This is a genomic window from Faecalicatena sp. Marseille-Q4148, from assembly GCA_018228665.1.
In the GTDB taxonomy this organism is placed as follows: Bacteria; Bacillota; Clostridia; order Lachnospirales; family Lachnospiraceae; genus UBA9414.
The window spans coordinates 2,812,286-2,869,956 of record CP073692.1 but is presented as its reverse complement, the minus strand read 5'-3'; the positions used below and the strand labels follow the sequence as shown (position 1 = coordinate 2,869,956).

The window sequence follows — 57,671 nt, the reverse complement described above, 5'->3', positions numbered from 1 at the left end:
GCAGGAAGTACACTTTTAATAGAAAAGGAGCCTCCCATTGCTCGATTGTAATAATAACCTGACTGAAATGGGACTAGAAGATCCACAATATGAGCTTCTATATTTAATAAATGCGCTTCCAAGTCAGGGAACATTCTAGCTAGTTCTTTTAATCTTGTGCATTCAAAAGCTTTATTATATGCGGTCACACATACATTCATTGGGATGTCCCTGCATAATGCTTCTGCGATCTCACGTAAAGGATTTATCCCCGACTCTGCCAAAAATTCTTTATGCTTCAATAATCCACCCTTTGATTCGATGTAATGAAGCGAATATTGAAATGGAATCTGTTGGTAAGGCTTTGTTCCATCAAAAAGAGGAATCACTGGCTGCATGGTTTCAAAATCCAAGAAATACAACGGATAAGTTAGTTGTTCTAAGAATGCTCTGATGTTCTCTCGTTCAACATAGGTTCCCTTTTCCTCTAAGACAAAGCTTATTTGTCTTTGCTGTTTTGGATTTTTGATCACTCCACTTTTGTTTAAATCCTGATAGGAAATCAAACCTTGATGGTAATATTCCAGTTTTTTCTTAAACGGAAGTCGATACAAATCAAAGACCGATTCTTTTGGCACATGCTTTGTACAATAGTTCCAGTAGGTGCATGGATAAGGAGAATAACACCCTACTTCCAAATCACAGGCGGGTTCTTCTGGATTTGTTAATATCTCCCGTGCTTCTTTTAAATGTTTTTTTACGTCTTTTAATTCTTCCTTTATAGCATCAGAGACATCTCGAATACAGAATAATTTTTGTAGATTAAGTTCTCCTTCTCGTACATAGTTGCTATTAATATTTACAAGATATGTACCTGTAACGGATACACCGCAATGCTCCAATACATATTTTTGATATGCAATATCCGCCGCATACACTGGTTCCACATCTTCCCTATCTACGATTGCAGTCGAACTTTTCACTTCATAGATAGCCCAACCATCATCTGTTTTCTTTAAGATATCTACTGCACAATAGCAACCTTCATAGGAAAATGCGGCCTCACAAATAACAGGGGTATCTTTTTCCATTTCACTCTTTGTTTTCTCCAACATAGTGAAAAGATCCAACTGTTGATCCACATAGCTTGTCACAGCAACAAATGGGCCAAATAAAGATTTGGCTAATTTCCCTACTTCCCGTCCTGCTTCCATATGTGCATCTGCATTTCCATCTGTTACACATTCTTCCGGCCGATGCTGATTGAGCCATGCTAATTTCGGGCACTGCCAATACGAACAATACTTTGACTTTGAAAATGCTTCCATTGGTACTCCTCCCTTTTTATTCCTGATATGCTTTGAGGGCATTCTTTAGCTCTAACCGCATCTGATTCCTCAATCTTTCTGGCGATAAAATAACAACATCCGGTGCAAAGTTTTTTGCAAACTGTAAGATAGAACGCTCATTGACTCTTACACGCACTGAAATATGTGTTTCTGATTCATCGTAAAACTGCACATTTTTTCCAAACAAATCGATCACATCGGATATCATTGGTTTTACAATTCGAAGCTTTACATAAGAGTTGGAACTGGAATACATGTAAATATGTTCATTCATATACTCCGTTAGATTCAAACGTTGCCCATTGGTTCCCTCTAAAGATTCAAATGGCTTTCCAAATTTCTCTAATATCTGGATATTTCGGATCCGGTCCACTCGATAATTGGAAATATCGTTATATTTGTCATAATTGCAGATTAAATAATACTTTCCGTCCTTGGCTGCCATCTGATAGGGTGTCACAATATAAATACGAACAGATCCATCTGCTGTTCTTTTGGAGTGAAGCTCTTTGTCTGTTCCATATTCCATGTACTCAAAAGAGACTTTCTTATTGAAATGGATGGCTTCATCTAACAATCCAATATTTAAGAAAATATCTTTGTTCTTGGAACGATCCTCTGGCAGGGGATGGATATGCTGTACATGAGAATGAAAATAAACATTGGATAAGGACTCCAGCTTCCCAATTAATTCCTTCACAAAATGATAAGGGATGTGTCTAGAAAACATCAAACCGTCAATCAGCATCCGCAATTCTTCATAGGTAAATTTTTGTTTTAAGTAAAAGTCGGTCAGCACTGGACCACCTTTTCTTGGAACTTCTGTGTACCCGATGTTCCAGTCAGCTTCAATGAGATCCATAATATTTCGCTTGATAGCTTTTCGTTCTACCTGCATATCGTATTCTTTTTCTAAAATATCTCCAATTTCTTTCTGACTTAAACGATGATTTTCGTCTGTATATTTTTGGAAGATTTCCATAATATACAGGATTAAAAGTTTTTTTGGTTGTTTCGTATACATGCACTTCTCCCGTACAATTCAAATTCCGTCCTTATTATATCACACCAAGAAAAACTTTTCCTTTAATTTTTCCATGAATATAGCAGACGCAGTAGCCTCCGCACCTTTGAGTCCTTCTGGATGATTGTGAGAAACATTTGCCGTTGCTCTCGCAACTTCTCTAGTTCTTTCTAAAGAATCATAAAGCCATCCTGCCGGAGAAACCCGCATTGCAACTCCATTCCCCCAGCTATTATATGGTTTTGCATTTTTACCACGCTTCATCCAAAAGTGCTTCCGCAATCGCAACAGTCAATACCGTATCATCCGTATACCAGGGCAACCGCATAAAAATATCCATCTGGGGAATGAAATCCCTTGATGGATATTTTTAAATGTTTTTTGCAATTTTCTGAAAAATCAATTCCTGTATATATTCTAAATGATACGTATATAACATACTCATTTTCTTATAAGTCATTTTTTTCTTTTTATCAAACCGTTTATCCAGCTTCATCAGATTATAACAAATTTTTCTGATCAGGGACAGATTTTGCATTGCCTTTTCTGCTTTAATCTTACAGGCATCTTCCCGGAAATGAACATCCAATACCCAATGCAGACTGTTTTCTATCTCCCAATGCCCTCTTACGATATGAGACATTTCTTCTGATGTCATTTCCTGATCTAAGATATAATATCTTGTTTCGGTACTTCTTTTTCCATCAATTTCCCGGATGCTTTCTACCTTGCCGATGGATTTTAATCCCTTCCAATTCTCTTTTCCCGTCAGATAATCAATATCCTGTGAGATTTTGTACTTCCTTTTTTCAATCCGCCCATGATTTTTTTCAAATGTCTCATAGGCACTGAGCTTTTCAGGTTCTTCCTTTTCTGCATAAGAAAAATATTCTCTGATCTCATCATACAGGATTGCCTGGTTTGTTTTTACTGCAAGACAATAATGCCCCTTTTGTTCTACAATCTGTTTCGCAATCTCCTTTTGGCAACCGATTGCATCAATGGTTATGACACATTTTGAAATATCAAGTTTCTTTAACAGCTTTGGTATTTCTTTGATTTCATTTGTTTTTTCTCCTACTTTTAACTGCCCGATGGAAAGACCATAATTTTCCAAATATGCGGATATGATATAGGGGATATTTCCACCCCTTACTGCCGCTGCACGAACTGCTTTCCCGTCAATGGCAATCCGTTGCGGTTCCGTAATTTCATTTTTTTGAAGTGTGGACAGTACATCCCGGATCCAATGATAAAACATCTCCATAAATTTTTCCGGTTCTATAATCGCAAACACCCGAAGCAGGGTATCCGCAGACGGAGTCCCATACTTTAAATCCAGTATTTTTTCAAAATAAGGTTCTTGAAGTTTTATAAAAAATGCCATATTTTCTGCATCTGTATAACCGCATAAGACAGCATAAATGCTCATAACTATAATATTTCCAAGGTCGTGTCTCAGTCCCCGGTTATCTCTGTTATCTGCTAAATCTGAAAAATACATTTTCATTTCCATCATAAAAATCACCCTTTTCTTTTATTATAACGGAAAAGTGATGATTTTGGTATTAATATTTTTTATGCGGTTGCCCTGATCCGTATACTGACTCCATCTGCCAAACAGAGGAAACTCCTTTGATTTTTCCTTTGATTTTGTTACTTCATCAAACTCAAAAGAACTACCAAGCATATCACCAAGAATCGCACCGTACATCTTTTCTTCCCCTTCTTTCAATTTCTTATCTTCATAAACCTTCTTTAAGAAATCATTTATTAATTTTTCTATCTCAAATTTAGCAAAAAAGATGGGATAAAAAGAGTGCATCTGAAAATCATCAATATTTCCATTAGATTTCAAATCACTTCAGATGATACCTCTTAATATGGTTGAGCATCAAAAAAGGAAGCGCATAAAAACGTTCCCTTAATTCTTATTCTGTATTAGGACTTCAATTAAAGCATTTAGAGGCTCTTACCTCACCTCATAAACAACCTTCACAAAAATATCTCTTTTGTTACATCTATATGTACTGTGCTCTTGCTTATCCCAAATCGCTTCGCCGTCTGTCGCACCGTCGCCTTTGTCTCCATAATATACTCCGCAATTTCCACTGCTCTTTCTTCGATATAATCTTTCACAAAAATTCCCCTGGATACATCTTTTTACAATGTATGCAGGGGAAATAAAGATTATGTTAGAACAGTTCAAACAGGGATGGTGCATCAAAAAATATATCATTGGGCAAACACAAACCATATATTTTTGCAAATTCATTTATAAATTGATTTGACGGTTCTTTATTTTCTTCATAATCTTTTTCAAGAACTCTCTTAATTTCCTCAAATTTTTCATAAGCTTCTTCCTGACTGCAATAAATAATTCCATACATGATTCCATAGGAAACATAAATTTCATACTGACTATTATCTGCCGAAAATATACTCACTTCAACAGCTTCATCATAAACTTCACATATTTCTAAATATGTATTTGAATAATGTCTTCTTTCTTCCGAAAAAGTATCAGTCACATTTCTCCAAATTCCCATACCATCCTAGCTCCTTCCTATATTTTTTCTTCTTGAATTTTTCTCATTAGAAAATCATCTTATCTAAACCGAAATCCATATTCTTTTTTCAGTCTCTCATATATCTCAAACGCCACCGGACAGACTTCCACCGCATTCAGCACACTATACAGACTCTGCAATCTATCCGGTTGATCCGTATAAGGATATTTTTTACAGCTCTCCGGTCTGCATTCTCCTAATTTGCAATTACCATCATCTTGCAGAAAATCGCACGGCTTATTCTTTGTCTCATATGTATCTTCTACTTCATTTTTAATCAAATACCTCTCAACAAATTGCTCTTTTGTCAAATCCAAAAATTCCGCATCTCTTTCCAAATCTTCACTCGGAATACTTCCATGATACATTTTGCAGCAATTTCTGCATCTACTGCAATCATACTTTGAAAACAATTCATCGTGAAGTCTTTTAAACTGTTTGTCCAATTCCTTTTCATCCGCATGGCATTTTAAAAATGTACGAAATTCCAGATTTTCATTTTCTTTTTTCTTTGCTTCAAATCTTACTTTTCTCGGTGCAATCATCAATTTTCTCCTTCCTTTTTCTCTTCTGTAATACAAAATGCAATCTCCAACAGTTCCGCCGCTACCTGATGGTCTTTAATGCGCATCAGATTGTCCCACACATCTTCTTTCCCCAACAGATTCATACCGCCATGCCACACCAGCTCCTCATCTATGACTGCAAATCGTTCCTCTACTTCTTCTTTTGTTACAACATTGATAGCCACATTCTGCATCTCCCGGATCAGCTCATAACATATATCTGCATTGCCATATATAACTTTCTCCGGATCCGTTGTAATGACTGTAACACTCACACCATTTTCCTGGCATTCTTTTACCAATACTAACAACCTGTCAATCTTCTCCTGCCGGATATTGGGACTGGAAATCACGATTGATTTTTCTGCCTCCACCAAATCCTGCTCAAATTTTTCCGTATAATTGCCAGAATCAAATATCGCATGAACAACCTGTTTCTCTTGCAAGTCTCCTGTCCAAACAGAAAATCCTGTTTTCTTATAGGTTCGAAGTCTTTTCCCATACATTTTATTAAACTTTCTCATATGTGCATCAATATAATCATACACGTAAACCGCTTCTTTTCCCTCGTAATCACGATTCAGTCTTCCTATATACTGTTCCAAACGCCCTTCAAAAGATACCGGTGCCGCAAGCATCAGTACATCCAATCTCGGGAAATCAAATCCTTCCCCTATCTTTTGACCAGTCGCAATCAATATAAGACTTTCTGTACGTGGAACCTGTTTTAATCGTATCCGTATTTCTGCATTTTCCTTATCCGAATTATCTCCATACAAGAGAAATACATGGTCTGCTTCATCTTTTAACATATCATACAGGATTTTTGCATGTTCTTTGTATCGAGTTAATATAACCGGAGTCTGATTCTGTGAAATACTTTGTTTTACATCATTTGCAATCATTTCATTTCGTACTTTGCTAGTGCTGATTAAACTATAGGCTTTATTGATATCATTCCTACTATCCACAGTATCGATCACTCTTGTATATCTTGGAACAAAATAATGTCCTATTCCCTGCTCTTCGGCTCTTTCCAATGCTGTGAAGCGATGCCTTAATGGCCCCAGCATCATATAGATAATTTTATCCAGATGATCACCACGTTTCGGTGTTGCTGATACCCCATAAACATATTTGGCATTGATTTTCTGCAACACTTCCATATATGTATGTGATGCTGCATGATGACATTCATCCACAATAACCATTCCATAAGCATGTTTTAAATTTTGAAACTTTCCTTTGCTGTACATGGAACCGACCATCGCAATATCTACAATACCAGTCAATGTATTCTTACTTCCATATAAAATGCCTATTGCACTGTCTCTCTTTTTCTTTCGTCCTGTCTTCGTTTCATACTCCGGCGGTTCTTCCCTGATATCAAGAAATTTATTCAGTTCATCTACCCATTGACTAAGCAAATCTTTACTCTGTAATAAAATCAGTGTATTCACCTTTCGTTCCGCAATCAGGTAACTGCACACAACTGTTTTTCCAAATGCGGTTGCGGCCTCTAGCACACCATCTGAATCCTTTAGCAACTTCTCCGCCGCAAGTTCCTGTTGCAACCGCAAATCACCTTTAAATGAGACTCTAATTGGGAGACCGATTTCCCTTTGATCAGATATCTCGATTGGAATTTCTGCTTTCGTACATTCCTCAGTAATTCGTTCTCTTAATCCTCGTGGCACTCGGATATAGCCATCAATATCTTTCCCTAAATAAACAGCACTAAAATTATAGTAGTTTGAGTATCCCAATCTTTTGTTTTTATAGAATTCCGGATTGTCAAAAGCCGCCAAACTTCTGATTTGATTTTGTATTCTCGGCATGAGATTCAGCGTATCGACATAGACACCATTACTGAGTACCATATGAAGTTCTCCAACCACATCAGTTTTCACAAACTCACACTTCTTTTTCCATGGCTTTGGTCTGTTGTTTATATCAATACCTGCAAGCTTTCCTTTGCTTTCCGCTAATTCTGCCTGCCACTTTGCCATATACTTTTCTATATCTTCGATACTAAGTTTTTCTGTTTTATTAAGTAAAACATCCCATTGATCAGGATATGCATTCCAATTCACGTCTACAAACGCACTATTACCATTTTTAAGCGCCTGTCCCTGCAATGGCAGTGCAATCAGATTGCCAATACTGCTTGCCACATCCTGAGACGGATACATACGGTCATAATAATGGAAAGATTTCAAATTAATAGACTCAGAACCTTTATCCAACAATAAAAATCCGAAATTTCTGGCTAATGAAGCCGGTATTGCTTTTTGAAAGAATATCCATACATGGGCGCCTTTCCCGGAACAAGAACGTTCAATCAGAGGTTTAATTCCATTAATCTCACACATTTTTCTAAGAGCATCCACTTCTTTATGCCACTCATTATCCATGTTGGCAAAATCTGTTGTTTCCGCACCTTTTTCGTGATTATCAAAATCAAACACGAGAAATCTACATGTTCCATCTGGCAGCAGCGGATATACACCGATTACGTCCGAACCATCTTCCTTATATCCCAGCAAATGCGAAACGATTTTCTTCACATCCAGTTTTGTCCATTTTTTATTTTCACACTCATCGCAAATCATCTTTTCTCCACGCTGTTTCGGACAAAGTTTAGCATCCCACCTATTATCACATTGTGGAAAATAACCGCCATTCTTGCCGCGCCTGGCATAGACATCCTCTCTTCCCCAAAACATAGAAAAGAAGCGTATCGCCATCTTCTCCGTAATAAACGTAGGATGGACAATACGCGCTCCCTGATCGAGATCATACTCTTCTGCATTTTCTATTGTCTCTTCAAAAGGATTAGTCTCATCATATGGAATATTTTCTTTTTTCAATTTATCTTTTAATAATCTATTTTCATATTCAAGTAACCGAACAATCTTCCTCAAAGTTTCCGTATCATATGCTTCTATATTCATACCGCCACCTGCAATTCTCAACACACAAGTTCCACTTTATATATACGGTTTTATCGTAAACACCGTCTGCTCTCCGACCTTTTCACTTGCCAATTCAAATAGATTTTCTTTCGTTGCGAACAGATTTTTAGGATTTCTTCCGATAATCAGATACTGATTTCTATCATCTAACGAAATATACTTCCGTGTATCGTCATTTAATAAAATATCTGCATTATCAATGACAACCAGTTTTCCCTCTGTCTGGCTGATTATTTCTTTTATATCTTTCTGATAATCATAATTATCCAAACACAAAATCCTAGGATTAACTGCCATACATTCTCTGATAAATGAAAATGTTGCTGTCTTTCCTGTTCCTGAATCTCCCATTAAGATTGTTATATTATTGGTAAATGTAAAGTCCACCACAAACGAGGTATGCACTGTTGAAAAATGTTCCATTACAACCGGTTTACTCTTCATTTTCCCACCACTCCTTTAGTTCCTCATAATCCTCGATCACCTTACATCCTCTACTCGTCTGAACCTTCACACGTTCCATATTAAAAGGAATCATTGCATAATCACTATATACATATCCCTCTTCGAAACCATATAATATTTCCAAAGCATTATTTCCACATTCTTTTAAACAAAACACTTTATTTGGAAAATATAATATATTCAATACCGTTTTACAACCTGTAGAAAGCTGATCTGTATTCAATGTAATATCTTCAAAGCGTGATCGAATTTTATATTTGCTGATAAGTTCCGAACCGTCTATCATTTGAATATACTTTGCTGCTCTGTCATCCAGTTTCGTTGCTGTATTCTGATTAAAAAATATATCATTCAGTTCTATATATTCTTTATCCTGAGGTATGTCTTTCTTATTTTTAAAAATCGTTATCACGACACTACCTCCAATCCAACTTTCGGAAACTGTAGTTTCAACGAGCTTCCCATATAAATTCTTTTCATTTTATCAAACACAGACAGTCTGCTATTATCCAATCCACAGATGTCATCTTCCTGTCGCTCTTTCCATTCACAGCAAGACTTTATCCAACATTCTCCAAGTACACTTTTTGACACTTCAAATCCAGTATTTCTTGTCAAATCAAATAATAACTTTGCCGACAATTGCTCAATATTATGTTCTTCAATGTTTTTATCATAATCTATAATTTCTCGTATTCCTTTATAATCAAAATTATCATCCTGCAGGGATTCTACAAGTTTGTGTCTTGCCGCAATTGCTCTGGCTCTCTTTTGCAAAAATTCATCCTCCGGAGCATAAATCCATTCTATCAGTTCTTTAAATTCTAAAAGAAGATACTCAAAACAAATAATGTCCAGCAGAAAAACATTTTCTTTCTCATTCACATATTTCTTCAATCGTTTCTGTTCCATAATAATCTGCAGATTATCAAAGGAATTATCAAAAACAATGATATATCTGTTTTCAGCATCCTGTAATGCCCTTACAGCTTTCACTAACTCACTATTATTCTTTTTACTTTCAACGATCACATCCGAACAAAGTTGTTTCATGAGATTTTCCCAAAATGTATAGCTTGCTTTTCCTTTTCGATCTTCTATCCACAAAAAAGTTTTTGCCATGATTCTTCCACCTGCTTTCTGTGTTCTATTTTAACCGATTTCCTTTCATAACACAATAAAATCACCAAAAAGAAAAAGACCGCATTTCTGCGACCTTTCTCATAACTTTTCTCTCTGTACCTCACCTCATAAACACCCTTCACAAAAACACCTCTTTTGTTACATCTATATGTACCGTACTCTTACTAATTCCAAATTTCTTCGCCGTCTGACGCACAGTTGCATTATTTTCTATGATGTAACTCGCAATTTCCACAGCTCTCTCTTCGATATAATCTTTCACAAATGTTCCCCTAGATACATCTTTTTACAATGTATGTAGTGGAAATAGAGATTATGTTAAAACAGCTCAAATAGCGACGATGGTCAAAAAATATATCGTTCAGCAACCACAAACCATGTGTTTCTGTAAATGCACCTCTCATCTGGATTGTTAACTGCTGATTTGCTCAAATATCTGGCATACTATTTCAAGTTTTTACTTATCCCAACATTTTTCCTTATCTTCTTCGGTAATTGCACGGATCACTCTGCACGGATTCCCCACAGCTACGCTGTCTGATGGAATATCTTTTACAATAACGCTCCCGCCTCCAATCACTACATTACTGCCAATTGTAACACCTGGCATTACTTGTACCCCTGCTCCAAACCAGACATTATTCCCTACATGAATTGGATATGCGTATTCTAATCCCAGATTTCTTCTTTCAAAATCTATTGGATGTCCGGATGTATGAAATCCGCAATTCGGTGCAATAAACACATTATCTCCGAAAACTATGCCTCCCGCATCTAAAATGACTAGGCCGTGATTTGCATAAAAATTCTCTCCCACTGTAATATATCGTCCGTAATCGCACCAGAAATCCGGTTCTATATGTATCTGCTCTCCTGTTTTTCCAAATATTTTTTTAATCAGCGCTCTCCTTCTTTCCATATCTTTTATTGGCAGATGATTGTATTCCTGACATAGCGTTTTACATTCCAGTCTTTCCTGTTCTAGCTCCTTGTCATAATTTGCATCATATATTTTTCCATTTTTTCTTTTTCTGTCATAATATCCTCTTTTCTATATAATGTTTCCGTCAATCAGTACTTTTACGATTCTTGTTGTAGAAATTAATGGTGAACCATCCGCAATAACAATATCAGCATCTTTTCCCACTTCAAGCGATCCTACTCTGTTATCTACTCCGATATGTCTGGCTGGATTAATTGTAATCGCCTTCAATGCATCGAATTCATCCATTCCACTTTGCACTGCAAATCCTGCACAGAGTGCAAGATACTGTTGTGGAATTACCGGCGAATCTGTAATAATTGATACCTGACAGCCTGCTTTTGCAAGAATTCCAGGTGTTTCAAACGATTTATTAATCAATTCTAGTTTCGTTGCATGACCAAATGTAGGCCCAACCGCTACCGGATAGTTTTCTTCTGCAAGTTCTTCTGCAATAAGTGATCCGTCTGTCACATGTTCCAGTGTTAGACGCACATCACATTCTTTCGCTACTCGAATTGCTGAAAAAATATCATCTGCCCGATGTGCATGCGCCTTTAATGGAATTTCTTTTTTCAAAACTGGAATCAGTGCTTCCAGCTTCGGATCATAAACCGGGCGTTTACTGATATCTTCTCCCGCCATTTCCTTTCTCTCCATATAGTCTCTCGCTCTTTTCAGTGTTTCGCGAAGTTTGGAAGCTACATCCATACGGCAAGAACAGGATTTATCACGATAGCAGCGTTTTGGGTTTTCTCCAAATGCACATTTCATGGCAATAGGATTTTTCACAATCATCTTATCTACACGTTTTCCGACTGTTTTTATCGCTACAAACGTGCCTCCCAGTACATTTGCTGATCCTGGGCCTGTAGCAACACAAGTAACTCCACCTTCTGCAGCCATTTTTAATGTAGGATCTTGAGGATAAATGCCATCACAGCCATGCAGTTGAGGGCAGATAATATCTGTCATTTCATTATAGTCATCTCCTTCAAATCCACAAGCATAGTTATCGAGTCCGAGATGACAGTGTGCCTCAACAAATCCCGGATATACCTGTAATCCCTCTGCATCAATGATTTCTGTTTCTTCCGTTACAGAAATATCTCTCCCAATTGCACTGATTTTTCCGTTCTCTACAAGGATATCTCCCTTATAAGCTTCTCTGTTCACTGCATCATGAATTAAACCATTTTTAATACACAGCATATTCTTTCCCTCTCTTTTCATATTTTTTTATAGAAATACACCATATCCCTCAGCACTACCCCCGCCTCAACGATTGGATGGTCATAGTGATCGATAAAAAAGTTCTTTACGCGATGAGATTCTGCATATCCGCAGGATTTGTAAAACGGCACTGTCAGCGGACTGTCCCCCGTACCAACATACAGAACTTTGCAGCACTCTCGGTAACGATTCTCGATCTCTTCTAATATCTTTTTCCCATATCCGCGGCGCTGCAGCTGCTCTTTGACTGCCAGATTTTTTATTTCATATGCCCCTGCACCATACGTCTCTTTCTCCTCTGTCACAACACATACGCCTACAAGCAGATTCTCATCATATGCCGCAAAAAGCATCCCCCGGTCCAGATACTTCATAATCATATCTTCCTGCTCATCAGCCAGCAGAAGGAGTTCCATATAGTCCTGCTTTGAATCTTCAATTTTTTTCAGTTCTATCGCCTGCTTAGTCATTTTCGTTCATCCAATCACGCACAATCTGAATATATTTCTCCGTCTCTTCTACAAAACATGCATGTCTGCTATAGCGGAACAGCTCCCATTTTGCATTCGGGATTCCATCATACATCGTTTTCGCCACAACAGGCGTACATAGATCATTAATTCCGCTAATCACAAGCGCAGGCTCCTTTATATCCCCAAGCTGATCGCGGTATTCAAAATCCCTCAAATTGCCAAGTGGAGTAAATTCATTCGGTCCCCACGCCGTCACATAAGATTCTGAACCGGATTTTTTCTCTCTTGTCAGACATTCCGGTCCTTCCGGATCCGGCGTTCCCGCACAATGGCGCATCATAAATTCTTCATTCGCTTTCAAATATGCTTCATCATCGTAATTTCCTGTTTCCTCTGCATGGGCAATCGCATCCTGCATTTCCTGCGGCATAAAGCGGATCATGCGATGCTGCTCTTCTGCCCATAATTTTGATGAAGGTAATGTACTGGACAGAATCAGACTCTTTACACCTTCCGGTTTCTTGTCACATACATACGAAAGCGCCAGCATTCCACCCCATGACTGTCCAAGCAAATGTACTTCTTTTAAACCCAAATGTTCTCTAAGCGCGATCAGCTCTTCTGTCCATGTTTCCTGATTCCAAAGATCCGGGCGATGGTCTACATAGGAATTTCCGCAGCCAAGCTGATCGTACATGATGAGTGCTCTTCCATCTTCTGCCAGTGAATCCAGTACTTCAAAATAATTATGTGTCGATCCCGGTCCTCCGTGCATCAAAATTAACGGCTTTTTCCCCTCTCTGCATTCTCCCACGATCCGATAGTATGTCTGATAGCCTTTAAATGGCATATATCCTTCTGTAATCTTCAATTCTATTTCCTCCTTCAGCCGCAAAATCTATTCTTATTTTAACATAGGATTCTATACTTATGTACCTGTTTCTTTACAATTCTTTACATATTCATCCGCCACATTGTAATCTCGCTCAGGAAGTGTTAAGATATTCGATAAGACTATAATTCAATAATAATAAAGGCGGCATTTACATGAAACGAAAACAACTTATCACAATAGGCATTGGTATCTTCCTTTTGATAATGATACCGGTATTGATCCATCTGTTGACTCCTTCTAAAGAATCAGATACTTCCAAAGGCGTTGCTCTACTAAAAGAACTGGAAACAAAAGATATCTCCGAAATCGAAAAGAAAATTGCTTCTTTGCAAAATGCTGATAATACTGATGTATCCGAAGACAATACTTCTGCAGATGCAGCTGATATTGATCCGGCTTCCCGGAACTACAAACAGCTCTTTGCCAACAGCGTTATTATGGGCGACTCCATTACCGAAGCCATTAGCGCATATGATTTGCTTCCCCCTTCCAGCGTAATCGCGACAATCGGAGTGAATATGAACACAATGGATTCTCATTATGAAGTTCTCCGGAATCTGTCACCACAGAACATTTTCCTCTCCTATGGCTCCAACGATATTGAGCGGATTGGAGAAAATATGACGGAGTTTAAAAAAGAATACAAAACAATCATTCAAAATATCAAATCGATTCAGCCGGATGCAACAATTTATATGAATTCTATTTTCCCGGTACAGGAAAAGAAAATTGCCTCCTGCTCTTACTACGCTGATATAACCCCTTACAATGCTATCCTCCAGGAACTTTGTGAGGAAGAAGATTTAATCTATCTCGATAATACAAATCTTGTAAAATCAGAATACTTTGAACCGGATGATTACCATTTTACAGCAGACTTCTATCCATTCTGGTTAAACCGGATGGCAGAGTCTGCCGGCTTATCCGACTAAAATCAGAGGAGACGGTAAATTACCTTCTCCCCTGAAATACATCTCCACACCGCTCCATTTTTCTAATAACCTGCTGCTGCCGCTGCCTTGCCAGTTCCGGATTTACAACCGGATTGTAGACAGACGGTGCATTTGGGATCCCCGCCAACATCGTACACTCATCATCATTCATCTGCGCCGGCAGTTTTCCAAAGTAGCCGATACTCGCATCTCCCACGCAGTAATAATTATTTCCAAAAAAGATAGAATTCACATACATTTCTAATATCTGATCTTTTGTAAAGCTCTGCTCCATCTTAAATGCCATAAATAATTCCGCAATCTTTCGCGTTACTTTCTTTTCCTGAGAAAAGTACTGATTTTTCGCAAGCTGCTGTGTGATCGTACTTCCTCCTTCCACCGGAGCCATTGCCTTTATGTCATTTACGAGAGCCCGGCAGGTGGCAATCAGATCGATTCCAAAATGTCTGTAAAATCTCTTATCCTCCACTGCCAAAACTGCCTTTACATACGTTTCCGGCAGATCCTCCAACTTTGTGTAATTCCCAATGGATTGAATTTTCTGTTCCATCTCTTCCATACTCATAGCAGAAAGAGCTGTCTCATACTCCTGATATCCCTTATATCCAAGATAACCGCAGGCAAGCAAGAACAACAGTATCATAAAAGCCAGTAGTTTCTTTAATAATTTCATCTATGCCTTCCTTTTCCGCCGCTGTACATCTGCATCGCAGTCGCCGTCAGCGTCTTAAAATGTCTCCTCTTTGCTTCTATGTCCTTATTATAGCCTCCCTTTTTCTTTACTTCCATTGAATTTCCTTACATTTTCTCACAGAAACCTTACAAATTCGTAACCTGAAACAAAAATCCTGTTTCAAGACTTATCCCCAGTTAATCTGTGATTGTCTTAAAACAGGATTTTATATACGATTTAAAATTTTCTCAATGCGTCAGAATCGTCTGATGTTTTATCTAAAGCACGGATCTGCACATAGTAACCGCCGCTCTCTCCAACTTTTACAAACACTCTGTCTCCGACTTTATGGCCAAGCACAGCCTTACCGATCGGAGATTCTGTACTGATCTTCCCGGCCAGAGAATTTCCTCTTACTGTTGTTACAAGCTTAAATGTTTCTGTTTCATCTTCGTCTTCGAAATAGATTTCTACCGTATTATTCAGTCCCACTTCATCTTCCTTCGATTCGTCAGAAATAATTTCTGCCGTCTTAATCATCCGTTCCAGATACCGTATCCGGCTTTCATTAATATTCTTATCCTTTTTCGCTGCGTGATACTCGAAATTTTCACTCAGATCTCCGTGGGCTCTGGCTTCTTTCACTGCCTCTAACGCTTCTTTGCGAACAACCAGTTTCCGATACTCAATTTCCTCTTTCATCTTCTGAATATCGCTTTTTGTCAATTGATCATGCATATTGATTCTTCTTTCTCTTATTTCTTAAATAGTGGATCCAAATGCCGTATAAACCAGTAAACATCAAATCCGCCCTGCCATCTCGTCTCGCTCACACCAAGATATATTTTCAGACGTTCATAGGCCGCCTTTGCTTTCTCTTCCTTTCCCCTTCTTCGCTCCAGCATTGCCTGCATATACAGTTCCGCTGCCTGTCCGTGGCTTAACAGATATTCATAGGATACCTGATCTGTGCCTGTTGCCTGCTGCATAAAATGTTCCAGCCGCGGCCGCATTTCTTCGGTCAGGCGTATTCCAGCCTCCAGTTTTTCCGCTGCCAGAGGATCTTCCCCTGCCCGGTCGCTCTCCGGCTGTTCTTCATAAGAAAGGCGGGACAGTTTTTCTACATAAGAGCGGATCTCCTCCCCATGCTCTCCGTAGGCAAGCTGAAAATACTTATCCACAAGTTCACCAAAATCCTGTTCTTTTTTCCACAAAGTCTCCGAAAGAATAAACATCCCCAGTCCGGTCGGTGCAAATGCCCTTGTTTCCTGGCAGCTCATATAGCCATTTAATCCAATTTCTTCCAGATTCCGAATATCCTGCCAGAGCACTCTTGCTTCGTAGAAATCACCCCAGTCACGGAAAAGATTCCACATATAATGATAATCATAAATAAAGCTGTCTCCGCCAAAGACCTGTTTCCAACCATTTAAAAATGCAAGGTTTTCCTCCACAGCATCCGGCATTTTACAATGATTCAGGGAAAACTCCGGTATCTTTGCATCTGTTTCTGTCGGCAGTGCCTGTTTGTAAGAACGGGAAATCGGTGCAAACATAAAGAGAAAACGGTCTTCATTCTGGATTCTTGCTTCCTTTGGCGGCCAGAGCAGATCACAGTAACTGAGAAATACAATTTTTGTCTCAAGCCCTTTCTCTGTCATTTTCTCATCTACCAAATTCAGCATCTCCACATACCAGTCTGCCGGAAGCCTGCGGCGGCAATCTTCACATTCACAGCTGTTATTGCTGGCATCTGCAAGCCAGAAATGCATTACATCCACGCCCGGATTTTTCTCTAAATATTCAATAACCACATTTGCAATGCGCTCCCGCACTTCCGGCTTGGAATAGCACAAATGGGTATTTAATGCAATCCCGCCAAAAAGTTTCCGTTCCCCGCTTACTTCTGCAAGCCAGCTTCGAAATTCTTCCGGTACAATGGAAATATCATCTTCATCCCAGCCAAGTCCCTGAACCTGCACTGCCGCCGTTGTGATGCCATGGCCGGCTGCGTGCCAGAGGAGTCCTCTTAACTTCATCTGTTCCGATACCGTCTCTCTGATGAACCGTTCCGCTTCTTCCACCGAAGGAACTTCCTCCGGTACTGCATGCGGATTATTGCGATGTTCATACCAGGAACGGAAAAATTCATATGGAACAAAAAACTGTGTAAAATAAGAATTCATTCCTGCTTTCGGAAGCCAGTCAATCATTTCCAGTACATTTTCATAGGAAACCGCTCCTTCAATACAGATTCCCCGATGACGGTAAGACGGAAGTTCCCGCAGATTGACATGGTGCTCACGCAAATACTGCGGCGCTTTTTCCCCAAAGATTCCCGGTCGCAGAAAACTAAAACCAATCTCTTTTAAAAAACGATATACCCCAAGAAGTACACTCCGCTCATTTACACCGCGGATGTAGCCGGAAAGATTATCAATACAGATTTCATAACCATCATCTAATTTCTCGTTCTCTACCTCAAATTCGTCTGACACTTCTAACACAATTTCTTTTAGAAAATAATCCGGCGTGTGATATGGCAGAATACTAACCTGCACCCACAATTTTTCCAGATATTTTTTTAATTCAGAAGCCGCAAACTGCAGTATCTGACTCTCCTTTTCATATAGCACAGTTATCATTGTTTTATTCATTTTTTATTCCTTTCTGCTATTTTTCCGGTGTAAATCCCTCAAAAATAAAATACTGAAAATAAGGCTTTGCCGCCTCTAACTGCTCCTGGCTTCGGATTGTCCATGCCACCGCCGGACACTGAAAAACCCTTCGGCAAAGTTCTTTTGCAACTGCCCGCGGGGTTCTTCTGTCATAGGCGATAAAATCCGGTTTCGTCAGAAAATTAAACAACAAGTTCTCAAGCGCCCAGTGAAGCGGGTTTTCCCATCCTTCTATCTTGCGATAATTCATGGCAAGCTGTCCCCGCATTACTTCCGGCCGGTGTTTTCGATACCAGAAAAGAACTTGGGGATGAAAAGATTCCACACAGTAATACCCTTTATAATTTTTCAAAAGCTGATCTGCTTTTTCGCAGATGGCACTGCCCTGTTTGTATTTCAATTCTACGATCAGCGGAACTTTTCCGTCCACAAGCTTTAGAACATCTTCCAAAAGCGGGATTCTTTCCCCGGACTCGAACAGAGGGATCTCCTGCAATTCTTCATATGTAAAATGATCTACTTTTTCACGGATTCCCGCAACTCTTTTCAAATCCATATCGTGGGTAACAATAACTTTTCCATCTCTTGTCAACTGGATATCCATTTCAATCCCATATCCGGCATCCACTGCTCTTTGAAATGCTTTTAACGTATTCTCCGGACAGCCATTATGATTCTCATGGAGTCCCCGGTGCGCATAGTATACATCCGGCAATGATGCTTTTCCCATTTTCCTTCCCGGAATAATTGCCAGTACATATGCTGATACTGCCCCTAAAGCTGTATAGAATATCCCTTTCATAGTCCGCGCCTCCAGTCTTGCTTTTTCGCATCTTACTTTATACTATCGTATTCTATCTTATCATATCCGGTGAAATCTCATAAAGTGCATGGGCGCCGCACATTGCCATTGTATCTTCCAGTTCTGCACCGATTTTCTCCACATATGCTTTGACCCCCTCTTCTTCCGCACCGTACACGGCTGTTACAAATGGTCTTGCAATGATTACCGCATCTGCACCGAGAGCTAATGCCTTAAATACATCCGTACCGGACCGGATTCCTCCGTCCACAAAGATTTTCATGGAATCCCCAACAGCTGTCTTGATCTCGCGGAGCACTTCTGCCGTAGCCGGACACTGATCCAGAACTCTTCCGCCATGATTCGATACTACGATAGCTGCCGCTCCTGCTTCTTTTGCCTTAAGAGCGCCTTTGACAGTCATAATTCCCTTAACGATAAATGGAGTTGTTCCACAGCCTCTGATTACCTCAGCAAGTTCCTCCACTGTCTTTCTTCCTGCCGGAGGATTCATATTCTTTAAAAATGGAAGACCTGCCGCATCCACATCCATTGCTACCGCAAATGCTCCGGCTTCCTTTACTAATTTCATTTTTTCTTCAATGGTTTCCAGATTCCATGGTTTTATTGTCGGAATCCCTTTGCCTTCCACACTGCTAATTGCTTTTGCGGCTGCTTTCATAACTTCCGGATCTACCCCGTCACCGGTAAACGCCGCAATTCCATTTTCTGCACAGGCAGATACGAGAATGTCATTATACGTTGCATCCGTATGTTTGTCTCCATAGTGAAGCTTCACAGCTCCGACCGGACCTGCAAAAAATGGATAACGAAACTTCTGTCCGAACAGTTCCAGACTTGTATCTACCGGTGTATTCTCTGTAATTGTATCCATATTGACACGGATTTCCTGCCATTTATCATAATTACGTATCGCTGTGTCTCCAACACCTTTCGCCCCCGGTCCCGGCATCTGATTTCTGCATGCTTTTCCATTGCACACTGGGCATGCCTTACAGTACGGTCCGATATTTCCCTTTGCTTTTTCTATTACTTCCTGAAATGTCATAACTTCTTCTCCTCCTTCTTCCCTAAACGGATTTCCTCCATATATTCACTCAGATCTTCATCCAGATAATTAAACAGGTAGTTTCCATTCTTCTGCCGTTTTTCTGCAATTTCTTCCTGAATCTGAGCGTTCGCAATCTCAATTTCTGTTCGCAGTTCCCTCGACGACAGAAGTGAAGCTCCCTGCCCCCGGATAATAATCTGCTCAAGCCCGTCAGAAGTTGCCACTGTCACTTTATATTTACGGCCGATGTCATGGACAACTTTCTCGATATATTGGTCTGCCGTCTCCGCTTCTTTTGTATAAACAACATCAAGATTGTGATAATGTACCACATCACCCTGATACCCTTCCTGCTTATAGGCATCAAATACGATGATGACATTGCATTTTTTGTATCCTTGATAATTCGACATAATATCCATCAGCTTCGTTCTGGCTCCATCCAGATTCACCGCTGCAAGTTCTTTCAGATCTTCCCATGCATGAATTACATTATAGCCATCCACAAGCAGATAATAATCATAGATTTCCTCCCGCACCGGCTTCGGCTTCGTAAAACTTTTCCCGGTAATCCCGCCTGGCACTACATATTTCGGTCGGCGTTCTCCATAAGTTTTCTTAAAAATCTCTTCCAGCTCTTTTTCTTCCTGCCAGCTTCCATAGCCGGCAAAAGCGCTTCCGGAAACAGATCCCTCGTCCGCTGTATCTCCACTCGCAGAGATTTCAGTCTCACTTTGTTCCATTGCTGCCCTCTGTCGCTGCCACTTTCCCATTTGCGATTCGATATGCATATGTTCTTCCACTTCATTCCACGGCACATAATATCCGGCTCCATGAGCACAGAACACCGAACCGGTTGGATTTTCTGTATCCTGCTCTGCATCATATCCCATCGATGCCAATACCTCTTCTGTATTATGGCATGGTCTGTATTCTCCCGGTGTGCAGAAGATCCGTCCCCGGCCTCTTGTATAGGACGTTACTTCCCTCGGATAATCTCTCATCTCAGATACCGGTGCACTTCCGGTCAAAACAGTCATTTCTCCTTCCGTCTGTGCCGGTTCAAATGTACCTCCCATCCGCTGTATATCCGTCATTGCCCTTCCGATTAGATCCGGCGGAAGTTCCAGACGAAATGCATAATACGGTTCCAGAAGCACACTCTCATTTCTCTTCAGTCCATGACGGACCGCTCTGTACGTTGCCTGACGGAAGTCTCCCCCTTCTGTATGCTTTAAGTGGGCTCTTCCTGCCGCCAGAGTAATTTTCATATCCGTGATCGGAGCTCCCGACAGCACCCCCGGATGCTCGCGTTCTCCCAGATGCGTCAGAATCAATCTCTGCCAGTTCCGATCAAGTACATCTTCACTGCAGATCGTATCAAATACAAGACCGCTGCCTGGTTCTCCCGGCTCCAATATCAAATGTACTTCCGCATAGTGTCTTAACGGCTCAAAATGCCCTACTCCCTCGGAACGTTTTGTAATTGTTTCCTTATATACAATACTTCCCGTTCCAAATTCTACTTCCACACCGTACCGCTCTCGAATCAGACTTTTTAGAATTTCAATCTGAATTTCTCCCATTACTTGAACATGGATTTCGCCAAGATGTTCATTCCACACAATATGAAGTTCCGGTTCTTCCTCTTCTAACCTCTTCATTTTCAAAAGCATCTCGTGCACATTCGTCCCTTCCGGAAGTATCAGCCCATAAGTAAGCACCGGTTGAAGTACCGGCTGCGCAGAAGCGGCTTCTATTCCAAGTCCCTGTCCCGGATAGGTTCTTGTAAGTCCGGTAACAGCGCAGACCTCTCCTGCTGCTATTTCTTTCACGGTATCATATTTTGTTCCGGAATAAATGCGAATCTGATCCGCTTTCTCTTCCCAGATTTCATCTGCCATCTGACTTTCCGAAGATCGATTCGTAAGCAATTCTTTTACCTTTAAGCTCCCCCCGGTCAGCTTCATGTAAGTCAAACGGTTGCCCTGTTCATCTCTGGCAATCTTAAATACCTTCGCCCCAAACTGCTCCGGATAACTTTTGCCTGCAGTATATATTTCCAGACCTTTCTGAAATTCTTCCACACCCGACATTTTCAACGCAGATCCAAAGTAACACGGAAATACCTTCCGCTCAATAATCAGTTGTATGATCTCTTTATCCCGTACATCTCCGCTCTCCAAATAAGATTCCAACACATCCTCATCGGTCATAGCAATCTGCTCAAGCATGTCTTCTTTCTCTCCGAGAAAATCAATACAGCCCTCGTCTAAACGTTTTTTCAGCTCTTCCAAAATCCTTTCCCGGTCTGTTCCCGGCTGATCCATCTTATTGATAAATAAGAATGTCGGAATCCGATATCGCTTAAGCAATTTCCAGAGTGTCTGCGTATGTCCCTGAACACCGTCTGCTCCATTAATCACAAGAACAGCATAGTCAAGTACCTGCAGCGTCCGCTCCATCTCTGCCGAAAAATCCACATGCCCCGGCGTATCCAACAGTGTCACCTGCATCTTCCCCATTGTAAGCTCTGCCTGTTTCGAGAAAATTGTAATTCCCCGCTCACGTTCCAGTACAAAATTATCAAGAAAAGCATCTCCATGATCTACTCGTCCGGCCTTTCTGATCGCTCCGTTCAAATAAAGAAGCGCCTCCGATAAGGTTGTTTTTCCTGCATCGACATGAGCCAACAGACCAACACATATATGTTTTTTCGTTTTTTCAGGCTTCTGTCCGCCCATAAAAACGCCTCCCTTCACTACTGCATAATACTGAATTATATCATAAAAGGAGGCGATAGTCGAGATACCCTGTTGGAATAAGCTATGGCGTTTGAAATATATTTTAGAGAATACGCCCCTTGATTTTTTCTTCTTTTATAAGTATAATAATATCAAATCACGATTTAGTAAATCACGATTAGATATTTTAGGGGGGTGACTTTATGTTCATCGGAAGAGAAAAGGAACTAAAATTCCTGCAAGATAAATACGATGAAAAGAAAGGTCAGCTGATTGTTTTATACGGCAGAAGGCGTGTAGGCAAAACGGAAACGCTTAGGGAATTTTGCAAACACAAACCACATATTTTCTACTCCTGTACGCAAAGTACGGACAGAGTGCAGCTTGCAAAATTTTCAAAGCAAATTTTACGGGAGGATATTCCGGCCAAACAATATATATCTGAATTTGCTGATTGGGAGAAAGCGTTTCGCTCGATCCTCGATCTGCCATACAGAGAGAAGAAAAAGCTAATTGTAATCGACGAATTTCCATATATGTGCAAAGGAAATCCGAGTATCCCATCTATTCTGCAAAACCTCTGGGATACAGATCTGAAAGATAGTAATGTAATGATCATCCTCTGTGGCAGCGCAATGAGTTTTATTGAAAAAGAATTACTTGCAGAAAAAAATCCGCTATATGGCAGAGCAACAGGTATTTACAAAATGAATAAAATGGGATTTTACGATGCTGCTCGTTTTTTCCCAAATTACTCGGAAAAAGATAAGATACTTGCTTATGCCGTACTTGGTGGTATTCCTCACTATCTCAATCAGTTCAACCCTGACCTTGACCTTGCCGAAAACATCAAACGCAATATTCTTACCAAAGGCTCGGTACTTTATAGTGAAGTAGACTTTTTGCTCCATCAGGAACTCAGAGAAACTCCAATCTATAATTCCATTATTGAAGCTGTTGCTCTGGGCAATACAAAACTGAATGATATTAGCCAAAAATCGCTTGTGGAAGACACTTCAAAAACAAGTGTCTATCTAAAAAACCTAATAGAACTTGGCATTGTCGAGCGCGAATTTTCTGTTGATCTGGGGACGAAAGAAAAGGCAAACACAAATCGAGGAACTTACCGTTTAACCGATAATTTTTTCCGTTTTTGGTATGCTTTCGGCTTTGCGAATCTATCCCAGCTTGAAGATGGGGATGTGGACGGTGTTTATGAATATCTTGTAGAACCCGCATTACACGAGTTTACTTCATTATCGTTTGAAGATGTTTGCAAAGAATTTGTGCGTGAACTGCAAAAGAAAAATGCCTTGCCATTTCGTTATGCCAAAATGGGACGCTGGACAGGGAAAACGACCGTTCGTGATAAAAACGCGGAAAGCGGATTAAGAATAGCAGAAACAGAGATTGACTTACTGGGCATCGGAAGGGACGCAAAAGAATATTTCGTGGGAGAATGTAAATTCAAACACAGCCCGTTTGATTACTCTGAATATCTCGACACCTTAGCAAAATTAACTCCACAAAAAGCAAAAGCAAAATTCTATTACGCCTTATTTTCTGAATCCGGTTTTGATAAGAAAATCGAAATAGAAGCCGAAAACTCAGATACCATCTATCTCTACGATCTTAAAACGATTGTAAACTATAATAAATAGCAATTCTGTAAGAATAATCAGTGATACAACCAAATATGGGGACTATAACCCCGATAAATCACACTCATTCTGAGTAAACAAAGGCGCAGGACCTTAGAGATACACTCCACCACCCTGCGCCTCTTTTGTCATTTTCCTGTACTGCAGCATAATATTCCACTTTAACATCCTCCGTTTCTTTTTACATTTTTCTATATTGCACCATAGTTTAACATGTCAACACACTTTCTTTATGATACTTCTTTCAATACTTTTACGATAATGAATGTATCCTTTTTTAATATTTATTGCTTTTCTCTATTAAAAGCTATCATTTATCATATCTTTCAATGACCACTGTATAAATCTTCGTATTATAATAAATCTATATTTGCAATGAATGAAACACAAAAGGAGAACAACTATGCCAGAATTAAATTTACCGGAAGATTTTGAAACATTCCCGGAAGCTCGAAAGAAATCATTTCTTCGTTTAAAAGAACTAAAAGATCAGGGACGACGCATTGTCGGTACTTTCTGCACCTACACTCCGTCAGAACTTGTTACTGCTGCAGATGCTATCGCCGTAGGGCTTTGCGGTATCAGTGAAGAACTGATTCCTCCGGCTGAAACAAGACTTCCAAAGAACCTCTGTCCACTGATTAAGTCAAGCTACGGCGGCGCTCTCTCCGGAAAATGTCCGTTTTTCTATTTTTCCGATATGATCCTTGCCGAAACAACGTGCGACGGCAAAAAGAAAATGTACGAATTGCTCGGAGAGCTAAAGCACACTCATGTCATGCAGCTTCCACCTGGAAGTACCGGTGTCAAAGCACTGGAATTCTGGAAAGCAGAGGTTGTTGATATCAAAGAAGAATTTGAGCGTTTTTATGGAATTGAGATTACAGATGAGAAGATCCGTGAAGCAATCAAACTGAGGAATCGAGAGCGAAAAGCCGTCCTCGACTTTTTTGAGGTCGGACGTCTGAAACCTTCTCCGGTCAGCGGTTATGAGATCAATACAATCATTTCTTCTAACGATTACAATTATGATATCGAAGGAAAGATTGCATATCTGGAAAAACGTACTGCCGAACTGAAGGATCTGTACGAAAAAGAATATAAAGGCAAACCATCCCGCCCGCGTATCCTCATTACCGGATGTCCGACAACCGGTGTTATGGATAAGGTTATCAAGCGAATCGAAGAGCTCGGCGCCGATGTTGTTGGATTCGAAAACTGCTGTGGTCCGCGTGAGAAAAAAGATCCGGTTAATGAAACAAAAGATCCAATTACCGCGATTGCAGAAAAATATCTCCGCGTCAACTGTTCTGTTATGAGCCCGAATCCGGGGCGTCTTGATGCCCTTGGCACACAGATTGATGAATATCAGGTAGACGGCGTTGTGGAAGTACTTCTTCACGCCTGCCATACATTTGCAATTGAGGCAGACACAATCAAGCGCTATGTAACAACTGAGAAGCAGCTTCCTTATATGGCTATCAATACCGACTATTCTCCTGCCGATCAGGCACAGATTGACACAAGACTTGGCGCTTTCATTGAATTGCTCGGTGCACAGTGCTAACCGGAAAGTGTGCATCAAATGGACTATTACCACATTTTAGCTTTTGAAAACACACGGGATGCCATGACAGCGCTCTCCCTGTCAAGAGAGCAGATCCGCGCTCTCATCATGCCGATTCCTTCTGATATCAGCAGTGGATGCGGTTTGGCGCTGCGTTTCCCTGACAGTACCGAAGAACAGATTCTGTCTTTCTGTCAGAAACTGAATTTCCCTTGTACGTTATACAAAATGGTCACTGCCAAAGTCAATGGCAGACGCGCTGTGACAAAGCTTTTTCAGCAACAACATTCTTAATATCTATAGGTGCATTTGCAAATAAATCCTCTCTCCGGATTTTCTTTGCAAAACTACATAGCAAAACCGCCGGAAAACAGCTATTTTCGTCTGTCTTCCGGCGGTTTATCTCATTCCACTCTAGGGATCCGTTTTAAAATTCCCTCAAATTTTATGCAATACGTTCTGCTTCGAATCCCATTTCTTTCAGAATATCCATTGTCACTTCCATACAATGATCGCAGTCACAAATAGATACTTTCTTGCCTTCAAAATCAACTTCATGCTTAATTGCCGCATCTTCTAATGCTGCGTCAATTTTCTTTGCACATTCTGGACAGCAAAGTCCCGGTACGCTTAATACTCTCATCTTACAATCTCCTTATCATTTGAATTGATATGTTTCACTGATTCTACAACGTAATAACCTGATCTACATTTGCAGGTGCAAGTGCTGCATAAACATTCGGGAAACATCCGATTCCTGCCGGTGCCACAAGTTTATCAGCAATATCTCTCTGATAGCAGCAGCGGTCACATGCCATAAGAAGCATGCCTGTCTTCTCGCTGAGCGCCTGCAGTCTTGCTCCGATATCAGATCCTTCCACCAACATATAAGTATTGTCAAAGAAGAACATCATTCCGGCTACTTCTACGCCATGTCTTCCTTCTTCCAACTGCGGAATAATCATCGTCTCAAGAATCTCTCTCGCATGTTCTGATTCAAATAAATAAGCTACTTTCATTGTTGTAATCCTCCTCCGTTTGCTGTGCCATTCCCCTTCAAATTGCTTTATATTGCCTTTGCCAGCAGCCGTTTCAAATCATCCGCACTCGCTTCTGTGTGAAAGATTTCATATGCTTCTTTTACGGCTCTGTCAATATCAGCCTTAATTACCAGTTCCGGATCTAATTCCATATCCGCAACATATTGATCGAATTCTGCACCACTGCAGAAAAAGTTCATAACATTTCAGCAGGAGCCTGCCCAGTTTGACATTTCTCCAAGCGGAAATGTCAATGCATGAAGTTCTTTTGGAGAATACTCTGCCACCTTACCGTCTGTGATCTTTACAAAAACCGGTTCCCCGCTGACTGCGCTGACTGAATGAACTTCTGTGTCCTGATGAAATGTAAATGCAGCTCCAATTGCGTCAATTGCACACATAGCAGTAAAAGTTCTTCCATCTGCAAGTGTTACTCTGTGATTTGTTGGAAGAGCCGACACAGGATAAATGAAGTTTACCTTTGTTCCGTCAAGCACCATTCCGTCCTCTTCCAGTAACTTCTCACAAATTTCTTTATATTCTTTTCCACTCATTTGAAGCTTGCCAAGTACCGCAACTCTATCTTCTTCCAGATCAAATGCTCTGCCGTTATTTACTGTTTCATTAATAATTGCAAGTCGAAGTGCATTCTCCCGCTCTGTAAATTTCTCATGTACGTTTTTAATCTTCTGTGCCATTATTTTCCACTTTCCACTCCCTGTATAAATTCCATTAAATCCTTATCATCATCTGTGTAAACCTCTCCATTTAACGCAGATTTCAGCACAGTCGTTAATTGGTCTACATAGTCATGATATTTTGGATTCGTACGATCACGCGGTCTCGGCAGGTCAATCTTAATATCTGCCAGTATTTTCCCGTGATTTCGTGACATCACAACGACCCGGTCACTCAGATAAATAGACTCATCCACATCGTGAGTTACCATAAGTGCTGTCGTCTTTTTCTTTTGTAAAATACTTTCCAGCTGCATCTGGAGCATCTGTCTCATCTGGAAATCTACCGCTCCAAGCGGCTCATCCATTAAAAGTACCTGCGGATCACAGGCAATTGCACGAAGAAGCGCAACCCTCTGCTTCATACCACCGGAAAGTTCATGTATATAGTGATTCTCATACTCTGTAAGCTGAGCCATCTCTAATAACTCTTTCAGCGTCTGTTTGCGCTGTTCCTTCGGAACTTTCATTTTTTTCATTGGATATTCAATGTTTTCTCCAACTTTCAGCCACGGAAATAATGCATAATTCTGAAACATAAATGCACGATCTGTCCCAGGCTTGCTGACTTCTTTTCCATTTACAATAATTTTTCCATCATCCGGCTTTTGGAATCCGGCAATAATTGTCAATGTTGTTGTCTTTCCACATCCGGAAGGACCAAGCAGAGAAACAAATTCTCCCTCTCCCACCTCAAAAGAAACATCCTTCAATACCTGCGCCGGCTCTTCCGGTTTTCTCTTGTTTTTAAATGTTTTTGAAATATGTTCTACTGAAATAGACATCTCTTTCCTCTCCTCTGTACCTATATCTTTGTTTACTGCCTCAATTCTAACGGTAAAAACTCTATCTGCTTGTCCTGAATCCATTCCTTCTGCACTCCAAGTTTTTCTGCCAGATATTCCGGTTGATTTAATTTCTCTACTGCCTGGTTATAACTGATCACAAAGTCTTCAAATGCTTTTGTTTTTGCAAATTCTTTCTCTACTACAAGCACATAGGAAATATAGTCATGGGCTGAAAGCGGTTTGTTCCGGTACTGCGGTACTTTTGCCGCCTTCGTCACATCCTGAATTACTGCATCCACCTGTCCATCTTCTAATGTATAAAGAATGCCTTTCTGGGTTACATCCTGAAAACTCTCGATCTGTGGATACGTTTCCTGTGCCACCTGTTTTTCCTGTTCCCTTCCCTGACTGATTCCGACTGTTTTTACCTTCTCCCATTCATTTTTATAACTGATTACTTCTGCATTCATAATTGCAGGACCATAGATTTCCACATGTTCATTCTGCTCCACGGTATGTACGGCAACATGCTGACAATAAAATGCAAGATTAATTTCTTTCGCACTCAGTGCCCACTGAGCAAGATTGCTTCAGCAATCCTGAAACGATGAGCTTTCCAGTGAATCCTTGATTTCATACGTTTCACTCAGAAACTCTACCGTTTCTTTCATTAGCACACCTGACAGATCGTCACCTGCGCCAATTCTAATCTCAGCATTCTCGTTCATTGCCTTCTCTTTTGGAAACCCAAAACTAATCAGGAAACCTACAACAATAAATCCAATAATAAAAATGACAACTTTTTTCTGAATACTCATGAATTATGCTTTCTTCATCTTTCTCCGAAGATATCTGTATAATGCAACAACTGCATATGCGATGATAATTCCGCTGCAAATCCAATTTGCCCAGGCAGGAAGCTCAATCATCAGTTTATTCGCCTGCTTAATTGTGTTAGATGTTCTGTCGAAATCCAACACCGGTTTAAATCCCGGCATCAATAATTTGTTCGCAATATAACCGGAAATAAATCCCAATGCTACTATCATTGAAAAATACATTGCGCTGGCTCTTTTTCCGATCATCTTTGTGATCGTAAGAAGTTCCGGCACGTTCGTACCTGCTCCAGCCATCAGGTACATGATTGATATACCTGGTGCAGCTCCACTGGCTACCAGAGCTGCAATAAACGGTATATGGCCTACCGCTCAAACATACATAAATGTTGAGACAACAGCAATTCCGAATAAAGAAATCACTCCCGGCTGACCGAGATAATCATGAATAAATGACTGTGGGACAATGGTAAATAAAAATCCTGCAATCAACATTCCTGTAACACTGTACTTACTGATGGTGACTGCAAGTTCTGTCGCTGACCAACGCAGACCGCTTTTAATTTTCTCCCAGAAGGACGGTTCTTCAAACTCCAGCTGAATCATACCGCCTCCTTCGGAGTCTTCTTCATCGGTTTCAAGCTTAACAGAAACTTCCGATCCGCCATATTTTTTATTGCGCAGACCAATATGTAATTCATCTCCGCCAAAACGATTCGCAATCATTCCGATGAGCATTGGTCCTACAAATCCTGAAATTACATATATAATTGTAATTTCTTTTCCCAAAAGCCCCCATGACAGCAACACCGCCAATGGGTTGATGACCGGCGTACTTGTCATAAAGGTTAATGTGGGACCAAGATAGGCTCCGCTGTAGTACATACTGATTCCCAATGGAATCGTTCCGCAACTGCAGATCGGAAGCAACATTCCGGTTACCGTTGTCCAGAATACCCCTCTCACTTTCGTAGAACCAATTGCTGTCTTCTGCAAATTCTCAGGCTTAATAAACTCGTGCAGCAACCCTGCAACGATAAAGCTGAAAACAACCCAGGCAGAAGAACTGTTCAGCATCGACCAGGCCGACTGGATAATGCTGTACAAAAAGTCCAATACCTCTCTCATTATAGTTTTAAAGCCTCCTCAAATGCGTTTCGCACAGCTTGTTTTGTCAGCTTCGTTACTGCTTTTTTCTCATTGATTACAAGCATACTCTTAGAAACTGAACCATACTTTTTAATATAATCGAAGTCTGTACCTGCGCGATATATTTTTACATGTACTCTGCCTTCATATTCTTTCTCTAAAACTTGAACCAAGTCCCCGAATACTTCGCATCACGCACATACACTGATATACTCGATACATGGCTTTTCCACTTTTACACCTCCCTATAATATCTATATATCTTCCTAATTATAACGGAGTTCTAAATTCTTTTCTTGTTTTATTAAAAAACCTAATATATTAATATTCATTTATTTTTGTTATGAATATTTATATCTTCTTACAAATAAATCTGCTATGATTTTTTTGAATTATTACAATTTATTCATATCTATTCATCAAGGGGGTGAGGTTTTGAGTGAAAACAAACAAGTAGATCGTATGATCCACGCCACCAAAATGAAAGATCGGCAAAATTGGCGAAAAATGGGCGGCAAAAACTATAATGTCGGAGCAATCATTTCTCTTATTATTATTGCAATCGTCTGGTATGTTGCTGCACACATCGTAGATTCTCCATTTACATTCCCGTATTTAGAGACCGTATTACATGATGTCGTTTATTCTCTATCTGATTTATACGTTCTTAAAAATCTCGGAATTACGATGCGCCGAGTTCTGACCGGTTCCTTATATGCTTTCATTATTGGTTTTCCTTTAGGAATGATTATGGGATATTCTCCTAAAATTTTGCAGGCAATGTCTCCATTTATCAACTCCTTAAGACAAGTTCCAATTATGGCGTGGGTTCCTTTATCTATTGTATGGCTTGGTATCGGTGATGGTCCAACAATTTTCCTGATCGCATTTAGCGGTATTTTTACAATTATTTTAAATACCGTTGCAGGTGTACAGGATATCAGCAAGGATTTCTATAATGCCGCGCGATCAATGGGAGCAGGAACATTAAGCATTATAAAAGATATTGTTATTCCGGGCTCTCTTCCTGGAGTGCTGACCGGAATTCGACTGGCAATCGGACTTGGATGGATGTCTGTTATATGAGCGGAGTTCATTGCGACAAGTGCCGGGTTCGGTTACATAATGGTGGAAGCTCAGGGCCGTTTACAGACTTCAACAGTTATCGCATATATGATAATTGCCGGTCTGATTGGTTTCCTGATCGACACTGTTCTTGTACTTTGTGAAAGAGTACTGTTACAGTGGAAAGCATAATACAGACGGAGACATCAGCATGTCCGCCAGATTGCTGCCGTCTATAGAAAGTCTGAAGAAATAACCTGTTTTCGTTATTTCTTCAGGCTTTATTTATTTTTTATATATTTCACTCTGTCTTCATTTGAAAATCAAATACATCTGCGGATTACTTTCTTTTTCCAAATTCCTCTGCTATAATGACTTTGCAAATATTAATAAATATTAATTTTTTAATATGACATACGAAGGGGGAAATGACATGAAAAAGAAAGTTTTAGCTGCATTTCTCGCTACTGCAATGGTATGCGGTCTCCTCACAGGCTGTCATGACAGTAGTAAGAACGAAGCTACAATCGACATCAAAAAGACAAGCTACGATCCAAAAGAAGAAGTCAAAGATTTTGAATTCGGCGAGTTAAATGATGTTGAAAAAGATTATGTAATTGAGATGGGTTATAATAACTGTGACCATATGGTTGCTTCCATCATTGGTGAGAAAGCCGGTATTTACGAGGCAATGGGATTAAATGTTAATCTTACAAAATCCGGTGAAACAACAAAAGCGCTTATTAGCGGCGCAATGGACGTTGGTTATATCGGAGTTGGCGCTGCCGGTCTTTCACAGAATCCGCCATATTTTATTGCATCCGCAAACCACACCGGTGGTTCCCGTTACTTAGTAGTAAGTAACGACATTAAAGAAGCGAAAGATATTGAAGGCAAGACACTTGCAATGCCTGCTGAACCTGCTGAAGATTCAGAATGGCGCGGTTGGGCAAGAGATTATGGATTTTCCTATAATAAAGAAGATTATGACATCGTCAGTATGGGACAAGCCGATGCCATGTTCGCATTAAAAGCCGGTCAGATTGACGGCTTCGTCTGCTGAGACCCTTATGCCTCTCAGGCAGAGTTCGAAGGTTTCGGACATATTATGTGTATCAGTTGGGGAACAAATCTTGATGAAAACGGTAATGTACCGGATGCTGACTCTTGGGCAAGATGCTGTACACTCAGTATGAATAAAGATTTTGAGCAGAAATGCCCAGAACTTGCTCGTCGTCTCGTATATGCACACACACTTGCAGTTCAGTATTTATATACGCATCCTTATAATGCAGCTATGATGTTTGCTGATGGATTTGACTGTGATCCATATGTAGCGCTTCGTACAGTATACATGAAAACTGTTGCAGAAGGTCGTACAATCACATGGCACTGGTCAGAATCTAACCTGGAAAATGATGAGAAATTTGACACACAGTGGCAGAATCCACCAATTCCGGAAATTGATATTAACTACAAATCAATTTATGAAGAATCACTCCAGAAAGCCACTGCATTACATGAATCAGCGGGAACTCGCGATTTTGAAGAATTCATAAAAGAAGACGTTGATCCAATTTCACCACTCGGAATTACATTTGAAGATTGGTACAACAACGCAAAAACAATTGATGGTATCTCTGATGAGGACGCGGTTGACATTTCTAAAACAGCAACTCCGTATCTCAACGAGAATCTGAAAGAAAAAGATAAATAAGCACTAAAAAATTCCTGCGTCAGATCAGTTTGACGCAGGAATTTTTTCTTCAGTTACATATGGAAAATCTACGATAAATATTGTTCCTTTTCCTATTTCTGTTTTTACCCGGATAGTTCCTCCATGTTCTTCTGTCAGACGCTTTACAACGGTAAGACCAATCCCGGTTCCCTCACTCATTTTTTTAGTTGTAAAAAATGGTTGGAATACTTTCTGCTTAATCTCTGTTGGAATCCCTTCACCATTATCTTCGATAATAAGTCGTACAACTTTATCGTCATCTGTACTTAGACCAAATTCAATCTTTAATACCCCGCCGTTTTTCATTGCATGAACTGCGTTGGTAGCCAAATTCAATACAATCTGATTGAGCGATCCAACCTGCCCATGTATTTTATACGGTGTTTTGCAAATATTTTCCTGTAACACAATATTTTCCGGAAGTATTTTTTTTACAATATTTATAGCTTCATGCATTGCATAAACCGCATCATAATCGGTCAAAACTTTTTCCGCTTTTCCCTGTCTGCTGTAATCTAATAATTGTCTTGCCAATTCTCCGCAGCGAACGGCTGAAGTTTTTAGTTCATTGATTTCCTCCGGCATTTCTTTCTGTACAACTTCATTTTCTTCTAATAATTCTGCATATAAAACAATCGGTGTCATCAGATTATTAAATTCATGCGCAATTGCTCCGGTCAATACTCCCAAATTCTTGGAATGATTGTATTTCTTCATCAATCCTTCCTGTTTTTTCATTGTCTCATTCAGCGTCTTTTCGTGCTGAAGTTCTTTGACCAATTCGGTTTCCTTCTTATGATGTTCCTGTAATTTATAAATGAATCCGATTGCTGTCATAACTAATAATATGCCGATCAAACTAAAATCCAGTGAAATTCGTTCCAATGGAGTTACTAATTCATCATAATTCTCAATAATATACAAAAATAGTTTCTCTTCTCCGATTGTAATCGTCTCACAGGCAATTAATTTTTTTGTATTTTTTAACGAACCTCCATTTGTTTCGTAAATCCATTTTACGGTACTTCCTTTGCCGGCAATATGTGATATCGAAATATCTTCTTTCCTGTAAGTTCCGGGCATAATCGTTTTTCCTGCCTCGTTCTGAACAATGCAGTATCTTCCATTTTCTGTTTCTAATGCAGATAGTGCCTGTTCTTCTTCATAAATTTCATCCAGGTCCAGTTGTACACGCACATATCCGGTAATTTTCCCTCTGACAGAAATTGTTTTCAGCATATATAAAACATATGCCCCTTCCTCTGTCTGTTCAATCGGCCCTATCACAACTTCTCCCGGCTTTTTCAGCATTTCCGCACATTGTTTCTGTTCCCACTCCTGTTGTTTTGTAATCTCTTCCAGTGACACATATTCGCAGCGTTCCCCCATCTTGATGCTTCCGGTCTCTACCTCATCTAAATTCTCCATATCCCCTGAAAAAGCTGCATATACTAAATCTTTTTTTGACTCTAAAGTTGAAAACAAACTTCTTGCATTTACTTTAGCTAAGCTTTTCATATTTTCTTCTTCCCGTGAAATAATCATTTTTTCTACGCTTGAATAGCTAAAAAGCACAACTCCAACTAAGCAAACGATACTCGTACATGCTATCAATATTTGTCTCTTTAATATTTTCTTATTTTTCATAAATGACTCCTATAATGTTTGACTAAAAAAAAGATGGCCGCTATAATCTTTATAGGTAATAACAAAATATAGTTACCTATAAAATACATAGAAAGGAATTCTCCTATGAATGATATTTCTGTTTTAGTAGTGGATGATGAACAATCTGTTCTAAAAGCAATCTCTTATGTTTTAAAACATGAAAATATAAATTGCTGTTGTGCATCGAACTGCAAACAAGCTTTTGACTATTTACAGACGCAGACTTTTGATGTCATTTTACTGGATATTATGATGCCTGAGCAAGATGGATTTTCTTTTTTAAAAGAATTGCGCGAAATGAATATTATGACTCCTGTAATTCTTTTAAGCGGTCGTGAAGAAGACGCTGTACAGGTGCAGGGATTGGGACTTGGCGCTGATGATTATATGACCAAGCCATTTAGCAAAGTAATCTTAGTTTCCAAAATACGGGCAATCGTCAGACGTACCCAGCAATATACAACTCCTGCTGTAACATCTGTCAGTCCGATACTTCAGCGCGGATGTTTCACGCTGCATCTGGACTCACAGCTTGTCCTAAAAAATGATACTGAGATTTCTCTTTCTTCGAAAGAATTTGCACTGCTCTATTTTTTTCTCGAAAATTCCGAAAAGGTTTTATCTAAGAAGGAAATCTTCTCAAGAGTCTGGCAAAATGATGTGACGGATGATAATACCATTCTTGTCTATATCAAACGTTTACGCGATAAAATTGAAGATACTCCCTCAAAACCTGTACATCTTACTACAGTATGGGGAAAAGGATACCGGTTTTTTCCATAAAACCGATATCCTTTCTTTTTTTGATTAGAACCTCTAATCCTCACTCCCTATCAGCATTCTTCCATGCCTTCGCCAAATAAATTTACTGCTTTTCCTTCTATGACACGGAAAATACCATATCCAACTTTCGCTCCTTTTTGTCCCTGCAGCACAAATTCCATTTCATCTGCTTTATCAATATTTTGAAATTGAATTTTTTGATTCTCAACCGGAGCCGGAATAGGTTCTGTGTGTTCATACGCTTCTCCGTCGCCCAAGTCGATCATTACGGTCAGCCGAATATGTCCTCCATTGACAAGTGCAGTATTCTTACTTGCCTCATCTTCTTCAGGCGTGTTATAAATAACAACCAGATCTTTTTTCCCGTCATTCGTCAAATCTTCTTCACAGGCAACAAGCATTGTCGCTGTTGGAAATTGTTCATAAAATGCCTGCAGAATCTTATTATCTTCCGGAACATTCTCTGCGTAGCTCAGACTTCTTCCAACTCTGCTTCCGTCTTCATATGTTGTAACCGTTCCATTTTGGACCTGCTTTTCTTCATATAGATTTTCCAGACTTTGTCTGATGATAATTCCAGCCAGAAGAATACAGACGATAAGCACGATTTTTCCTTTCAAACTTTTAAAAAAACTTACAGTTTTTTTCATATAGTATTGCTCCTCATAGTATTTCTTATAATTACTGTAATATCTCCAAAAAGGCTGCTATTCTTGTAGATAACTGTGCTTTATCGGCATCCGAATATCCTGTCTCGATTGCTGCATACGGAATTCCCTGCTGACTGAAATGCTTTTCCACAGAGTACTTCTCCACCGTATAAGCATGGCATGGCTGTAAATGAATATCAAGAATTCCTGCAATTTGATAAGATGTTACTAATTGCTCCAGCAATTTCTTTCTCTTTTGATTCGGAGTCATAATCGCACAGGCAGTATTTTGATAGCATTCTGCTAACGAAGCTATTATATCGTCTTTCTTTACATCCGTAAAGCGAATATTAGATTTTATACATTCACAGTTTTCAAAACAAACTACTACACCGCCATTTTTTTCAACTATTTCGATAATTTTTTGATATACTCCGCCAATCGGACATCCTGTAAGCAAAATACGCGGTGCAGTTTCTGGAACTTTCTCCTCTCTTCCCAGAAATTCTTCTCTTACCTTCTCATTCGCTGCAATGCGCTCTTCACTCGTTGGCAGTTTCATATTTTCTTGCAGTTTTTCGTATACTTCCATTCCCCATGCACAAGGAGGTACTTGCTGCTGCACAGCCAACAAATTCATTGCACTCGCTCTCTGTCTGTTCGTATCATTTGCTGCTTTACGAATTGCTTCATCTGTCACTGTAATACCGAATCTCTGCTCAAGCATCTTAATCAAATAACGACTTTCAGAAGCAATCAGCGGAAGTACATATTCTTGTTCTTCCCCTTGAGGTACTTGATAATAATATACTTTCGACTGATCCTTTAAAAGTTCAAACATTTTTTTCTTTCCATCACAAGAACTTTCTGCAATAATTAAGTCTGCCTGTTCTAAAACACCGCTTTCACATATTTCACAGCATTCTCTTACAATCGGACATACATTCTTTGGCAATTCTTCCGGATACAAATCTCCATTTTCCTCTAAATGTGTAATCTGTAATGTTTGAAATCCTGCAGCCTCCAATATCTCTACCGGAACAAAGGAACAAAAATAAATTGCTGCTTTTTTATGTTTCTTATGACAATCATCGATCCATTTTTTTACTTCTTCTTTTCTCATTATTGTTCCTCTTTCCTTGCTCGAATCATTTCCAAATATGCTTCAATTCGTGTACGGATCTGCCCTGCATCCCCTTCTGTAAAATCTGTTTCTATATGCAGCAGTGGGATACCGCACTTCTCACAAACTCTCTTAATATTCTCGGTTTCGATTGCAAATGGATTACATGAATGTAGCGTAATACTGATGATTCCATCTGCTTTCCATTCAGAAATCGTTTCTTCCACTTGCTTCATACGTCTCGTATTTGGTGAAACTACTGCGCAAGGTACCTCAATATATTTTTCCGCAATCCGTATGTATGGATCTCTTGACTCGTCTTCATCTACAAGTCTTCTTCTGGAAGAAATTCCGCAGCATCCTTCGTAACAGACGACAGCGCCTCCCAGTTCCTCAATCACTTTAATTGTTTTCTCTTCTATACCGCCCATTCCGGCTCCGGATACGATTAACCTTGGACGATTCGGATCCGGTTCAAATGGATATTTCCCTTTCTTCCAGTTTTCCTCGCACTCATTTAAGATTTCATCCATTCTCTTATATTTCTCTTCTTTATCGAACATATACTGCTCGCCTTCCATAATATCCCGCATCCGCATCCCTGTAATTGCCGGAGGATCATAACGTCCCAGTTCATAAATTCTAGCAGCCTGTTTTCGCTCCTTATTACACCATTTAATTGCAGCATTTAATTTTTCTTCTGTAATCTCTACATCGAATTTCTCTGCAAGACCTTTCGCAAACGTCCGCAGTTCCATTGTCCACATTTCCAGGGAACGGTCATAATCCGGAAGATTCGGCAAATGAATTACCTGCATTGGTTTAAGTTCGCCTAAAAGCTCATACATCTTTTTCTTTCCGTCACATGTTGTTTCCCCTACGACAACATCTGAAAAATATGCATACGGACAGCTCTCTTCCAATGCATGTCCATAGCTCGACTTAATCAACGGACACAAATTCTTTGGAAGTCTTGTTTCTGCTGTCGGAATCGATAATGCGCTTTTTCCGCACAATCCTACCTGATACAATCCCGCTGCCAAAATAATTTCAGCAGGGGTATACTGACAGAATGAACCGCAAATATTTTTTCCACTGTCTTTCAATTCCTTGATTTTCAAAAATCCTTGTCTTCTGGCATCTGCAAAATTCTCAAACTGTTCTGGTAATGATGTTTTCATAGATTATCCTCTTATCTTTCTCCACTATTCCTCAAAAAGGATCAGCCTTCACACACAGCTGATCCTTTTATAACTGGTTTTTATTTCTCAGTTCTCTCCCGCTTTACCTTATTCCTTCTCAACTCTGCAAGGAACAGATTTCATTGTAACAAATCCTGTGATTGGATCGTTATACGCAAGACTTGTAAGTTCATTTACATTTCCAATCTTCCACGCCTCCGGCATATACTCACTTCCGCCTCCGTGAGGAATATGGATACAATGTCTTGCAATCTCACAGACGCGAACTTTAAACCGCCCTGTGCCAAATGGCGTCGTAACTCTCGCCCAAGCTCCATCTGTCAATTCAAGTTCGCCTGCATCCTCCGGTGAAAGATCCATATATGGATATGGCTCTAACTTCGCAATTCCCGGAAGATTTGCCCCAAATACTCCCATCCGATGGATACTTCTCGCACCGGTCGTCATGGTAAACGGATATTCCGGGCAATCCATCTCCGGAAGCGACCGCATATCCTGATACTCCGGATATGGAGTAAATCCATTCTCTTCTAAATATACAGAACAAATTTCAAATTTTCCTGATGGCGTTGGAAATCCCGGTTTTCCATCACTTCTCAGCAATCCCTTTTCGTATTTACGATATACGCGTTCCTTCTGTGAAGCAGGACCTTTCCAATCATTTGCATATGGAGCTGAACCATTCAGCAGCCATTCTTTTAATTCCTCTTCATTTCCCGGATAATCTTCTCCAATTCCAAGCCGTTTCGCTAATGCCGAGAAAATCAATACATCATCTCTGCACTCTTCAAATGGCTCTGCTGCCGGCGGCTGGAGCGTCTGCCTTCCATCTGCTCCTGTCGTCAGCGACCACGTTTCAAACATTGTGCTTGCCGGAAATACCACATCTGCAAAACGGGCATCTTCTGTCATATAGCGGTCTGAAACAATCAGGCAATCCAGCTTCTTATATACTTCCCGCCATTTACTGCTGTCCGGGAATGTCAATACCGGAGAGCCTCCTGCCAGAAGAAGCGCACGCACCGGATACGGATCATCATTCAAAACTGCTTCCGGAAATCTGCAGAACTGACCGCCTTCCATGAATTTATAGAACATTGGAAATTCTTTCATTCCGATCGGTTGATTTTCCTCTGGCAAATCATACAGCTGAAACGTCGGCTGATTCTGACAATTAAAATAAATTCCGCCTTCTACATCTAATTTCCCCGTGATCGCCCACAATGTAAAGATTGCTCTATTATTCTGAATTGCACTCAACTGATACTCTAATCCAGTATATGCAATTAGTGAAATCTTTTCTGTAGAACAGAACAACTCTGTCAATTCTTTTATTTGCTCTACAGAAATCCCACAAAATCTCGATAAATCATTCAGTTCCAGTGATTCTACATATTTTCTAAACGCTTCAAATCCTCTTGTATACTCTGATACAAATTCTTTATCGTAACATTCCTGTTCAATAATCAGCTTGAGCATTGCCAACGCCAATGCCCCATCTGCTCCCGGAATTACAGGAATCCACAGATCAGCCAACTCGCCCATTCCTGTTTTTCGCGGATCAATTACTACAATCTTTGCTCCTCGTTTCTTTGCTTTCTGAATTCCCCGATATTCTCCCCGTGGTCCGCAGTCTGTCATTGGATTTTTTCCCCAGATGAAAATATAATCACTATGTTCCACATCTTGAATCATCTGCCTTGTATTGAGACCGGAAGTAGTTACCGGTGTAACCGTGCTGGATGCCATATTACAAATAGATCCCGCATTAAAATCATTCGGAGAACCAAGTCGCTTCATAAAACATGGTTCGGATTTTCCGGAAAAGATGCGGGCAATCGGCATCCCAAGAATTCCTCTTCCCTGATAAGAAGCCAGCGCCCGCGCTCCATAAGTTTTTCTTGTCTTATCCAAAAGCTCCGCTGCATAATCCAGTGCCTCATCCCATGTAGCTTTTCTGAATTTCCCTTCGCCTTTTTCTCCAATCCGGATCAGTGGATGTGAAATACGATCAGCGCTATAAAGCAGTTCCGGCGTCAATGCCCCTCTTGCACATACTCGCCCCTGCGGAGAATCCTGATCTGCCTCCACTCTCCTAATCTTTCCATCTTCTACGGTAACTTTCACATGACAGCCGCCCTGACACATTCCACATTTTCGATGAATGATCATAATTATCTCCTTTCCACCTTACATTTCACTACAATATTCTTTCAGCATACTGATTGCCCGCTCGCCTACTTTGGACAAATTGCGCTCACAATGCCAAAATAAATATAACTGGCGTTTTGTTTCAATTTCAGGAAACTCAAATACTAAAACTCGTTTCTGCTCCAGATAATCTTTTACTGCCAGGCTGCTGACAAAGCCAATTCCTACGCCTTCTGCAACAACCCTCTTTAGCGTTTCTGTCGTCTGAACCTCAGCTGCAATCTGGATTTTATCGCTCTCCAGGCCAAGTTTTCTCTCTACATTATCCGCGGCAGTCTTCGTTCCACTGCCCATTTCTCTAATAACAAAATTCTCCCTTTTTAGTTCATTTCTATCGAAGTTTCCTTTATAATCACGATATTTTTTTATATTAGGAGTAATTAGAACAATTTCATCCTTAATTAATGGCTCAAAAAATAACTTTGCACTTGATGAACGTATACTTCCTACACCGATCTCCTGCTCAAAATGCAGTATTTTCTGCAGCACTTCTGTGCTGTCTCCCTCCGAAATTTTATATCCGATATCAGGATTCTTTTTCTTAGAATAGGCTAAAAATCCCGGGAAAATGTAATTTGCCGGAACGCTTGAGGAAGCAAACATCACATCTCCTGCGATCTTTTCTCCTTTATTCTTGATTTTTTGAATTGCATCTTCTTCTGCCTTTAACATCTGAACAGCATAAGGATAAAACAAAAGTCCAGCTTCTGATAATACAATATCTTTTGTTGAACGAATCAAAAGCTGTTCTCCAAGCTCTTTTTCTAGTGTTTTAATATGCATGCTGATCGTTGGCTGTGAAACAAACATTTCCTTTGCTGCCAGCGAGAAGCTTTTATGATTCACAACGCTGACAAGCGATTTTATCTGCTCCAGATTCATTTGTATTCCTCTTTCCTGCTTTCATTTCTACCCTTTATTATAGGAAGAAACAGGTTAAAGGTCTAATTGAAATTCTGAATATATTTATTGATATTATCAATAAATATGCATATCTTTCTAAAATCTCAATGAGAGGCAGCTCAGTCCGCCATCAATTTTTCGATATTCAGACGTATCTGTCGTAATCACTTTGTAACCGGCACTCTTAACTGCCGCAGCCACTTTCGGATATCCCTCCGGTACAATTACCGTTCCATTTACCCAAATACAGTTGGCAGCATATGCCTCGTCTTCCGGGATTACAATTTTCTTCGCATCTTTAAACTCGTCCTTGTCTACGAATTCACCAGATACGAGAAATGTATTATTTTCCAGATAATTCACACCCGTCTTCAAGTGAAGCACTTCTTTCAACGTTACTTCAGATCCTGTCAGGCCATATTTCTCAAGAATTTCAATAAACTGGCGGATGCCTTCTTCATTTGTTCTCGCAGAACGTCCCACATAAAAATGATCTCCAACCATCATAACATCGCCGCCTTCTAAAGTTCCAGGCGCTTTAATATATTCAATCTGATCATCCGCGTAAAACTTACGGATCGTATCAACAATATACTCTGGTTCCTTATTTCTTGAAGCTGCGCCCGGATTTGTAATAATGGCGCACTTACGAGTCACAACTGCCGCATCCTCCACAAAACAGGAATCCGGAAATTCTTCCAGCGGTTCTAATTCCGTCACTTCTACGCCACATTTTTTCAGCGCTGCTATATATGCATCATGTTGCTTTACTGCAAGCTCATAATCCGGTTTTCCCAATTCCGGCGCTGACGTGATCCCTTCCATTAAAGTTTTTGACGGTTTTCTTACAATTACATTATGAAACATCATTACCCCTCCATAGCATTTTGCAAATTATATTGTTATATTTATTCATATTTTATGTATATTTATACCATATCTATTACTCTGCTGTAAAGAGTCTTTGGAAAATTTTTTCAGAAAGATATCCTGCTCCTTCCCCTACTTTTCTTCCTGACAATATATATTGTTTCAAATTTCTCTGAAGTGTCGTTTCTTCCGGAAGTGATTCCCACGGAATATCCGTACGTTTATATACCCATTGCATAAAACTGTCACTTTCTTCCTCTACATGCTGTATCACAAATTCTTTCTGAAAGCGGATAATCTTTGAATTAGATGGAAGCACATCTCTTAATGCGGGTGCAAGCAGCCAGGAAGAACATCTTATTTTTGCATGTATATACGCCGGAAAATATTGACGCACAAATATTCCTGCCAACCGATATGATCTGTGTACTGCCTCTAGCTCCAGATTAGCGTCTGATGGAATATGCAGACTAATGTAGCGCTGCTCCTTGCCGTTCTTCCGGTTTTCTTTAAACTCATATTCCAATTCTCCGATACGAAATAATTTTCCTGACAATTGTCTGACTGTCCACCATTCCCGATCAAATCCGTATATGCCAAAGCTTTCGTGATGTTCCCGCACAAATCTTGAAAAACATTTCAGAGAATCAATAAAAATTTCATCTGATATTCCCCATTTCTGGTAAAGCAAATATGTTTTCAATCCACAATCCAGCATACAAGTCAACATTTTCAATCCTTGTGAGTCTTCTCCCAAAATTTCCCGCAATTCTTTTACCCCTGTTTCCCATGTTTCCTCATGAAAAAGCTGTGTCATCACCTCTTCTATTTTTTCCCAATTTTGTGTTTCCTTCAATTCTTTATACAGCGCCAGTATTTTCTCTGTTACTTCCTTTGGCATTTCCAGTTTGGAACAAAATTCTCTGAGACTGTTCATTTTCTTTTTCCTCCTTATATATACAAAAAACACCATATATCAATGATATACGGTGTCTTCTTCTATACCTTCAAAACCACATACAAGAAATCTCATCCTTCGTTCACTTTCCTATCCTTTACCTCACTTGGTTATGCCCTCGACCGATTAGTAACAGTCAGCTACATGTGTTACCACACTTCCACCTCTGTCCTATCTACCTCGTCGTCTTCAAGGGGTCTTACAACTTTCGTTGGGATATCTCATCTTGAGGGGGGCTTCACGCTTAGATGCCTTCAGCGTTTATCCCGTCCCGGCTTGGCTACTCTGCTATGCATTTGGTAATACAACAGATACACCAGCGGCCAGTCCACCCCGGTCCTCTCGTACTAAGGGCAGCTCCTCTCAAATATCCTACGCCCACGCCGGATAGGGACCGAACTGTCTCACGACGTTCTGAACCCAGCTCGCGTACCGCTTTAATGGGCGAACAGCCCAACCCTTGGGACCTACTTCAGCCCCAGGATGCGATGAGCCGACATCGAGGTGCCAAACCACTCCGTCGATGTGAACTCTTGGGAGTGATAAGCCTGTTATCCCCAGGGTAGCTTTTATCCGTTGAGCGATGGCAATCCCACTTTATACCACCGGATCACTAAGTCCTACTTTCGTACCTGCTCCACCCGTCGGTGTCACAGTCAAGCTCCCTTCTGCCTTTGCACTCTTCGAATGGTTTCCAACCATTCTGAGGGAACCTTTGAGCGCCTCCGATACCCTTTCGGAGGCGACCGCCCCAGTCAAACTCCCCACCTGACATTGTCCCCCAGCCGGGTCACGGCTGCTGGTTAGAAATCCAGTACTGCAAGGGTGGTATCCCAACAGCGACTCCATGGCAACTGGCGTTACCATTTCTCCGTCTCCCACCTATCCTGTACATGCAATACCGAATCCCAGTATCAAGCTGGAGTAAAGCTCCATGGGGTCTTTCCGTCCTGGCGCAGGTAACCAGCATCTTCACTGGTATTTCAATTTCACCGGGTGCATTGTTGAGACAGTGCCCAAATCATTACGCCTTTCGTGCGGGTCGGAACTTACCCGACAAGGAATTTCGCTACCTTAGGACCGTTATAGTTACGGCCGCCGTTTACTGGGGCTTAAGTTCAAAGCTTCGCTTGCGCTAACCTCTCCCCTTAACCTTCCAGCACCGGGCAGGCGTCAGCCCATATACTTCACCTTTCGGTTTCGCATAGACCTGTGTTTTTGCTAAACAGTTGCTTGGGCCAATTCTCTGCGGCCACTTTTACATGGCACTCCTTCTCCCGAAGTTACGGAGTCATTTTGCCGAGTTCCTTAACAATGCTTCTCCCGTCGGCCTTAGGATTCTCTCCTCATCCACCTGTGTCGGTTTACGGTACGGGTACAGTACAAACAATAGCGGCTTTTCTTGACGCATGGCTCACATACTTCGTTACTTATAGTTCACTCCGCATCACGTCTTCGGCTTATCACACGGATTTTCCTATGTGACACCTACCTCGCTTGCGCCGGTCTTTCCACTCCCGGCTTATGCTCTCCACACGTGTCCCCACAGTTCTGTCATACTGCAGTACAGGAATTTCAACCTGTTGTCCATCGACTACGGCTTTCGCCCTCGCCTTAGGTCCCGACTTACCCAGAGCAGATCAGCTTTACTCTGGAAACCTTAGATATTCGGCCTGGAGGATTCCCACCTCCATCTCGCTACTCATTCCGGCATTCTCTCTTCTTAACGCTCCACAGCTCCTTCCGGTACTGCTTCGCCGCCCTAAGAATGCTCCTCTACCAATCCCTTATAGGATTCCTGAGCTTCGGTAGTGTGTTTCAGCCCCGGACATTTTCGGCGCAGGACCTCTCGACCAGTGAGCTATTACGCACTCTTTTAATGTATGGCTGCTTCTAAGCCAACATCCTGGTTGTCTTTGAAATCCCACATCCTTTTCCACTTAACACACATTTTGGGACCTTAGCTGCAGGTCTGGGCTCTTTCCCTTTCGACTACCCAACTTATCTCGTGTAGTCTGACTCCCGATAAGCATCACTACGGCATTCGGAGTTTGATATTCTTCGGTAAGCTTTGACGCCCCCTAGGAAATTCAGTGCTCTACCTCCGTGTGACTCTATCGAGGCTAGCCCTAAAGCTATTTCGAGGAGAACCAGCTATCTCCGGGTTCGATTGGAATTTCTCCCCTATCCACACCTCATCCCCACCCTTTTCAACGGATGTGGGTTCGGTCCTCCATTGCCTTTTACGGCAACTTCAACCTGGACATGGATAGATCACCCGGTTTCGGGTCTACTCCGGCTGACTTGGCGCCCTATTAAGACTTGGTTTCCCTTCGGCTCCGGACCTAAAGTCCTTAACCTCGCCAGCCGACGTAACTCGCCGGACCGTTCTACAAAAAGTACGCGGTTCCACTTTATAATGGTTCCACAGCTTGTAAACACAGGGTTTCAGGTTCTCTTTCACTCCCCTCCCGGGGTCCTTTTCACCTTTCCTTCACAGTACTATGCGCTATCGGTCACTAAGTAGTATTTAGCCTTACGGGGTGGTCCCCGCTCCTTCCCACAAGGTTTCTCGTGTCTCGTGGTACTCTGGATCCCGCTCGCTCTCTTCTATTTTCAGGTACGGGGCTTTCACCCTCTCTGGCTGGCTTTCCCAAAACCATTCTCCTAATATACGAGTCACTTGTTGCGGTCCTAACCCCCGGATGCACGCATCCAGGTTTGGGCTCTTTCCATTTCGCTCGCCGCTACTTTGGAAATCGATGTTTCTTTCTCTTCCTCCGGCTACTTAGATGTTTCAGTTCACCGGGTTCCCCTCCATACGTTATGGATTGGCGTATGGATACTTGAGGGCTTCTCAAGTAGGTTTCCCCATTCGGATATCTCCGGATCGTTGGATATTTGCTCCTCCCCGAAGCTTTTCGCAGCTTATCACGTCCTTCATCGGCTCTTAGTGCCAAGGCATCCACCCTGCGCTCTTTCTAGCATAACCAACTTGCCTTCGTCCACGGGAATGGACATTAGCTACACATGCATAGCGTTGCATGCGTTGGTAATTAGGTTTGATTCATTTGAATCAGTGTTTCGAATAATTATTATCTAATAACAATTACCTCGGATGTCTTGATATTTTCATCAATTTATTTCTTATATGCGGTTTTCAAGGTACATTGACTGTTTTATCAGTCATCAGAAATCTGAATCTCTTCAGAACCCTGATCACTGGTAAAACTTTTTTATGATCTGGCGGCCACCTACTCTCCCACACCGTCTCCAGTGCAGTACCATCGGCCGCTTAGGTCTTAACCATCGTGTTCGGGATGGGAACGGGTGTCTCCCCTAAGCGCATCGCCACCAGAAGCATTGAGTACTTAGCGAGGTCTTCTCGAGCTTAGTACGAAAGCTGTTCTTCGCACTCCGTGTGAAGAACTTCTTCTTTCACTCCTTCTCCGAAGACTCCCTTAATAACTCAACAATAGACAACAGCTCTTACTTCTTCTTCCTTAGAAAGGAGGTGATCCAGCCGCACCTTCCGATACGGCTACCTTGTTACGACTTCACCCCAGTTATCCGTCCCGCCTTCGGCAGCTCCTCCCCTAAGGTTAGGTCACTGACTTCGGGCGTTACTGACTCCCATGGTGTGACGGGCGGTGTGTACAAGACCCGGGAACGTATTCACCGCGACATGCTGATTCGCGATTACTAGCGATTCCAGCTTCATGTAGTCGAGTTGCAGACTACAATCCGAACTGAGACGTTATTTCTGAGATTTGCTCCAGGTCACCCTTTCGCTTCCCTTTGTTTACGCCATTGTAGCACGTGTGTAGCCCTGCTCATAAGGGGCATGATGATTTGACGTCATCCCCACCTTCCTCCAGGTTATCCCTGGCAGTCTCTCCAGAGTGCCCGGCCTTACCGCTGGCTACTGAAGATAGGGGTTGCGCTCGTTGCGGGACTTAACCCAACATCTCACGACACGAGCTGACGACAACCATGCACCACCTGTCTCCTCTGTCCCGTAGGAAAGGCAACATTACTTGCCGGTCAGAGGGATGTCAAGAGCAGGTAAGGTTCTTCGCGTTGCTTCGAATTAAACCACATGCTCCACCGCTTGTGCGGGTCCCCGTCAATTCCTTTGAGTTTCATTCTTGCGAACGTACTCCCCAGGTGGACTACTTATTGCGTTAGCTGCGGCACCGAACAGCTTTGCTGCCCGACACCTAGTAGTCATCGTTTACGGCGTGGACTACCAGGGTATCTAATCCTGTTTGCTCCCCACGCTTTCGAGCCTCAACGTCAGTTACCGTCCAGTAAGCCGCCTTCGCCACTGGTGTTCCTCCTAATATCTACGCATTTCACCGCTACACTAGGAATTCCGCTTACCTCTCCGGCACTCTAGAAGCACAGTTTCCAATGCAGTCCCGTGGTTGAGCCTCGGGTTTTCACATCAGACTTGCACTTCCGTCTACGCTCCCTTTACACCCAGTAAATCCGGATAACGCTTGCCCCCTACGTATTACCGCGGCTGCTGGCACGTAGTTAGCCGGGGCTTCTTACTCAGGTACCGTCATTTTCTTCCCTGCTGATAGAAGTTTACATACCGAAATACTTCATCCTTCACGCGGCGTCGCTGCATCAGGGTTTCCCCCATTGTGCAATATTCCCCACTGCTGCCTCCCGTAGGAGTTTGGGCCGTGTCTCAGTCCCAATGTGGCCGGTCGCCCTCTCAGGTCGGCTACTGATCGTTGGCTTGGTAGGCCGTTACCCCACCAACTACCTAATCAGACGCGGGTCCATCTCATACCACCGGAGTTTTTCACACCATACCATGCGGTACTGTGCGCTTATGCGGTATTAGCAGTCATTTCTAACTGTTATCCCCCTGTATGAGGCAGGTTACCCACGCGTTACTCACCCGTCCGCCGCTCAGTCGCAATCACTTCAATCCGAAGAAATCCATAAAAGCGCTTCGCTCGACTTGCATGTGTTAAGCACGCCGCCAGCGTTCATCCTGAGCCAGGATCAAACTCTCGTTAAAAGTGTTTGTTCTTGGCGAATCAACTGCTAGCTAATTCATCCATAATTACTGTTTTTAGGTCGTTAGACTTTTGTGTCCAACTCGTTCTGAAATCTCTTTAAAGAAATTTTCAGGGTTGTTGTCTATTGTTTAGTTATCAAGGTTCTCTGTCGTTTGACAGCTCATCTAGTTTATCATAACCGATTTGCTTTGTCAAGAACTTTTTTATTTTATTTTATTTTTTTCAAGTTCTTGTTGTCTTTGCGACAGCTCATTTAGATTATCACATCTGTTCGGCTTTGTCAACAACTTTTTTCTTTTCCAGAAAACTTTTTTGTTGATCGGAAGCCCTGTCTTGCGACAGCTCGTTTATATTATCACTCCCGGATGCGATTGTCAACATTTTTTTGCAAAAACTTTTATTTTTTTAATTCTTAATTTTCTTCCTTCTCTCTATTTTTTCTTTTCTTTATAATCTCAAATATGTTACAATGTGCAATAACATTAGGAAAGGACAATAAATCTATGAAAAATATTATTAAAAATAATTTCAAAGCGTTGCAGATGGAACTGCGTGAACACAAGAGTTCTTTTATTGTTTATTTTGTGCTGCGCCTTCTTGTAATTATAATTATGATACTTCAAATCCTAAATCATAACTATGAAAATGTTTTCTACTGTATCCTGACGCTGCTGCTTTTGATTGTTCCAAGTTTTCTTCAGGTTCAGCTCAAAATTGAATTGCCGACAACGCTTGAGATCATCATCCTGCTCTTTATTTTTGCAGCCGAGATTCTTGGAGAAGTCAGTTCTTACTACACCCATTTTCCATATTGGGATACGATGCTCCACACATTAAACGGATTTCTGGCTGCTGCCATTGGCTTTTCTCTCGTTGATATTTTAAATCGAAACGAAAAAGCCAAGTTCGTTCTGTCTCCTTTGTATATGGCGATCGTTGCATTTTGCTTTTCCATGACAGTCGGAGTTATGTGGGAGTTTTTTGAATTCTCTATGGATACCTTTTTCGGTATGGATACTCAGAAAGATGCTATTGTGCATTCTATTTCCACGGTAATGCTCGATCCAACCGGCGGCACAGCTGTCCAACACATTGATAATATAAAAGAAGTGATCATCAACGGACAGGAATTAGGACTTGGCGGCTATCTTGACATTGGTCTGAAAGATACTATGAAAGATCTTATTGTCAATTTCATCGGAGCAGTTGTATTTTCCATTATCGGTTATTTCTATGTTAAAAAACGTGGTCGCAGTAAATTTGCCAATCGCTTTATTCCAAGCTTGAAGGAAGAAGATGCCGATTTTCTTCGGCTTGTAGCGGAATCGAAAGAGGCACAAAATGAACCGCTTTCTCAAAAGACATCCGCTTCTAAATAATCTTACTAATTTTGTTCTAATCATCTCTTCTACTTTTTAACTATCGCAATTTCCTTTTTAAGTGATTGCGATAGTTTTTTTATTTTTTCGCACCTTACATTGTTGTAACATTTCCTTCTTTTTCTTTTCTTCTTTTTGTGAAACACTTATAATGGATATGAGGTGATATAACATGGATATTGAAACAACAATTATGATCGTTGAAGATGATGAGATTCTGGCAAATGAAATCCGGACCTTTCTTCTTCGCTGGGGATACTGTGCCAAAATTTGTACAGATTTTCAGAATATTACGGATACATTTCTCAACTGGAAACCTCATTTAATTCTTATGGACATTAATCTGCCGTATTATGACGGCTTTTACTGGTGCCGGATGATTCGTGAGATTTCTGCCGTACCTGTGATCTATATCAGCAGCCGCAGTGATGACCGTGACAAGATTATGGCAATTGCCCAGGGCGGCGATGATTACGTGGAAAAACCATTCCATTTAGAATTGCTGAAAGCTAAGATAGAAGCAATTCTTCGCAGAACCTATCAGTACAGAATGAAAGAAGAGCATCATTTATCTTCTGAACTTTTATTTGATGCTGGAACTTCTTCTCTTCGTTTCCACGGTGCAACTATGGAGCTGACCAAATCCGAAAAAAGAATCCTCTCTGTTCTTCTGGACCACAGACCAGATATTGTCAGCAGAGATGAATTGATGATGGAACTTTGGAATACCGATGAATATGTTTCCGATGGCACATTGACTACGATGATTTCCAGATTGCGAAGTAAGATCCGGGCTTTTTGCGATCAGGACATTATCCTCACAAAGAAAGGACAGGGGTATTTTATCAAATGAAGTATCTGATTGCTTATTTCAAAAAACGCTCTTTCGTTCTGCTGCTGATCTGTTCTGTCTGCATATTTTATCATCTGTATTTTCTATGTCTTGTGACACTTGAGCAGCCGGAAGATTTGTTCTATCTCGATTTCCTTATTTTTGTTTTTCTCGTCTGCGTTGGAGTCTGGGATTTCCTGCGATTTAAGAAATTACGCCGTAATCTCGATTTCCTTCTCTCTCAAGACACTGTGATCTGGCAGCCGGATTTCTCATTTGAATATGCAGACTTGATGGAACACGATGCCCGCATCTACCAGCAGCAGTATCAGGATCTTTACGAGGCTCATTGTGATCTTCAAGATTATTTTACCAAATGGTGCCATGAAGTAAAACTGCCGCTTTCTGCTGCCCGCTTAATGCAGGAACGTATTTCTAATCCTGTTCTTCGCGCAGATATGAAACTGCAGCTTGAAAAAATTAACCAATATTTGAATACAGCCCTTGTCGGCTGCAAAATCCAAAGTCATCTGTATGATCTTCAGATGAAACGGGTAAATCTTGCCGACTGTGTCCGCACTTCAATCCACAATCAACAGTTTTTTCTGATTCAAAAACATTTTGAGCTGGATATCGAATACAATGATTTATCTGTATATACTGACAAAGAATGGCTTGTCTATATTCTTGATCAGCTCATCAGCAACGCAGTGAAATATACGGAAGGTCCTCCACTTCTCAAAATCCGCATGTTCTCTGAAGGTCAGCGAATTCTTCTTACTGTAGAAGATCACGGCGAAGGAATCCAGCCGGCAGATATCAGACGTATTTTTGACAAAGGATATACCGGGCAAAATCATCACAATGGGCGTTATCGTTCTACCGGCATGGGACTTTATATGACTGCACAGATGATCGAGAAACTTGGACACCGTATTCAGGCAGAGAGTGAACCGGGAATCTATACCCGCTTTACAATTACCTTTTCTGACAGCCGTGATTATTTTTATCTTACATAAAATGTAAGGCAGATGGATGTTCTGTAATGCTAATGTTAGGATTTTTCCGCTGTCTTTTTCTATAATAGCAATTGTAAGGAGGAACACACGTTATGAATGAAAAAACAGTACTTCAGATTACAAATCTGACAAAAAGTTACGGACAAAGCGGATTCCAGTCACAAATATTGAAAGGAATCAGCCTCTCTGTCATGCAGAACGACTTTATTGCCATTATGGGACCAAGCGGTTCAGGCAAAACAACTTTATTAAATATTCTTTCAACCATTGACAAACCAACACAAGGCTCTATCCTTCTGGATGGAAAAGATATTACCAAATTAAAGAACAAGGAACTCTCTCATCTTCGGCGAGATAAAATCGGCTTCATTTTTCAGGACTATAATCTTCTGGATACAATGTCACTACAGGATAATATCGCACTTCCACTGTCACTCAATGGCGTAAACAGCCGAACATGCATTGAAAAAACAACTGCATTAGCTCATATGTTCGGACTTGAAAACCATTTAAAGAAATATCCCTATCAGCTTTCCGGCGGTCAGAAACAGCGTGGTTCTGCGTGCCGCGCGCTGATTACGAATCCAGAGATCATCTTTGCCGATGAACCAACCGGCGCTCTGGATTCAAAATCAAGCAGGGATTTTCTGGAATGTCTAAAGGCGATCAATGAACACAGAAATGCTACCATTTTAATGGTAACACACGATGCCTTCAGCGCTTCCTATGCAAAAGATGTTTATATTTTAAACGATGGCTCCATTACCTGCAGACTGACTCGCGGAAAAGACCGAAAAGAATTTTATGACCGGATCATCGATATGCAGGCCTCTATAGGAGGTGATTTCTCATGAGCATGTTCAAACTTGCTTTCATGAATTTTAAGAATAGTATGAGGAACTATCTCTCCCTCATCTTTTCTCTCGCTTTTACTGTTCTGGTATTGTATAATTTCCAGAACCTTATAAGCTCCGGTGTATTAGACCGACTTGGAACTCACAATGCCGAATATGTGGAGATGATTCTGCAGATCATTACTTTTGTCCTTGGATGCTTTATGTTCTTTTTTGTCTGGTATTCGACAAATGTTTTTTTGACAAAACGAAAAAAAGAAATTGGTATTTATATTTTTACCGGACTTACAAATGAACGGATTGGAAAATTATATGTTATCGAAACTCTGTTAATCGGAGGATTGGCATTAACGCTCGGCCTTGTTTTTGGTATTTTGACAACCCGGCTTTTCCAGATGATGATTTCAAGCCTTTCTGATCTTTCCATTCAGATTGGTTTTCAAATCTCCTTCCACTCCATCCTAATTACTTCCGCCATTTACGGCACAATCTATATGATCTTTGTAATCAAGGGCTATGTGAGTATTGTCAGGAGCAGCGTCCTTGATATGATTTCTGCCGCAAAACAAAATGAATACGTTCACGAACCAAAGTGCTTTTTAATTGTCAAAGCGATTCTCGGAACTGCATTAACATTATCCGGATGCCTGCTGGCAGTAAAAGAAGGTGGTATGGAAGTGATGAGAAATCTTCTCCTTTCTGTTATTTTAGTTGTCGTTGGAATTTATTTCCTCTTCGGCGGACTGATTCCTCTGATTTTTCAGACATGTTCAAAGCACAAGAAATTTCTCTATCAAAAAGAACGCTGCCTTTGGATTAACAACGTGATTTTCCGTATCCGCAAAAATTATCGTACTTATGCTATGGTAAGCGTACTGCTTTTATGCTCTGTCACAGCTTTGGCGGCTGCATTTGCGATGCAGGCCCGCTATAAAAATATTATTCATTTTCGAAACATGTACACCTATCAGGTGCTTGGGACTCAGGATGGTCTGAACAGCCAGATTCTTTCTTCGATCGAACAAGATAATGACGTGAAGCTTCACGCTGATACTCCGCTCCTTATCTTTGATCCTTCCCTGATTGAAACACTTTACAAAAACAATATTTATTCCGCTGTTCCTTATTCCCGGATAAAACAGCTGGCAAAGGAAACCGGTATTCCATTCACCCTTCCGGAACCGGCTGACAACGAATTTATTCATCTGTCAAATCCTCCGCTGATGTCGTTCATTACTGCCAAAACTGATGTTACGCTTACATTAAATCACAAAACTTATCATCAGATTGCAGAATCTTATGAACCATATCTCGGAATTTTTGAAGAACAAATGTCTTTTTATGTGATGAATGATACGGAATATGAACGGCTCCGTGCCATCGGTCAGGAAGCTTATCTATACAATTACCAGATTCATCAACCGGAACAGTACCAGGCATCTACAGATGAATTGGAATCTCTGATTGCCAGCAATCCGGCACAGCCGCTCAGCTATGTGGCTGTAGATCCGAAAAACAGCGACATTGAATGGATTAAAGTGCTATTCTCCGTCTGCCTTTTCATGTTCCTTGTATTTGTCTGCGCCAGCGGAAGTATTCTTTTTATGAAACTTTACAACGATGCTTTCGATGACCGGGCAAAGTATGAAGTACTTCAGAAACTGGGCTTCTCCAAAGAGACTCTGCGAAAAGCAATCCAAAACGAACTTCGTTTTACTTACATGGCTCCGTTTCTCGTCATGACAGCCGGATCTTATTTTGCAGTGCTCTCGCTTTCTAAAATGATGCAGACGCCACTGTTTTCAATTAATCTGCTCAGTGTTTTATTTATCTTTATTATTTTATATTTTTGCTACCGTATTTCAATTGTTATTTACATCAGAAACAGTCAGATCCGAAGCTGACATCAAAAAAGCCGCCCATAGAAAGCTGACAGAAATATTATATTTCCTGCTTATAGCTATCTATGCAGCGGCTTTCATCTTCATATGGTCTTATTGATTTTTTTTCGCTCTTGATCGCTCCAGACCTTCCAACATCCGATCATACTCAATATTTGCAATGGATTCCACTACAAATTTACCATGATCATTCAGTAGCCGATATTTTCTAAGGAGTTCGAATTCCGTCTCTGTCATTCCATTTCTCTCTCGTTTGAGCACCTCAAGATCAATTACATCCTGATACAGGTAATTTGCATCACATTGAAGTACGTTCAATATGCGGCTTAGTTTTTCCGGATTTGGATATGTCCGTTCCAGTTCATATCCACTGATTGTCTGTTTTGACACTCCAATTTGCTCTGCTAACTCCATACTTGACATTCCAAGCTCCGCTCTTCTGTCCCTTATTCTTTTTCCAATTCCCATTTTATGTCCTACTTTCCCGTATTTTTATCTTTAAAAATACGATATTTGTTGTCTTATATAGAATATTGTTGACAATTTTATCCAAATCATGTAAGCTTCATAGCAGATAGTTGTACAAACATTACAGGAGGCGGCACCCATGAACTATAAAGAAGCAATCATAAAAATGATTCAAACACTCAATGATGAAACCACACTCAAACTGATCTATCATTTCCTTACCAGCTTTATTTCTTAAACTTTTTCTGCAATCTTACCAGAACGATACGCATCCAGAAGCTGTTCCAGATCCTTAATCTGTTCTTTTAATTCTAATCCTATGTCCGTATTTGCTACCAGTTTTCGCTGCGCTGCACGCTTCACAAGAAATGTATCCGAATGAATATCACTCTCTTTCTCAATCGCTGCCTCTAACGATTCAAATGGTTCATGGGCTGCAAGAATTAATCCATAAGAATTATAAATCAGTGTATATCCTGCCAATCCTGTTTCCTTCTGATATGCCTTTGCAAATCCTCCGTCAATCACAAGAACTTTTCCGCCGCATTTGATTGGGCTTTCTCCATCTTTACGTTTCACAGGAACATGTCCGTTTACAATATGACTCGTCTTTGTATCCAACCCAAAGTCTTCCAGAATACCATTCATTACTTCTTCATTTTCAAGAAATTCATAATAAGGATTTTTATTTTCTTTATGGGTATCCTTCTCTGCCAGAAAATACCGCTCAAATGTAGCCATCTTATCTTTTCCAAACAGCGGTGAATCCGGATGCAGCCAAATATACCACATCATATCTCTTCCTATTTTCCGCTCATGCTCATCTACAGCAAAAAATCCTTTCCGCACATAGATTTCCAATGCTTCATAAAGCCCTTTTCCTTTATAGCTTTTTCCGTGGATTTTAACTTCTTTCAAGCTTCCGTCTGCATTCAATGGCACACAGCCGTGGTACAGCAGATTGCCGTTATAAACTTTATAAAGACTTCCTTTCGTCAGAAGAAACTTCATATGATCCTGTAGCTTCTCACAGTGCATAAATGCTTTCTCAAGCCGGTCCATAATGTCCTGCTCTTCTGCCGTCAGACGGTAAGGCGCCTTCGGATCGATCGTCGGGAAATTCTTATCCAGAAGTTCCAGCTCCCGCTCTCCAATCCGGATCGTTCCTTTCTCATAATCAATTAAATGCAGCAGCCTCCTGTTCTCCATATGAAATCCCGGATTACGCTGAATCAGCTGTCCTTCCAGTTTGAACTGAATAATAGAGATTGCTTTATGCATTTTAATATCATTTTCGATTTCCGCTGAATTATAGCTGGAAAATCCCTTTAATTTAAAACAGCTGCATGGATCATCTTTGTAAGTGTTGACAGCAAATGTTGCAAGCGGCAGCAAATTGATTCCATATCCATCTTCCAGAATATCCAGATTACCGTAACGGGCGCAAATCCGTATCACATTGGCAATGCAGGAACGCTGTCCTGCTGCTGCTCCCATCCATAGTACATCGTGATTGCCCCACTGAATATCAAGCGAATGATACTTCTTTAATTTGCTCATAATAATATGCGGTCCCGGCCCTCTGTCATAGATGTCTCCAACAATATGGAGATGATCCACAACAAGACGCTGGATCAATTCACTCATTGCGATAATAAATTCCTCTGCCCGGCCGATGCGGATAATCGTTTCTACAATGGAATTGTAGTAGAATTCTTTGTCCGCTGCCTCCGACTTCTCTGTAATCAGCTCTTCGATCACATATGCAAAATCTTTCGGAAGTGCTTTTCGCACTTTGCTTCTCGTATACTTACTTGCCGCACATTTGCAGATTTCAATCAGACGGTAAAGTGTAATCTTGTACCAGTCTTCCATATCTGTCTCTGTTTTTGCAATGCTTTCCATTTTTTCTTTCGGATAATAGATCAAAGTCGCGAGAGATTTCTTATCCTTTGCACTGAGTGTCGTTCCAAACACTTCATCGACCTTCCTGCGCACAGAACCGGAGCCATTCTTCAGCACATGGGCAAAAGCTTCATATTCTCCGTGAATATCCGTCAGAAAGTGTTCTGTTCCTTTCGGAAGGTTCAGTATCGCCTGCAGATTGATCATCTCTGTCGATGCAGATGCAATTGATGGATACAGTTCTGCCAGCCGCTCCAGGTATTTCATTTCCAGTTCTTTCATTGTCTTCCTCCTGAAATCGAAATGCTTTTATTCTGTTTTTAATACTTTTGGGATGCTTCCCACCGTTTCTCTCTGTTTCTAAGAAACAGATATCTGCTTATAGCATACCATAAACTCAATAATTATCAATCAAAAAAGAATGGTCCGGAAACTTACTTTGTTTTCAGACCATTCTTTCTTGTGAAATACCTTGCATTTTCTTTTATTTTGACGTTTTCTCCACCGGCTTGCAGTTATCTGCCACCCATGTCTTAACTGTACTCAGATGGATATCCGCCAGAAGTGCATCCTCGCCAATCGACTCTTTCATAGCATCAACTGACTCAAATCCGAATTTTTCTTTGTACTCTTTCATCACGTTATCCAGTTCTTTTTCACTTAATTCCAGCTTTTCCTTTTTCATGATCAGATCCACTGCCAATGATTGTTTTACTGTCTGCTTTGCAACTTTTTCTGCCTCAGATTCA

At 40.8% G+C, this 57,671-nt stretch carries 50 protein-coding genes, 3 rRNA genes and 4 pseudogenes (2 of these 57 running past the window's edge); 12 read left to right on the top strand and 45 right to left on the bottom strand.

Features of this window, described 5'->3' with window-relative positions; translation table 11 throughout:
- From KFE17_13875 to KFE17_13795, 17 genes and pseudogenes are all read right to left on the bottom strand, one after another.
- Nucleotides 1-1,307, bottom strand: the 5' portion of a protein-coding gene (locus KFE17_13875; GenBank protein QUO31884.1) for a DUF2779 domain-containing protein. 1,153 nt of this gene lie to the left of the window's left edge; the window shows 1,307 of its 2,460 coding nt (coding positions 1-1,307); its start codon is at nt 1,305-1,307; the stop codon falls past the left edge of the window.
- 16 nt (nt 1,308-1,323) lie between these two features.
- Nucleotides 1,324-2,352 (bottom strand): WYL domain-containing protein, encoded by a 1,029-nt coding sequence (locus KFE17_13870; GenBank protein ID QUO31883.1) that lies wholly within the window; start codon nt 2,350-2,352, stop codon nt 1,324-1,326.
- A gap of 39 nt (nt 2,353-2,391) precedes the next feature.
- Nucleotides 2,392-2,692 (bottom strand): annotated as a pseudogene (locus KFE17_13865) (ADP-ribosylglycohydrolase family protein).
- A 30-nt stretch (nt 2,693-2,722) separates the two neighbouring features.
- The gene (locus KFE17_13860) at nt 2,723-3,871 is read right to left on the bottom strand and encodes an ISAs1 family transposase (protein QUO31882.1); all 1,149 of its coding nucleotides are present in this window, start codon (nt 3,869-3,871) and stop codon (nt 2,723-2,725) included.
- Between the two features lie 21 nt (nt 3,872-3,892).
- On the bottom strand, nt 3,893-4,210 hold the full coding sequence (locus tag KFE17_13855; protein ID QUO31881.1) for a hypothetical protein: 318 nt from the start codon (nt 4,208-4,210) through the stop codon (nt 3,893-3,895).
- A gap of 137 nt (nt 4,211-4,347) precedes the next feature.
- Nucleotides 4,348-4,491, bottom strand: coding sequence for a sporulation transcriptional regulator SpoIIID (locus tag KFE17_13850; GenBank protein ID QUO31880.1), 144 nt, complete (start codon nt 4,489-4,491; stop codon nt 4,348-4,350).
- A 56-nt stretch (nt 4,492-4,547) separates the two neighbouring features.
- On the bottom strand, nt 4,548-4,901 hold the full coding sequence (locus KFE17_13845) for a hypothetical protein (GenBank protein ID QUO31879.1): 354 nt from the start codon (nt 4,899-4,901) through the stop codon (nt 4,548-4,550).
- Between the two features lie 59 nt (nt 4,902-4,960).
- Nucleotides 4,961-5,467 carry a YkgJ family cysteine cluster protein gene (locus tag KFE17_13840; GenBank protein QUO33727.1) on the bottom strand — a complete coding sequence of 169 codons (507 nt, stop codon included), beginning with the start codon at nt 5,465-5,467 and terminating at the stop codon, nt 4,961-4,963.
- Nucleotides 5,467-8,442, bottom strand: a complete 2,976-nt coding sequence (locus KFE17_13835; protein QUO31878.1) for a DEAD/DEAH box helicase family protein — start codon at nt 8,440-8,442, stop codon at nt 5,467-5,469. The genes KFE17_13840 and KFE17_13835 overlap by 1 nt, the downstream gene beginning before the upstream one ends.
- A gap of 36 nt (nt 8,443-8,478) precedes the next feature.
- Nucleotides 8,479-8,907: an ABC transporter ATP-binding protein gene (locus KFE17_13830; GenBank protein ID QUO31877.1), complete on the bottom strand. Its 429-nt coding sequence runs from the start codon at nt 8,905-8,907 to the stop codon at nt 8,479-8,481.
- The gene (locus KFE17_13825; GenBank protein QUO31876.1) at nt 8,897-9,340 is read right to left on the bottom strand and encodes a DUF4869 domain-containing protein; all 444 of its coding nucleotides are present in this window, start codon (nt 9,338-9,340) and stop codon (nt 8,897-8,899) included. The genes KFE17_13830 and KFE17_13825 overlap by 11 nt, the downstream gene beginning before the upstream one ends.
- Nucleotides 9,337-10,050 (bottom strand): hypothetical protein, encoded by a 714-nt coding sequence (locus KFE17_13820; protein QUO31875.1) that lies wholly within the window; start codon nt 10,048-10,050, stop codon nt 9,337-9,339. The genes KFE17_13825 and KFE17_13820 overlap by 4 nt, the downstream gene beginning before the upstream one ends.
- A 139-nt stretch (nt 10,051-10,189) precedes the next feature.
- Nucleotides 10,190-10,333, bottom strand: coding sequence for a sporulation transcriptional regulator SpoIIID (locus KFE17_13815; GenBank protein ID QUO31874.1), 144 nt, complete (start codon nt 10,331-10,333; stop codon nt 10,190-10,192).
- A 195-nt stretch (nt 10,334-10,528) separates the two neighbouring features.
- Nucleotides 10,529-11,083 carry a sugar O-acetyltransferase gene (locus KFE17_13810; protein ID QUO33726.1) on the bottom strand — a complete coding sequence of 185 codons (555 nt, stop codon included), beginning with the start codon at nt 11,081-11,083 and terminating at the stop codon, nt 10,529-10,531.
- A 39-nt stretch (nt 11,084-11,122) separates the two neighbouring features.
- The gene (locus tag KFE17_13805) at nt 11,123-12,265 is read right to left on the bottom strand and encodes an amidohydrolase (GenBank protein QUO31873.1); all 1,143 of its coding nucleotides are present in this window, start codon (nt 12,263-12,265) and stop codon (nt 11,123-11,125) included.
- Between the two features lie 17 nt (nt 12,266-12,282).
- A complete protein-coding gene (locus tag KFE17_13800) occupies nt 12,283-12,741 on the bottom strand; it encodes a GNAT family N-acetyltransferase (protein QUO33725.1) in 459 nt (152 codons plus the stop codon).
- A 7-nt stretch (nt 12,742-12,748) separates the two neighbouring features.
- Entirely contained in the window at nt 12,749-13,630 is an 882-nt protein-coding gene (locus KFE17_13795) for a proline iminopeptidase-family hydrolase (protein ID QUO31872.1), read from the bottom strand.
- A 176-nt stretch (nt 13,631-13,806) separates the two neighbouring features.
- On the opposite strand from KFE17_13795, the gene KFE17_13790 reads away from it, so the two are divergent.
- A complete protein-coding gene (locus KFE17_13790; protein QUO31871.1) occupies nt 13,807-14,586 on the top strand; it encodes a phospholipase in 780 nt (259 codons plus the stop codon).
- A gap of 19 nt (nt 14,587-14,605) precedes the next feature.
- Here the strand turns inward: KFE17_13790 and KFE17_13785 are convergent, their stop codons facing one another.
- The 6 genes from KFE17_13785 to KFE17_13760 all read right to left on the bottom strand — a co-directional run bounded on the left by KFE17_13785 (nt 14,606) and on the right by KFE17_13760 (nt 22,576).
- On the bottom strand, nt 14,606-15,280 hold the full coding sequence (locus KFE17_13785; protein QUO31870.1) for a transglycosylase domain-containing protein: 675 nt from the start codon (nt 15,278-15,280) through the stop codon (nt 14,606-14,608).
- 237 nt (nt 15,281-15,517) lie between these two features.
- Nucleotides 15,518-16,018, bottom strand: coding sequence for a transcription elongation factor GreA (gene greA / locus KFE17_13780; GenBank protein ID QUO31869.1), 501 nt, complete (start codon nt 16,016-16,018; stop codon nt 15,518-15,520).
- Nucleotides 16,019-16,035: 17 nt separating this feature from the next.
- Entirely contained in the window at nt 16,036-17,937 is a 1,902-nt protein-coding gene (locus tag KFE17_13775; GenBank protein QUO31868.1) for a DUF4838 domain-containing protein, read from the bottom strand.
- Between the two features lie 16 nt (nt 17,938-17,953).
- Nucleotides 17,954-18,760 (bottom strand): glycerophosphodiester phosphodiesterase, encoded by an 807-nt coding sequence (locus KFE17_13770; GenBank protein ID QUO31867.1) that lies wholly within the window; start codon nt 18,758-18,760, stop codon nt 17,954-17,956.
- A gap of 52 nt (nt 18,761-18,812) precedes the next feature.
- Entirely contained in the window at nt 18,813-19,829 is a 1,017-nt protein-coding gene (locus KFE17_13765) for an alpha-hydroxy-acid oxidizing protein (protein QUO31866.1), read from the bottom strand.
- The gene (locus KFE17_13760) at nt 19,826-22,576 is read right to left on the bottom strand and encodes a TetM/TetW/TetO/TetS family tetracycline resistance ribosomal protection protein (protein ID QUO31865.1); all 2,751 of its coding nucleotides are present in this window, start codon (nt 22,574-22,576) and stop codon (nt 19,826-19,828) included. The genes KFE17_13765 and KFE17_13760 overlap by 4 nt, the downstream gene beginning before the upstream one ends.
- Before the next feature lie 203 nt (nt 22,577-22,779).
- On the opposite strand from KFE17_13760, the gene KFE17_13755 reads away from it, so the two are divergent.
- The 3 genes from KFE17_13755 to KFE17_13745 all read left to right on the top strand — a co-directional run bounded on the left by KFE17_13755 (nt 22,780) and on the right by KFE17_13745 (nt 26,098).
- On the top strand, nt 22,780-24,237 hold the full coding sequence (locus KFE17_13755) for an ATP-binding protein (GenBank protein ID QUO31864.1): 1,458 nt from the start codon (nt 22,780-22,782) through the stop codon (nt 24,235-24,237).
- 403 nt (nt 24,238-24,640) lie between these two features.
- A complete protein-coding gene (locus KFE17_13750) occupies nt 24,641-25,804 on the top strand; it encodes a 2-hydroxyacyl-CoA dehydratase (GenBank protein ID QUO31863.1) in 1,164 nt (387 codons plus the stop codon).
- 9 nt (nt 25,805-25,813) lie between these two features.
- Nucleotides 25,814-26,098, top strand: a complete 285-nt coding sequence (locus KFE17_13745) for a DUF3343 domain-containing protein (GenBank protein QUO31862.1) — start codon at nt 25,814-25,816, stop codon at nt 26,096-26,098.
- A gap of 151 nt (nt 26,099-26,249) precedes the next feature.
- On the opposite strand, the gene KFE17_13740 is transcribed toward KFE17_13745, so the two are convergent.
- The 8 genes and pseudogenes from KFE17_13740 to KFE17_13705 all read right to left on the bottom strand — a co-directional run bounded on the left by KFE17_13740 (nt 26,250) and on the right by KFE17_13705 (nt 30,527).
- The gene (locus tag KFE17_13740; protein ID QUO31861.1) at nt 26,250-26,447 is read right to left on the bottom strand and encodes a hypothetical protein; all 198 of its coding nucleotides are present in this window, start codon (nt 26,445-26,447) and stop codon (nt 26,250-26,252) included.
- Between the two features lie 43 nt (nt 26,448-26,490).
- The gene (locus KFE17_13735; protein ID QUO31860.1) at nt 26,491-26,823 is read right to left on the bottom strand and encodes a sulfur reduction protein DsrE; all 333 of its coding nucleotides are present in this window, start codon (nt 26,821-26,823) and stop codon (nt 26,491-26,493) included.
- Nucleotides 26,824-26,870: 47 nt separating this feature from the next.
- Nucleotides 26,871-27,044, bottom strand: coding sequence for a hypothetical protein (locus KFE17_13730; GenBank protein QUO31859.1), 174 nt, complete (start codon nt 27,042-27,044; stop codon nt 26,871-26,873).
- Between the two features lie 6 nt (nt 27,045-27,050).
- Nucleotides 27,051-27,542, bottom strand: coding sequence for a hypothetical protein (locus KFE17_13725; protein ID QUO31858.1), 492 nt, complete (start codon nt 27,540-27,542; stop codon nt 27,051-27,053).
- Complete coding sequence (locus tag KFE17_13720) at nt 27,542-28,366, bottom strand: ABC transporter ATP-binding protein (protein QUO31857.1); 825 nt, start codon at nt 28,364-28,366, stop codon at nt 27,542-27,544. The genes KFE17_13725 and KFE17_13720 overlap by 1 nt, the downstream gene beginning before the upstream one ends.
- A 32-nt stretch (nt 28,367-28,398) precedes the next feature.
- Nucleotides 28,399-29,187 (bottom strand): annotated as a pseudogene (locus KFE17_13715) (hypothetical protein).
- Between the two features lie 3 nt (nt 29,188-29,190).
- Nucleotides 29,191-30,333: pseudogene (locus KFE17_13710) on the bottom strand (permease).
- Nucleotides 30,333-30,527 (bottom strand): hypothetical protein, encoded by a 195-nt coding sequence (locus KFE17_13705; GenBank protein ID QUO31856.1) that lies wholly within the window; start codon nt 30,525-30,527, stop codon nt 30,333-30,335. The pseudogene KFE17_13710 and the gene KFE17_13705 overlap by 1 nt, the downstream one beginning before the upstream one ends.
- A 205-nt stretch (nt 30,528-30,732) precedes the next feature.
- Between KFE17_13705 and KFE17_13700 the strand changes: the two genes are divergently transcribed.
- Both KFE17_13700 and KFE17_13695 read left to right on the top strand, forming a co-directional pair.
- A complete protein-coding gene (locus tag KFE17_13700) occupies nt 30,733-31,440 on the top strand; it encodes an ABC transporter permease subunit (GenBank protein ID QUO31855.1) in 708 nt (235 codons plus the stop codon).
- A gap of 412 nt (nt 31,441-31,852) precedes the next feature.
- Nucleotides 31,853-33,136, top strand: a pseudogene (locus tag KFE17_13695) (ABC transporter substrate-binding protein).
- A 24-nt stretch (nt 33,137-33,160) separates the two neighbouring features.
- Here the strand turns inward: KFE17_13695 and KFE17_13690 are convergent.
- Entirely contained in the window at nt 33,161-34,804 is a 1,644-nt protein-coding gene (locus KFE17_13690; protein QUO31854.1) for a HAMP domain-containing histidine kinase, read from the bottom strand.
- Nucleotides 34,805-34,909: 105 nt separating this feature from the next.
- On the opposite strand from KFE17_13690, the gene KFE17_13685 reads away from it, so the two are divergent.
- Complete coding sequence (locus KFE17_13685) at nt 34,910-35,608, top strand: response regulator transcription factor (GenBank protein ID QUO31853.1); 699 nt, start codon at nt 34,910-34,912, stop codon at nt 35,606-35,608.
- A 50-nt stretch (nt 35,609-35,658) separates the two neighbouring features.
- Here the strand turns inward: KFE17_13685 and KFE17_13680 are convergent, their stop codons facing one another.
- The 10 genes from KFE17_13680 to KFE17_13635 all read right to left on the bottom strand — a co-directional run bounded on the left by KFE17_13680 (nt 35,659) and on the right by KFE17_13635 (nt 48,563).
- Nucleotides 35,659-36,258: a hypothetical protein gene (locus tag KFE17_13680; GenBank protein QUO31852.1), complete on the bottom strand. Its 600-nt coding sequence runs from the start codon at nt 36,256-36,258 to the stop codon at nt 35,659-35,661.
- Nucleotides 36,259-36,289: 31 nt separating this feature from the next.
- Complete coding sequence (locus tag KFE17_13675; GenBank protein ID QUO31851.1) at nt 36,290-37,381, bottom strand: 2-hydroxyacyl-CoA dehydratase; 1,092 nt, start codon at nt 37,379-37,381, stop codon at nt 36,290-36,292.
- Nucleotides 37,381-38,562, bottom strand: coding sequence for a 2-hydroxyacyl-CoA dehydratase (locus tag KFE17_13670; protein QUO31850.1), 1,182 nt, complete (start codon nt 38,560-38,562; stop codon nt 37,381-37,383). Before KFE17_13670 ends, KFE17_13675 begins: the two co-directional genes overlap by 1 nt.
- Before the next feature lie 108 nt (nt 38,563-38,670).
- Complete coding sequence (locus tag KFE17_13665) at nt 38,671-40,731, bottom strand: molybdopterin-dependent oxidoreductase (protein ID QUO33724.1); 2,061 nt, start codon at nt 40,729-40,731, stop codon at nt 38,671-38,673.
- A gap of 42 nt (nt 40,732-40,773) precedes the next feature.
- Nucleotides 40,774-41,676 carry a LysR family transcriptional regulator gene (locus KFE17_13660; protein ID QUO31849.1) on the bottom strand — a complete coding sequence of 301 codons (903 nt, stop codon included), beginning with the start codon at nt 41,674-41,676 and terminating at the stop codon, nt 40,774-40,776.
- A gap of 117 nt (nt 41,677-41,793) precedes the next feature.
- A complete protein-coding gene (locus KFE17_13655) occupies nt 41,794-42,564 on the bottom strand; it encodes a N(G),N(G)-dimethylarginine dimethylaminohydrolase (GenBank protein QUO33723.1) in 771 nt (256 codons plus the stop codon).
- Between the two features lie 76 nt (nt 42,565-42,640).
- Nucleotides 42,641-43,504 (bottom strand): DUF5596 domain-containing protein, encoded by an 864-nt coding sequence (locus tag KFE17_13650; protein ID QUO31848.1) that lies wholly within the window; start codon nt 43,502-43,504, stop codon nt 42,641-42,643.
- A gap of 127 nt (nt 43,505-43,631) precedes the next feature.
- Nucleotides 43,632-46,517, bottom strand: a 23S ribosomal RNA gene (locus KFE17_13645).
- 249 nt (nt 46,518-46,766) lie between these two features.
- Nucleotides 46,767-46,884 (bottom strand): 5S ribosomal RNA (gene rrf, locus KFE17_13640).
- 148 nt (nt 46,885-47,032) lie between these two features.
- A 16S ribosomal RNA gene (locus tag KFE17_13635) occupies nt 47,033-48,563 on the bottom strand.
- The 16S, 23S and 5S rRNA genes sit together here, the layout of an rRNA operon.
- Nucleotides 48,564-49,067: 504 nt before the next feature.
- On the opposite strand from KFE17_13635, the gene KFE17_13630 reads away from it, so the two are divergent.
- From KFE17_13630 to KFE17_13610, 5 genes are all read left to right on the top strand, one after another.
- Nucleotides 49,068-49,943: a hypothetical protein gene (locus KFE17_13630; GenBank protein ID QUO31847.1), complete on the top strand. Its 876-nt coding sequence runs from the start codon at nt 49,068-49,070 to the stop codon at nt 49,941-49,943.
- Nucleotides 49,944-50,115: 172 nt separating this feature from the next.
- Nucleotides 50,116-50,796, top strand: coding sequence for a DNA-binding response regulator (locus KFE17_13625; GenBank protein ID QUO31846.1), 681 nt, complete (start codon nt 50,116-50,118; stop codon nt 50,794-50,796).
- Nucleotides 50,793-51,794 (top strand): sensor histidine kinase, encoded by a 1,002-nt coding sequence (locus KFE17_13620; GenBank protein ID QUO31845.1) that lies wholly within the window; start codon nt 50,793-50,795, stop codon nt 51,792-51,794. Before KFE17_13625 ends, KFE17_13620 begins: the two co-directional genes overlap by 4 nt.
- 92 nt (nt 51,795-51,886) lie before the next feature.
- A complete protein-coding gene (locus tag KFE17_13615; GenBank protein QUO31844.1) occupies nt 51,887-52,648 on the top strand; it encodes an ABC transporter ATP-binding protein in 762 nt (253 codons plus the stop codon).
- A complete protein-coding gene (locus tag KFE17_13610; GenBank protein ID QUO31843.1) occupies nt 52,645-54,552 on the top strand; it encodes an ABC transporter permease in 1,908 nt (635 codons plus the stop codon). Before KFE17_13615 ends, KFE17_13610 begins: the two co-directional genes overlap by 4 nt.
- 90 nt (nt 54,553-54,642) lie before the next feature.
- Here KFE17_13610 and KFE17_13605 read toward each other — a convergent pair whose 3' ends face one another.
- The 3 genes from KFE17_13605 to tig form a co-directional block, all read right to left on the bottom strand.
- Entirely contained in the window at nt 54,643-55,017 is a 375-nt protein-coding gene (locus KFE17_13605; GenBank protein ID QUO31842.1) for a helix-turn-helix domain-containing protein, read from the bottom strand.
- A 234-nt stretch (nt 55,018-55,251) separates the two neighbouring features.
- Entirely contained in the window at nt 55,252-57,204 is a 1,953-nt protein-coding gene (locus KFE17_13600; GenBank protein ID QUO31841.1) for a fructose-1,6-bisphosphatase, read from the bottom strand.
- A gap of 202 nt (nt 57,205-57,406) precedes the next feature.
- A protein-coding gene (gene tig / locus KFE17_13595) for a trigger factor (protein ID QUO31840.1) crosses the window boundary here: on the bottom strand, nt 57,407-57,671 show its 3' end. It continues 797 nt past the right edge of the window; only the last 265 of its 1,062 coding nucleotides appear in the window; its start codon lies off the right edge, out of view; its stop codon occupies nt 57,407-57,409.

Bases quoted from the DNA above. Each gene is read 5' to 3' on its own strand.
- KFE17_13870 (QUO31883.1), bottom strand. From the start codon at position 2,352: ATGTATACGAAACAACCAAAAAAACTTTTAATCCTGTATATTATGGAA.
- KFE17_13860 (QUO31882.1), bottom strand. From the start codon at position 3,871: ATGATGGAAATGAAAATGTATTTTTCAGATTTAGCAGATAACAGAGAT.
- KFE17_13845 (QUO31879.1), bottom strand. From the start codon at position 4,901: ATGGGAATTTGGAGAAATGTGACTGATACTTTTTCGGAAGAAAGAAGA.
- KFE17_13840 (QUO33727.1), bottom strand. From the start codon at position 5,467: ATGATTGCACCGAGAAAAGTAAGATTTGAAGCAAAGAAAAAAGAAAAT.
- KFE17_13835 (QUO31878.1), bottom strand. From the start codon at position 8,442: ATGAATATAGAAGCATATGATACGGAAACTTTGAGGAAGATTGTTCGG.
- KFE17_13830 (QUO31877.1), bottom strand. From the start codon at position 8,907: ATGAAGAGTAAACCGGTTGTAATGGAACATTTTTCAACAGTGCATACC.
- KFE17_13820 (QUO31875.1), bottom strand. From the start codon at position 10,050: ATGGCAAAAACTTTTTTGTGGATAGAAGATCGAAAAGGAAAAGCAAGC.
- KFE17_13805 (QUO31873.1), bottom strand. From the start codon at position 12,265: ATGCTGTGTATTAAAAATGGTTTAATTCATGATGCAGTGAACAGAGAA.
- KFE17_13790 (QUO31871.1), top strand. From the start codon at position 13,807: ATGAAACGAAAACAACTTATCACAATAGGCATTGGTATCTTCCTTTTG.
- KFE17_13785 (QUO31870.1), bottom strand. From the start codon at position 15,280: ATGAAATTATTAAAGAAACTACTGGCTTTTATGATACTGTTGTTCTTG.
- greA (QUO31869.1), bottom strand. From the start codon at position 16,018: ATGCATGATCAATTGACAAAAAGCGATATTCAGAAGATGAAAGAGGAA.
- KFE17_13775 (QUO31868.1), bottom strand. From the start codon at position 17,937: ATGAATAAAACAATGATAACTGTGCTATATGAAAAGGAGAGTCAGATA.
- KFE17_13770 (QUO31867.1), bottom strand. From the start codon at position 18,760: ATGAAAGGGATATTCTATACAGCTTTAGGGGCAGTATCAGCATATGTA.
- KFE17_13765 (QUO31866.1), bottom strand. From the start codon at position 19,829: ATGACATTTCAGGAAGTAATAGAAAAAGCAAAGGGAAATATCGGACCG.
- KFE17_13760 (QUO31865.1), bottom strand. From the start codon at position 22,576: ATGGGCGGACAGAAGCCTGAAAAAACGAAAAAACATATATGTGTTGGT.
- KFE17_13755 (QUO31864.1), top strand. From the start codon at position 22,780: ATGTTCATCGGAAGAGAAAAGGAACTAAAATTCCTGCAAGATAAATAC.
- KFE17_13750 (QUO31863.1), top strand. From the start codon at position 24,641: ATGCCAGAATTAAATTTACCGGAAGATTTTGAAACATTCCCGGAAGCT.
- KFE17_13740 (QUO31861.1), bottom strand. From the start codon at position 26,447: ATGAGAGTATTAAGCGTACCGGGACTTTGCTGTCCAGAATGTGCAAAG.
- KFE17_13735 (QUO31860.1), bottom strand. From the start codon at position 26,823: ATGAAAGTAGCTTATTTATTTGAATCAGAACATGCGAGAGAGATTCTT.
- KFE17_13730 (QUO31859.1), bottom strand. From the start codon at position 27,044: ATGAACTTTTTCTGCAGTGGTGCAGAATTCGATCAATATGTTGCGGAT.
- KFE17_13725 (QUO31858.1), bottom strand. From the start codon at position 27,542: ATGGCACAGAAGATTAAAAACGTACATGAGAAATTTACAGAGCGGGAG.
- KFE17_13720 (QUO31857.1), bottom strand. From the start codon at position 28,366: ATGTCTATTTCAGTAGAACATATTTCAAAAACATTTAAAAACAAGAGA.
- KFE17_13700 (QUO31855.1), top strand. From the start codon at position 30,733: ATGATTTTTTTGAATTATTACAATTTATTCATATCTATTCATCAAGGG.
- KFE17_13690 (QUO31854.1), bottom strand. From the start codon at position 34,804: ATGAAAAATAAGAAAATATTAAAGAGACAAATATTGATAGCATGTACG.
- KFE17_13685 (QUO31853.1), top strand. From the start codon at position 34,910: ATGAATGATATTTCTGTTTTAGTAGTGGATGATGAACAATCTGTTCTA.
- KFE17_13680 (QUO31852.1), bottom strand. From the start codon at position 36,258: ATGAAAAAAACTGTAAGTTTTTTTAAAAGTTTGAAAGGAAAAATCGTG.
- KFE17_13675 (QUO31851.1), bottom strand. From the start codon at position 37,381: ATGAGAAAAGAAGAAGTAAAAAAATGGATCGATGATTGTCATAAGAAA.
- KFE17_13670 (QUO31850.1), bottom strand. From the start codon at position 38,562: ATGAAAACATCATTACCAGAACAGTTTGAGAATTTTGCAGATGCCAGA.
- KFE17_13665 (QUO33724.1), bottom strand. From the start codon at position 40,731: ATGTGTCAGGGCGGCTGTCATGTGAAAGTTACCGTAGAAGATGGAAAG.
- KFE17_13660 (QUO31849.1), bottom strand. From the start codon at position 41,676: ATGAATCTGGAGCAGATAAAATCGCTTGTCAGCGTTGTGAATCATAAA.
- KFE17_13655 (QUO33723.1), bottom strand. From the start codon at position 42,564: ATGTTTCATAATGTAATTGTAAGAAAACCGTCAAAAACTTTAATGGAA.
- KFE17_13650 (QUO31848.1), bottom strand. From the start codon at position 43,504: ATGAACAGTCTCAGAGAATTTTGTTCCAAACTGGAAATGCCAAAGGAA.
- KFE17_13630 (QUO31847.1), top strand. From the start codon at position 49,068: ATGAAAAATATTATTAAAAATAATTTCAAAGCGTTGCAGATGGAACTG.
- KFE17_13625 (QUO31846.1), top strand. From the start codon at position 50,116: ATGGATATTGAAACAACAATTATGATCGTTGAAGATGATGAGATTCTG.
- KFE17_13620 (QUO31845.1), top strand. From the start codon at position 50,793: ATGAAGTATCTGATTGCTTATTTCAAAAAACGCTCTTTCGTTCTGCTG.
- KFE17_13615 (QUO31844.1), top strand. From the start codon at position 51,887: ATGAATGAAAAAACAGTACTTCAGATTACAAATCTGACAAAAAGTTAC.
- KFE17_13610 (QUO31843.1), top strand. From the start codon at position 52,645: ATGAGCATGTTCAAACTTGCTTTCATGAATTTTAAGAATAGTATGAGG.
- KFE17_13605 (QUO31842.1), bottom strand. From the start codon at position 55,017: ATGGGAATTGGAAAAAGAATAAGGGACAGAAGAGCGGAGCTTGGAATG.
- KFE17_13600 (QUO31841.1), bottom strand. From the start codon at position 57,204: ATGAAAGAACTGGAAATGAAATACCTGGAGCGGCTGGCAGAACTGTAT.